A 57,671-nucleotide genomic window follows, 5' to 3' on the forward strand; every position below is an offset into this window, starting at 1 on the left:
AGGGGGCTGGCGCGGGGCTCGCGCGGAGGGGGCTGGCGCGGGGCTCGCGCGGAGGGGGCTGGCGCGGGGCTCGCGCGGAGGGGGCTGGCGCGGGGGGGTCAGCGCTTCAGCACCGACATGGCCGCGTTGTGTCCGGCGATCCCGCTCACGCCGCCGCCCCTGCGGGCGCTCGCGCCGCACATCAGGATGCGCTCGTGCTCGGTCTCCACGCCCCACCGCTCCCCGTCTTCCGCGTACGGCCAGCTCAGGTCGGTGTGGAAGATGTGGCCGCCCGGCAGCCCGGCCTCGTTCTCCAGGTCGACCGGGGATTTGGCCTCGACGCACGGGGTGCCGTCGGGGGCTCTGAGCAGGCAGTCCTCGATGGGCTCGGCGAGGACGGAGTTGATGGAGGCGAAGGTGGCGTCCAGGGCCGCCTTTCTCGCTTTATCCGGATTTTTCCGGAAAAGGCGGGCGGGCATGTGGAGGCCGAACAGCGTCATCGTCTCGGCCTCGCCCCTGAGCCCGGGCCCGAGAATCGACGGGTCGGTCAGCGAATGGCAGTAGACCTCGGCCGGCGGCACCTCCGGGATCTCCCCTCGCGCCGCCTGCCCGTAGGCGGCGGCGAGCTGGTCGCGGCTCTCGTTGATGTGGAACGTGCCGCTGAAGGCCGCCCGCGGGTCCACGGACGCGTCCTTCAGCCGGGGCAGCCTCGTCAGCACCATGTTGACCTTCAGCTGCGCGCCCTCGGGGACTCTCCCGGGCCTGCCCTGCGCCCGGTCGAGCACTCGGTCGAGCACGGCCGGCGGCAGGTTGACCAGCACGTGGCCGCCGTTCACCGTGTGCTCGCCGCCCTCGTCCGCGAACGTGACCTCGCCGGACGGCGAGATCCCGACGATCTCGGCCCCGGTCCTGATCTCGGCGCCCGCCCGCCTGGCCGCCGCCTCCAGCGCCCCCGAGACGGCGCCCATGCCGCCGACGGGGACGTTCCACTCGCCGTTGCCGTCACCGATCACGTGGTACAGGAAGCACCGGTTGGCCAGCAGGTCGGTGGCGGGGTCGGCGAACGTGCCGATGAGCGCGTCGGTCAGCACGACGCCGCGCACGGTGTCGTCCCCGAAGCGCTCCTCCACGGTCCGGCCGATCGGCCGCCCGAACAGGTCCCGCCACGCCTCGGGGCCGACGAGCCGTTCGACCTCGGCGGCGGACGGGAGGGGTTCGAGCAGCGTGGGCGCCAGGGCCTGCGCCACGCGCGCGGTCATGCCGTAGAAGTCCTGCCACGCCTTGTGGTCGGCCTCGCCGCCGGTGACCTCCCGGAACGAGGCCGCCGTCGCCGCCGCGTCCTCGTTGTCGACGAGCAGGCCGGTCTCGCCCCTGGGCGTGTACGAGGCGTAGCGCCGGCGACGCAGCTCCAGGTCCAGGCCCAGATCGCGAACGATCGCCGAGGGCAGGAGGCTGACCAGGTAGGAGTAGCGCGACAGCCTTACGTCGACGCCGGGGAAGGCTCGCGCGGAGATCGCCAGACCGCCCACGTGGTCATGCCGCTCCAGGACGAGCACGCTGCGCCCCGCCCCGGCCAGATAGGTGGCCGCCACCAGCCCGTTGTGCCCGCCTCCGGCCACGATCACGTCATACGACCCCATCTCCGCACCATATGACCCCACCCACACCACCCGTCAACGCTCAATCGCGGACATTTCTCCCCCAACTCCCGGCCCGAACGACACCGGGGGGATCACTGGCGGGCGCCGCGCCCCTGTGTGATCCTCAGGTGGACCGCCACTTGATCAGCGCCGTAACCAGCTGCTTTCCCGACAAATCCCGTAAAATACGTCTTTCGCCCTAGTAGGCACGGACCACCCGAGGAGCACGAAACTCACCATGCGCACCACCCCCGACTCCGTTCTGCAGCCGTCCGACGAGGTCGCCGAGGCCCTGGCGAACGGCGCGCCCGTCGTCGCCCTGGAGTCCACGATCATCTCCCACGGGCTGCCGCAGCCGCGCAACCTGGAGGTGGCGCGCGAGCTGGAGGGGATCGTACGGGCGGCCGGCGCCGTTCCGGCCACGATCGCCGTGCTGGACGGCGTGCCCCGCATCGGTCTCGACGAGGCCGGGCTGGAGCGCATCGCGACCGAGTCCGGCCTGCGCAAGCTGGGGCAGCGGGACCTGCCCGTGGCGGCGGCGCTGAAGGCCAGCGGCGCGACCACCGTGTCGGCCACATCCTTCCTGGCCGCCCGCGCCGGCATCCGCGTCTTCGCCACCGGCGGCCTCGGCGGCGTACATCGCGGCTGGACCGAGGACCAGGACGAGTCCGCCGACCTCGACACGCTGGCCCGCACCCGCATCACCGTGGTCTGCGCCGGCGTCAAGTCGATCCTCGACGTGCCCGCGACGCTGCAGCGCCTCGAGACGCGCGGCGTGAGCGTGGCCGGCTACCGCACTGACACTTTCCCCGGCTTCTACCTGCACTCCTCCGGCCAGCCGATCGAGTGGCGGATCGAGTCGCCCGCCGAGGCGGCGGCGATCATGCGCGGCCAGGACGCGCTCGGCGGCCAGGAGACGGCGCTGATCGTCGCCAACCCCGTCCCCGTGGACCAGCAGCTCGACCCCGAGCTCCACGACCGCGTGCTGGCCGAGGCGCTGGCCGCCGCCGAGCGGCAGGGCGTCAAGGGGCAGGCGATCACGCCGTTCCTGCTGGGCTACCTGGTGGACGGCACCGGCGGGGCCTCCCTGGAGGCCAACCTGGCCGCCGTGCGCGGCAACGTCGCCCTGGCCTCCCAGATCGCCCACTCATGGGCACGACCGTGAGGGACGATCTGACGGGCGACCAAGCGGGCGACCAAGCGGGCGATCTGACGAGCGATCTGACGGGCAGGGTGACGGGCAACGCTCTGCTCGTCATCGGCGACGTCGTCACCGATGTGGTGGCGTTGCACGGTTCGCCGGTCATGTCGGGCACCGACACCGCTGCCGACATCGTCCTGCGCCCCGGCGGCTCCGGCGCGAACACCGCCGCCTGGGCCGCCCGCCTCGGCGCCGACGTGCGCCTGCTGGCCAGGCTCGGCTACGACAGCAGCGAGTGGCACACCGCCGAGCTGGCCAGGGCGGGGGTGCGCCCGCACGTCTCGGTCGATCCCGACCGCCCCACCGCCGTCGTGATCGCGATGGTGGACCGGAGCGGCGAGCGGACGATGCTCACCAACCGCGGCGCGGGCGGCCTGATCTCCGAGGCCGACTGGGACCCGGCCCTGCTCGACGGCGCCGCCCGGCTCCACCTGTCCGGCTACCTGCTGTTCGCCGACGGCGGGCTGCGGCTGGCCAGGCTGGCGATGGCCGAGGCCGCCGCCGCGGGGATCGCGATCAGCGTCGACCCGGCCTCCACCGGCCCGCTGCGCGACTTCGGGGTTGAACGTTTCATCCGCGAATCCGCCCCTGCCGGCCTGATCCTCCCGAATCTTGATGAGGCCCTCTTGCTGAGTGGGGCCACGACGGCGGAGCGCGCCGCCGTACTCTTGAGTGAGACATACGGCACAGCGATCGTGAAGCTGGGAGCGGGGGGCGCGCTGGCCGCCGTGGACGGCGAGGTCGTCGCGGCGGCGGCAGGCGCGTCCACCGAGGTCGTGGACTCGACGGGAGCGGGTGACGCGTTCGCCGCCGGGTACCTCACCGGGGTTTTGCAGGGTGTCAGCGAAGAGGCGGCTTTGGAAGCAGGTTGCCGTGCTGGTGCCGCATGTGTGGCCCAGGTGGGCGGTCGGCCACGGTACGGTTTGGAGCTGAACCGTCTTTACCCTATTCACACTGATTGATAGCTTGCCGCGTAAGCTGCACCATTAGCCACACGCGTTTCGGTCAGCACCACGCGGCTCACTGGGGAGGATAAGGTCCGCCGATGGAAGTCGAGTCATCGATCTGCCTGAGCGACCTAGTCCCTGCGCTGCGCTGGAGCCGCCCACAGCAGGTGGCCGAGGCGTTGGGCGATCCACGGCTGCCGGCGGGATGGTGGCACTCTCTCACGCTGTCCAGGGCGCTCGGCACGGCGGGGCTCGACTGGATCTGCGAACGTCTGGCGCGGCTGGCCTCCTCCCGCTGGGACTACCTGCCGCTGGCCGACCTGCTGCCCGCGCTGACGGTTCACCACGTCGATCCGGCGCTGCCGGGCTGGCCCGAGGCCACCCGTACGGCGATCACCGGGCTCGGCGGCTGGCAGCGGCTGCGCCGCCTGTCCCCCAGCGACCTGGGCACGCCGTCGGCGACGCCGGAGGTGGTGATCGGCTCCGTCTTCCGCGAGATCCTCGGCCGCATCCCGGCCCAGCGTGAGGCCCCCGAAGCCCAGCGTGAGGCTCCCGCGGCCCAGCGTGTGGCTCCCGCGGCCGATCATCCCGAGGTCACCCGGCCGCTCATCCGTGGCACGGGTCCCTTCCCCGTACAGGCCGACCCGGTGCCCCAGACCGGCATGTTCGCCGCCCAGAGCGGCGCCGCCGAACGCCCCTTCGCGAACCAGGGCCAGGCCGACGCCGCGCCGCAGCGCCCGGCCGCCGCCGCGGACCCGCGCCAGACGGGCTCGTTCCCGGTCCAGCAGCCCCCGGGCACCGGGCCTCTCGCCGCCCAGGGGCAGGACAGCGGCTCCGGGCCGCAGACCGGTTCCTTCCCCGCGGTGTCCGACCGCTCCTCGCCCGCGTCGCAGAGCCGCCAGACCGGCTCCTTCCCGGTCCAGCCGGGCCAGGACGGCAGCGCGCCGCCGCGTCAGACGGGGTCGTTCCCCGCGCAGACCGGCTCGTTCTCGGCCCAGCCGCAGACCGGCTCGTTCCCGGCTCAGCAGCAGGGCGGCGAGCCGCGGCAGGGGCTCGCCGGCGAGGGCCTCCCGCCGCGCCCGGCCCCCGGCCAGCCCGAACGCGCCCCGCAACGCCCCGCCGGTCCCCAGGCCGCCTCCCAGGCAGGTTCCCAGCCCGGCCGCCAGGACGACGGCTCCGCCTCCGGCGGTCCCAGCACCGGGTCCATGCCCGCCGTCCCGGGCGGCCCCAGCACCGGGTCCATGCCGGCGGTCCCCGGCGGCCCCAGCACGGGATCCATGCCCGCCGTCCCCGGCCCGGCGAACGCCTCCAAGAGCAACGGCACCCCGAGCTACCCCGCGCCCGCGCCTGTGCCCAGTGCTCCGGCGGTCCCCGCCAGTCCCGTGCCGACCGACGCCGACCACGCGATGGTCCGGGTCGTGGACAACCTGTTCCGCAGCCTGGACAAGCTGGAGCTGGCGGTGGCCGTGCACCGGCTGTTCGCGGAGGACCCGGTCAGCCTGCGCACGCTCGCCCACAAGATGCTGGTCGACCGGGACGCGCTCTCCCAGGCCCAGCGCACGGCCGAGGAACGCGTGCTGCACTGGCTCCGCTCCTCGGAGTCCGCGCCGGTCACGGGCCACATGTTCCGCCTGACCGAATGGCTCGGCGCGGCGGCCACCGAGGACCAGCTCATCGGCGCCGACCCCGCCCACCCCGTGACCGTCCCGTCGCTGCGCACCCCACTCTGGCGCGTGCTGGTGACCCTCATGCCCGACCGCCGCTTCCAGGACGGCTGGCTGGTCGTGGGCGACCTGCACCGCCTTCAGGACCGTACGAGGCAGCTCCTGGCCTCCAGCCCGTCCGACGCGGACGTCGTGGAGCTGATGGGCGAGCTGGGCATCCGCGCCCACTCCGCCAGGGCCTGGTACGACGCCCTGCCCCAGGAGTCGAGCGGCGACGCGGTGGCCGAGGCCCCGTCGCCCGCCCAGCCCCTGCCCCGCCGCACGCCGGGCGCCAACGGCCACCATCACCGGGGCGGCCAGCCCATCCCGTCGGCGGCCTCTGCGGCGGGCTCGATCGACCCGTCCGCGGCCCTGGCGACGCTCTCGGCGCTGTCGGGCGGCCGTTCGCCGATGCTGGCGGGCACTCCCCCGACGCCGCCTCCGCCGCTGCCGGGCCCGTCCTCGGACCCGCGCCGCTGGCAGCGCATCGAGGTGACCCCCGAGCATCTCAGGGGCGGCCCGGTGCCGGTGCCGGAGGGCTACGCGGCCCAGCTCGGCATGCGCCCCGGCACGCTGCTGTCGGTGACCGGCCCGGGGGACAACGCCATCGTCCTGGTCTGGCAGGGTCACCAGCCGGTCTTCGACTCCCTTCAGCCGGTGCTGATGCGGCTGAACGCCCGCCCCGGCGACCAGGTCTACGTCACGGTGGACGGCTACCGCCTGGAAGCCCAGCTGACGGCCTGAGGCCCGCCCAGGCCGGTCACAGAAGCAGGTCGGACAGGCCCGGTCACAGAGCCGCATCGGACAGGTCTGCCACAGAGGGGCACGTCGAACAGGCCGGTCACAGGGGCGCGTCGAACAGCCGCAGCCGGTAGGCGGTGGCGGCGGCCTCGCCCCGGGTGGCGACGCCCAGCTTGGCCAGGATGTTGGAGACGTGCACGCTCACCGTCTTCGCCGAGATGAACAGCGCCTCGGCGATCTCCCGGTTGCTCCGCCCGTCGGCCACCTCCCGCAGCACCTCCAGCTCCCGAGCCGTCAGGCCCAGCGGCGGCCCGTCGGCCGCCTCCTCTGCGCCCCCGATCCTGGCCCGCCGCCTGACGGCGTCGATCTGCTCCAGCAGCGGCGTCGCGCCCAGCCGGCCGGCCAGCTCCCGCGCGCGGCCCAGCCGCGCCGCGGCCTCCTGCCGGTCGCCGCACGCCAGCGCCGCCTGCGCCGCGCCCACCAGGCACCGCGCCTCGGCGTACGGCTGCCGCAGCGCCGCCCACGCCCCCGCAGCCTGGTCCCAGGCCTTGAACTGCCACGCGCCCGGCTCGCCGGCGCCGTCGTCCGCCTCGTGCCCCGTCAGCGCCGCGAAGGTGAGGCGGTGGGCGTGCTGAAGGTCCCCGTCGGCCTCGACCTCCCGCCCCAGCGCCCGGAGCCGCTCCAGGAGGGCCGCGCCGAGCATCGCCAGCGGCGTGGCCCCGCCCGCGGGTGCGGATGCCCAAGCGCGCCCGGGATGCGGCGCCACGGAGGCGAGCAGGTCGGCGATCGTCACCAGCACCGGCCAGGAGTAACGCGGGGTGTCCAGCAGATCGCGCTCCTCCATGGCCCGGGCGGCCACCTCGACCGCGGCCTCGAGCTCCCCGCGCGCCTGCAGCAGCCGCACCTCCCTGCACAGGTGCGGCAGGACGGTCTGGTCGCGGAAGGTCCCGCGCGACAACACGCCCCGCGACGACCCCAGCAACCGCTCGGCCCGGTCGAACTCCCCGCGCGCCAGCGCGATGTCCACGGCGAACCCCTGCAGGCTGGCCTGGTAGGGCGCCGGCGGCGCGAGGTCGAGCGCGTGCTCGACCACCTCCAGCGCCTCCTCCCACTGCCCCAGCGACACCAGCGGCTCGGCGAGGTTGATCGACAGGAACGCGCCGGACGTGCGGGCCAGCCCGTACTGGCGGGCCTCCTCGATGCCGTCGCGGGCCACCCGCGCGGCCCGCTCGTGGCGGCCCGCCCCCTCCAGCGCGTCGGACTCGGAGATCGCGCAGCGCATCAGCGCGTTGAACGCCCTGTCGCCGCCGGCGATCCTGCGCGCCTCCGCGAACGCCTCCATCTGCGCGTCGATCTCGGAGAAGCCGAACCGCGCCCAGGCGAGGTCGATCAGCGCGTGCGCCTCCACCCTGCGGTCGCCCAACTCGTGGGCGATCTCCATCGCGAGCCGGCCCGTGGCGAGCCGCTCCGACCAGGCCTCGCGCCCGTGGAGCATGCGGGACAAGGTCTCCAGGACCTGGGCGCGGAGGTTGCTCGGCTCGTCGGAGGCGACCAGCGCGGCCGCCTCGCGCAGGTCGTCGAGGAAGCCGGGGCGGCCCAGGTCGTAGCGGGTCAGGCCGCGCTGGCGCAGCAGCTTGGCCGCCCTGATCGGGTCGGCGTCGCGGTCGATCTCGGCGAGGGCGGCGCTCGCCAGGGCGATGGCCCGTTCGTACTCGCCGGCGAGGTGCGCGACCGTGGCCGTGTTCCGGAGCACGTCGGTGCGGTCGCAGCCGATGCGCTCGACGGCGTCGGGCACCTGGTCCCACAGCTCCAGCACCCTGGACAACATCCCGAGCTGCTCGTCGTAGGCGGTGGACCTGCGGGCGACGCCGGCCGCCTGCCAGGCGCTGACCAGCGCCCAGGTGGAGTCGTGGGCGGAGTGCCAGTGGTGGGCCAGCTCGATCGCGCCGCGCGGGGCGGGCAGGATCGACAGGTCGCGCTCAAGCGCCTCGGCGAAGCGCGTGTGCAGGCGGGTGTGCTCGCCGGGCAGCAGGTCGTCGTGGAGCGCCTCGCGGATCAGCGCGTGCCGGAAGCAGTAGCCCTCACCGTCGACGGTGAGCACGTTTCCGGCCACGGCGGGCCGCAGCGCGCCGGCGAGCGCGCTCTCGTCGAGCCCGGCGACGGCGGAGAGCAGGTCGTGCTCGATGCGCTGCCCGCCGGCGCTGGCCACGCGCAGCAGCTCCTGCGTCTCGGCGGGCAGCCGCTCGACGCTGGCCAGCAGCAGGTCGCGCAGCGACTCCGGCAGCGCGACGCCGCCTCCGTCGCTGAGCAGCGCCTCCACGAACAGCGGGTTTCCCTCGCTGCGCGCGTAGATCAGGTCCATGTCGGCGGGGGACGGCTCCCGCTCCAGGATGCCCGCCGCCTGCGCGACGGCCTCCCTGCGGGTGAGCCTGCGCAGCTCGATCCTGCGCACCCGCTCGACCCGGCCCAGCTCGGCCAGGAGCGGCCGCAGCGGGTGGGTGCGGTGCAGCTCGTCGGTGCGGTACGTGACCACGATCAGCAGGCCCGTCGCGGTGGGCTGATAGCGGACCAGGAACGACAGCAGGTCGCGGGTGGACCGGTCGGCCCAGTGGGCGTCCTCGACGATCAGCAGCACGGGACGCTCTTCGGCCAGCCGCTCCAGCAGCCCCAGCACCTGCTCGAACAGCCGCGCCCTGGCCTCCGGCCCGTCCCCGTCCGGCTCGCCGAACTCGGGCAGCAGCCGCGCCAGCCCGCGCGTGCCCCCGGGCACGAGTGCCGCCACCCCGTCGCGGCCCAGCTCGCGCACCAGCCCCCGCAGCACGGCGGTGAACGGCGCGAACGGCAGGCCCTCTGTGCCCAGCTCCAGGCACCCGCCGACGAGCACCAGCACGTCGTCGGCCCGGTCGGTGAACTCCTTGATCAGCCGTGTCTTGCCGACCCCGGCCTCGCCGCCGACGAGCACGGCGGACGACGCCCCGGCACGCGCCCCGGCCAGCGCGTCGCCGAGGGCGGCGAGCTCACGGGCACGCCCGACGAAACGGGGGCTGACGGCGTGGATACTCACGCCCTAAGAATGCCATCAGACGACGACAGAATTCCTGCCGGGCCGCTCGGCGCGGACCTTCGCGGAGGCCGGCCCGGAGACAGGCCCGGAGACTCGCACGAAGACCGGCCGGGAGACCGGCCCGGAGGCTAGCGCAGGACCTTGCGGAAGAACGTGGCGGAGGCCTCGTAGCCGAGCGCGTGGTAGAACTCGGGCGCCCGCCGCGTGGCCATCGCCACGTAGCCCGCCTCCCGCGAGCGCGCCCACCGCTCGAACTCCTCCAGCAGGGCCCGCCCGATGCCCTGCCGGCGTGCCCCGGACCCGACCATGGCCTCCTCGACCCAGGCCACCGGCCCGTTGGCGAACAGCGTCAGATGCACGAACCCCAGCAGGTAACCCTGGACGCGCCCGCCCACGACGGCCGCGAGCAGCAGAGCATCCTCGTTCGCCAGCAGCTCGGGCAGAGCGGCGTCGAAGGCCCCGCGCTCCGGCCTGAACGTCAGACCGAACTCGCGCGCCAGCGCGAACACCTCGTCCGCGTCGGCCTTCTCCGCCCTCCTGATGAGAAGATCGTCAGCCGTCATGACTGATGACACTAGATCGTCCGAGGTGGCGGGCGCAAACTCCCACGACTTCGACCTTCGCCCCGCCGCGGACATTCAGAGGTCTCCCAGGCCGAGCTGGCGGGCGATGAGCATGCGCTGGACCTCGCTCGTGCCCTCCCCGATCTCCAGCACCTTGGCGTCGCGGTAGAAGCGTCCCACGGGGAACTCGTTCATGAACCCGTAGCCGCCGAACACCTGCGTGGCGTCCCGCGCGTTGTCCATGGCGGCGTTCGAGGAGACCAGCTTGGCAATCGCGGCCTCCTTCTTGAACGGCGCCCCGGCCAGCATCTTCTCGGCCGCGTGGTAGTAGGCCAGGCGGGCGGTGTGGGCGCGGACCTCCATGTCGGCGATCTTGAACTGGATGGCCTGGTAGTGGCCGATCGGGTGGCCGAACGCCTTCCGGTCCCTGACGTACTTGAGGCTTTCGTCCACGCACCCCTGGGCCAGTCCCACGCTGAGCGCGGCGATCGCGACGCGGCCCTCGTCAAGGGTCTGCAGGAACTGCGCGTAGCCGCGGCCGCGCTCGCCCAGCAGGTTCGCGGCGGGGACGCGGCAGTCGGCGAAGGACAGCTCGCGCGTGTCGGAGGCGTTCCAGCCGACCTTGGAGTACTTCTTCGACACCGTGAACCCGGGCGTGCCGCTCGGCACGAGGATCGTGGAGATCTCCCGCTCGCCGGTGAGCGCGGCCACGCCGACGACGGCCGTGATGTCGGTGCCGGAGTTCGTGATGAAGGCCTTCGTCCCGTTGATCACCCATTCGGAACCGTCCAGCACGGCCGTGGTCCGCATCCCGCCCGGCACGTCGGACCCGCCGCCCGGCTCCGTCAGGCCGAACGCGCCCAGCGCGGAGCCCGAGGTCAGCCTGGGCAGCCAGTGCTCGCGCTGCTCGTCGGTGCCGAACCGGTAGATCGGCATCGCGCCCAGCGACACCGCGGCCTCCAGGGTGATCGCCACGCTGGAGTCGACGCGGGCCAGCTCCTCCAGCGCCACGCACAGCGCGAAGTAGTCGCCGCCCATGCCGCCGTACTCCTCCGGGATCGGCAGCCCGAACAGCCCCATGGCGCCCATCTGCCGCACGATGTCGTACGGGAACTCCTCCCGTTCGTAGTAGTCGCCGATCACCGGCGCGACCACCTCGCGGGCGAACGCCTCGACGGTCTTGCGCAGCTCTTCGTACTCATCCTTGAGCATGGTCAGCCTTTCGACAGCGCCTGGACGACGCGGGAGGGGCTGGGCCGGCCGAGCAGCTCCGCCAGCCAGGTGCTGGTGGACACGAGCTTGCCCAGGTCGAGCCCGGTCTCGATGCCGAGCCCCCGCAACATCCAGACCAGGTCTTCGGTGGCGAGGTTGCCGGTGGCGGACTCGGCGTAGGGGCAGCCGCCGATGCCGCCCGTGGAGGCGTCGATCGTGGTCACGCCCGCTCTCAGCGCGGCCAGGGTGTTGCCGAGCGCCTGGCCGTAGGTGTCGTGGAAGTGCACGGCGAGCCGCTCGGGGCGGCGGAACGCCTTGATCAGCGCGGTCACGTGCCCGGGCGTGCCGACCCCGATCGTGTCGCCGAGCGACAGCTCGTAGCAGCCGAGCCCGAGCAGCCGCTCCCCGACCGAGACCACCTGGGCGATCGGCGTCGGCCCCTCCCAGGGGTCGCCGAAGCACATCGACGCGTACGCGCGCACCCGCACGCCGTTGTCCAGCGCCCTGGCCACGACCGGCCCGAACATCTCGAACTGGCTCTCCAGGCTCCGGTTGAGGTTCTTGGCGGCGAACGTCTCGGTGGCGCTGGCGAAGATGGCGATCTCGTCCACGCCGCGTTCCAGCGCCCGGTCGAGGCCGCGCAGGTTGGGGACCAGGACCGGGTAGCGCACGCCCGGCTTCCTGCGCAGCCGGGCGAGCAGGTCGTCGGCGTCGGCGAGCTGCGGCACCCACTTGGGGTGCACGAAGCTGGTCGCCTCGATCACCTTGTGCCCGGCGTCCGCGAGGCGGTCGATGAACTCGGCCTTCACCTCGACGGGCACGATCGAGGACTCGTTCTGCAGGCCGTCGCGCGGTCCGACCTCGTAGATCGTGACCTGCTGCGGAAGCCCTTCCATCGGGTAAGGCATCACGACTCCTCTGTGACCACGGCGAGGACGGCGTCCATGTCGACCGGCCGGCCCGCCTGGACGGGCAGCTCGGCGACCACGCCGTCGCGGGGCGCGGTGACGGTGTGCTCCATCTTCATGGCCTCCACGATGACCAGCGGCTGGCCCGCGCTGACCCGGTCGCCGGCCTGGGCCTTGACCACCAGGACGGTGCCGGGCATGGGGCTCCTGACGACGCCGTCGCCCGAGGCCGCCGCGCCGGGCCGGTCGCCGGGGTCGCCGATGAGGTGCCGGGTGAGCGCCCACGCCGCGCCGTCCTTGCCGAGCCAGAGCGTGTCGGCCTGGCGTACGCGCAGGTAGTGCTCGGTACGGCCGCCGATCGTGACGGTCAGCTCCCCGTCGCCGAGCCGGATGCGCGCGGCGGCGATCTCACCATTTATCAGGACCTCTGCGGATTCTTCGGGCAGGCCGCGGACCTGGACCGCGTGCACCCCGTCCCTCGACTCCAGCCGCCACGTCGTCCAGGCAGGCGAGCCCACCCGCCAGCCGTCCGTGACCTCCCACGGGTCGTCGCCCCGCGGCAGGGCGGCGTGGAAGGCGAGCGCCGCCGCGGCGAGCACCTCGCCGGGCACGTCGGCGGGCGGGACCAGCTCGGGGAGCACGCGTTCGACCAGCCCGGTGTCCAGCTCGCCCGCCTTGACCGCCGGGTGCTCGGCGAGGGCCCGCAGGAACGGGATGTTGGTGACCACGCCGAGCACGGCCGTGCCGGCCAGGGCGCGGTCGAGCGTCCTGAGCGCCGAGGCCCGGTCCGGCGCCCAGGCGACGACCTTGGAGAGCATCGGGTCGAACTCGCTGCCCACGACGCCGCCCTCGACCAGCCCGGAGTCCACCCGTACGACGGGCGCGGGAGAGCCGGAGACGCCGCCGTCCGGCTCGCGCAGCGCCAGCACGCGGCCGCCCGTGGGCAGGAAGCCGCGGGCCGGGTCCTCGGCGTAGACGCGGGCCTCGACGGCGTGCCCGTCGAGCCGCACGTCCTGCTGCCCGAACGGCAGCGGCTCCCCCGCCGCCACCCGCAGCTGCAGCTCGACCAGGTCGAGCCCGGTCACCAGCTCGGTGACGGGGTGTTCCACCTGCAGGCGGGTGTTCATCTCCATGAAGTGGTAGGACCCGGTGGTCCCGTCCACGATGAACTCGACCGTGCCCGCTCCCACGTAGCCCACCGAGCGCGCGGCCTCCACCGCGGCCGCGCCCATGCGGGCGCGCGTCTCGGGGCCGACGAACGGCGAGGGCGCCTCTTCGATGATCTTCTGGTGCCTGCGCTGCAGGCTGCACTCGCGCTCGCCCAGGTGCACGACGTTGCCGTGGGCGTCGGCCAGGATCTGCAGCTCGATGTGGCGCGGGCTCTCGACGTACCGCTCGATCAGCAGGGTCCCGTCGCCGAACGCCGCCCGCGCCGTGCGCCGGGCCGACTCCAGGGCGTCGGGCAGCTCGGCGGCCGACCGTACGAGCACCATGCCCTTGCCCCCGCCGCCCGCCGACGGCTTGATCAGCGCGGGGAACTCGCGCCAGGACTCCAGCGAGTCGCCGGGCTCGGCCCCGCCGGGCACGACGGGGACCCCTGCCGCCGACACCGTGGCCTTGGCGCGGATCTTGTCGCCCATCGCGTCGACAGCCTCAGGGGGCGGGCCGACGAACACCAGCCCGGCCTGCGCGCACCGCCGCGCGAACGCGGCGTTCTCGGCGAGGAAGCCGTATCCGGGGTGTACGGCCTGCGCCCCGGACGCCAGCGCCGCCCCGACGATCGCCTCAATATCCAGATATTTCGGCACTTGGTGGGCTAGGTCGGCCTCCAGCACGTGGCGGGCTCCGGCGTCCGACGCCGTGTGCACGGCCACCGACGTGATGCCGAGCCGGCGCAGCGTGCGGATGACCCGTACGGCGATCTCGCCCCTGTTGGCGATCAGAACACGGTCGAACAACATGCGTCACATCCGAAAGACGCCGTAACCGGCGGGTTCGAGCGGGGCGTTGGCCGCCGCGGACAGCGCCAGGCCGAGGACGGTGCGGGTGTCGAGCGGGTCGATCACGCCGTCGTCCCACAGCCTGGCCGTGGAGTAGTACGGGTTGCCCTGGTGCTCGTACTGGGCCCTGATCGCGTCGGCGTCGGCGGCGCCGACCGTCGTGAGGACGTTCGCGGCCTGCTCGCCGCCCATGACCGAGATGCGGGCGTTCGGCCACATCCACAGGAACCTGGGCGAGTACGCCCGCCCGGCCATCGCGTAGTTCCCCGCCCCGAAGGACCCCCCGATGACGACGGTGAACTTGGGCACCCGCGCGCACGAGACGGCGGTGACCATCTTGGCGCCGTGTTTGGCGATGCCGCCCGCCTCGTAGGCCTTGCCGACCATGAAGCCGCTGATGTTCTGCAGGAAGACGAGCGGGATCCGGCGCTGGTCGCACAGCTCGATGAAGTGGGCGCCCTTCATGGCGGACTCGCTGAACAGGATGCCGTTGTTCGCCACGATCCCCACCGGATGGCCGTGCAGGTGGGCGAACCCGGTCACGAGGGTCGAGCCGTACTCGGCCTTGAACTCCAGGAAGCGCGAGCCGTCCACGATCCTGGCGATCACCTCGTGCACGTCGTACGGCCGGCGCGTGTCGGCGGGCACGATCCCGTGCAGGTCGCGCGGGTCGTGCCGGGGCGGCTCGGGCGCGATCGTGTCCCAGGGGCGCGGCGCGCGCGGGGCCAGGGTGGAGACGATGTCGCGGACGATGGCCAGCGCGTGCGCGTCGTCCTCGGCGAGGTGGTCGGTGACGCCGCTGACCCGCGCGTGCAGGTCGCCGCCGCCCAGCTCCTCGGCCGTGACCTCCTCGCCGGTGGCCGCCTTCACCAGGGGCGGGCCGCCCAGGAAGATCGTGCCCTGGCCGCGCACGATGACGGCCTCGTCGCTCATCGCGGGCACGTACGCGCCGCCCGCCGTGCACGATCCGAGCACGGCGGCGATCTGCGGGATGCCGCGGGCGGACATGGTGGCCTGGTTGTAGAAGATGCGGCCGAAGTGCTCGCGGTCGGGGAACACCTCGTCCTGCCTGGGCAGGAACGCGCCGCCCGAGTCGACGAGGTAGACGCACGGCAGGCGGTTGTGCAGCGCCACCTCCTGCGCGCGCAGGTGCTTCTTGACCGTGATCGGGTAGTACGTGCCGCCCTTCACGGTGGCGTCGTTGGCGACGATCACGCACTCGCGGCCGGAGACCCGGCCGACCCCTGTGATGATCCCCGCGGCGGGCGCCTGGTCGTCGTAGAGGCCGTTCGCGGCCAGCGGCGACAGCTCCAGGAAGCGGGATCCGGGGTCGAGCAGGCCGTCGACGCGGTCGCGCGGCAGCAGCTTGCCGCGCTCGACGTGGCGCAGGCGCGAGCGCTCGGGGCCGCCCCTGGCGGCCGCTTCCAGCCGTTCGAGCAACTCGGCGGCGAGCCGCTCGTTGAGCTCGGCGTTGCGCTTGTACGCCTCGCCGCCGGGATCGGCGGACGATTTCAGCACCGGCCACTCGCTCATGACACCCCTCTCATGGCACGAGATGTTAGTCATCATTAACGTAACCGTCTAGCATGTGAGACGTGACCACCACCTCCTCATCTACCCGGAATCGCGGCAACCGGCGCGGGGAAATCCTGGCGGCGGCGGCCCGGCTGTTCGCCGCGCGCGGGTTCCACGGCGTCTCGATCGAGGACATCGGCGCCGCGGTCGGCGTCTCGGGCCCCGCGCTCTACCGGCACTTCAGCGGCAAGGACGCGCTGCTGTCGGAGATGCTGCTCGACGTCAGCTCGCGCCTGCGCGAGTCGGCCGCGGCGGTGGTCACCTCGTGCCCGGATCCGCAGGAGACGCTGGACGCGCTGCTCAACGTGCAGATCACGTTCGCGCTCGAACAGCCGGCGCTGATCACCGTGCACGACAGGGAGCTGGGCAACGTGCCCGAGCCGGAGCGGCGCCAGATCAGGCGGCTGCAGCGGCTCTACGTCGAGGAGTGGGTGACCGTGCTGGCCGAGCTGCACCCCGCGTGCCCGGCCGCGCGGCTGCGCGCCACGACGCACGCCGTGTTCGGGCTGCTCAACTCCACGCCGCACAGCGCGGGCGAGCTGGGCGCGGGTGACATGCGGCCGCTGCTGCACGCCATGGCGCGGGCGGCCATCGCCGCCGCTGTTAGCGCTCGCTAACTTCCAGAGGCATGTCTGCGACGCCCTTCCCATGCCAACTATCTAGATATATCGTCAAGCTATCTCGATAGTTGGAGGTAATCGTGGAAGAACCAGACTTCTGGGATGCCCCGCACCCCCACCCCCCGGCGCCGTTCGCGCCCGGCGCACCCCCCGGCCCGCCTCCAGGGCCGGGCCACTTCGGCCCCCCGTTCGCGCCGCACGCGCCGGGCCCGCACTTCGGCACCGTGGTCCACTGGGAGACGCCTGCCCCGCGGGTCCGCCGCGGCGACGTCCGGGCCGCCCTGCTGGTGCTCCTCCTCGAAGAGCCGCAGAACGGCTACCAGATGATCCAGAGCATCGAGGAGCGCAGCCGCGGCGTCTGGCGGCCCAGCCCCGGCTCCGTCTATCCGGCGCTGCAGCAGCTGGAGGACGAGGGCCTGGTGACCGGGGACGAGTCCGGCGGGAGCCGTACATACCGGTTGACGGAGCAGGGCCGCCGCCAGGCGGCCGGGCTCGCCGACCCGGCGCCGTGGGACGAGGTCGCCCGCACGGCCGTGCCGCCGGACCACCACGAGCTGCGCCTGCTGTGGGCCCAGCTCAACGAGGCGTTCTCCCATCTGGTCCGCACGGCCGACGACCGTCAGATCGCGGCGGCCAAGGAGCTGATCAAGAAGACGCGCAAGTCCATGTTCCAGATCCTGGCGGAAGGCTGAGATGGCGGCGGACGCGGCGGTCGCCGTGCGCGGCCTGCGGAAGACGTACGGGAAGGTCGAGGCCGTCAAGGGCGTCGACTTCGAGGTGCGGCCGGGCGAGGTGTTCGGCTTCCTCGGCCCCAACGGCGCCGGCAAGACCACCACCATCAGCATGCTCTGCACGCTGGTCAACCCCACCGGCGGCAGCGCCACCGTGGCGGGCCACGACGTGGTCAAGGAGCGCGACGAGGTCCGCAGGAACATCGGCCTCGTCTTCCAGGACCCCACGCTCGACGGCTACCTGAGCGCCGAGCAGAACCTGCGCTTCCACGCCGAGCTGTACGGCGTCCCCAAGAACGCCGTCGGCGACCGGATCCGGCAGGTCATGGAGATGGTCGCGCTGTGGGACCGCAAGGACGCCAAGGTGATGACGTTCTCGGGCGGCATGAAGCGGCGGCTGGAGATCGCCCGCGGCCTGCTGCACTCCCCGCGGGTGCTCTTCCTCGACGAGCCCACCGTGGGGCTCGACCCGCAGACCCGCTCGGCCATCTGGGGCTACATCAACCAGCTGCGGCTCCTGGAGGACATCACCATCTTCATGACCACGCACTACATGGACGAGGCCGAGTACTGCGACCGGATCGCGATCATCGACCACGGCGAGGTCGTCGTCATCGACTCCCCCGAGGCGCTGAAGGCCAGCGTCGGCAAGGACCGGGTGCAGATCCAGACCGGTGACGACACGGAGGCGATCAAGGCGCTGCGGGAGCGGTTCGGGCTGGAGGCGGCGGTGCGCGAGGGCTCGGTGACGTTCGCGGTGGCCTCGGGCGAGGAGTTCGTGCCCAGGCTGTTCGCCGAGCTCGGCATGCCGATCAGGTCGGTGAGCGTCTCGCGTCCGTCCCTGGACGACGTGTTCATGTCGTACACCGGTTCCACCATCCGCGACGCCGAGGCCGGCGACGGCAACATGGCGTTCATGAGAGCGATGGCGAGGCGATAGCCATGGCGACAGAGGCCGTCAGCGTCCGCGTGCCGGTCCGCGGCGCCGGTCACGACCTGCGGGCGATCAAGGTCGTGCTCCATCGGGAGATGCTGCGTTTCGTCAACGACCGCACCCGCATGGCGTCCATGCTGGTGCAGCCCGTGCTCTGGCTGTTCGTCATGGGCACGGGGCTCGGGTCGCTGGTGCGGGGGGCGATCCCCGGGATCGACTACCGCACGTTCATGTACCCCGGCATGATCTCCATGACCGTGATCATGACCGGGATGTTCTCGGCCGGGTCCATCGTGTGGGACCGCGAGTTCGGCTTCCTCAGGGAGATGCTGGTCGCGCCCGTCTCGCGCGGGGCGATCGTGGTCGGCAAGTGCCTGGGCGGCGCCATCGTGGCCACCGGGCAGGGCATTCTCATCCTGGCCATGGCGGGGCTGGTGGGGGTGCCCTACTCGCCCTCGCTCTTCGTGACGCTGCTGGCGGAGATGTTCCTCGCGGCGTTCACGATCACGGCCTTCGGGGTGATGCTGGCCGCCCGGATGAAGAACATGCAGACCTTCTTCGGGCTGATGCAGATGGCGATCATGCCCATGATGTTCCTGTCGGGGGCGATGTTCCCGCTGGCCAACCTGCCGTCGTGGCTGCACGTGCTGACCGTGGTCAACCCGATGACGTACGCGGTGGACCCGCTGCGCCAGGCGGTCTTCTCGCACCTCGACGTGCCGGCGCAGGTCGACGCGGTGCTGAACCCCGGGGTCCGGTGGTTCGACTTCCAGGTGCCGGTGGTCCTGGAGCTCGGCCTCGTGGCGGCCCTGGGGCTGGTGCTGCTGGGGGTGGGGATCGCGGAGTTCAGGCGGGCGGAGTGAACGGCCTGAATAGACGGAACGAGGCCCGGGGCGGTGTGCCCCGGGCCTCGTCCTTGCATCAGATCAGCGCTTCACCCGGACGTAGTCCGAGCGGCTGGTGGCGCCGTAGGTGTCGTCGTCACCGCTGAACACGAACCGCCAGCGGCCCGAGTCCCAGCCCTTGACCTTGGTGTAGAGCCCGCCGCCGCCGTTCGACCAGGTGGTCTTCACGTACTGCCACTTCTTCGAGCCCGCGGGCTTGAAGAACAGCGCGACCTTGCCCTTGTAGCCCTCCCAGGAGCCCTCGTCGAAGATCTGCAGGCTGCCCTTGAACTTCAGGTACTTCCCGCGCTTCACCGGCTCGGGGTACGCGTTGAACTTGATCAGCCGCGTGTCCGCCTTGGCGGGCGGCGGCGGGGGCGCCGGCTCGTTGACCTTGACCCAGTCGCCGTCGCTGACCGAGCCGCGCACGCCGCGGGTGCCCGCGTACTCGGCCCGCCACCAGCCCGAGTCCTGCGCCGTGGCGGAGGCCCAGAAGCGGCCCTGGCGGCCGGTCACGTCACTGGTGACGTACTCCCACCGGTTCGAACCTGCGGCCTTGAAGAAGATCGAGACCCGCTCGCCGGCCACGCCGCCGCGGTCCTCGACCAGCAGGGCGCCGGAGAACGTGAGCCGGTCGCCCTTGTCCACGGGCTCCGGGCGGGCGTCGAAGCCGGCGATCCTGCTGCCCAGGTCACCGCGCTTGACGTCGACCCGGTCGGCGTCGCTGACCGAGCCCTTGGCCGCGGACGTGGCCGTGAACTCGGCCCGCCACCAGCCCGTCTCGCGGGCCCGTACGTTGGCGCTGAACCAGCCGTTGCCACCGGTCGTCACCTTGGCGATCTCGCGGTAGGCGTCGGTGCCGCGCTCGCGGAAGGTGATGGCGACGGTCTGGCCGCCGTACCCCTTGCCGTCGGCGAGGAGCTGCCCGGTGACCCTGATCAGGTCGCCCTTGTCCACGAGGTCGGGGCTGGCGTCGAAGTCGACGATCTTGGTGTCGAGCACCTTCTTGACGCTGACCTCGAACGTGCCGCCGCGGGAGGCCCCGCCGGCGACGGCGAGCCAGCTCCAGGTGCCGACATTGGTGGAGTCGAAGGACCGGGTGCCGGTCCACTTGGTCCAGTCGCCGTCCTTGGCGGACGTCAGGTCGACGGGCTTGCCGACGCTGACGTCGCCCGGGGGCTTGAGCTGGAGCTCGGCCTTGTCGACCCCCTTGGTGGCGAAGCTGAAGGTGGCCGTGACCGCGCCACCGGTGACGTCGATCGGTGGGCCGGGACTGATCCCCACTCGGGTGATGACGGGATCCGTGGCCGCTGTCGCGACGGAGGGAGCCAGAACCACGGCTCCGGCGCCGAGCGCTACGGCGAGGGCGGCCACACGAATGCGTTGTAACATGTGGGTTCCTTTCTGGAGACCCCAGTCGTTCAACGCGGCATTGAGGGTGCCACGTGTGTCACCTAAGTAGACGTACACAGTGACCGGAAAGTTGAGGATTCTGACAAACCGTTATATGTCGGGGTCAAACGGACCGGTCCACAACATGTCAGCCACGTCCGGCAGACGTCGCCGCCGATGAAAGACATAATCGAGGTGTGGCGCGCGACACAGTTGAGACTCATTTCACCCAGGCGGTTGCGACGCTGAAGGCGGGCCCGCCGCGAGATCCGGCGCTGCCGGTCCGCGAGGGCGGCGCCCTGACCGGCGAGCAGTGCATGACGCTGTTCCTGCGCCAGCTCGACAGCCGCCTCCTGGACATCGCGGCCCGCTGGCTGCGCGAGCGTGACGAGGGCTACTACACGATCGGCTCGGCCGGCCACGAGGGCAACGCGGCCGTCGCCGCCGCCCTGCGGCCCACCGACCCGGCGCTGCTCCACTACCGCTCCGGCGCGTTCTACCTGACCAGGTCCGAGCAGGCGGGCAGGCTGCCCGAGCAGGGCATCCGCGACGTGCTGATGGGCCTGACCGCGGCGGCCGACGAGCCGATCGCGGGTGGCAGGCACAAGGTGTTCGGCCATCCCGACCTGGCCGTCATCCCCCAGACGTCGACGATCGCCAGCCATCTGCCCAGGTCGGTCGGCGTGGCGTTCGCGATCGAGCGGGCGGCGGCGGTGGTCACGCCGCCCCGCTGGCCCGCCGACGCGGTCGCGGTGTGCAGCTTCGGCGACGCCTCGGTCAACCACGCCAGCGCCCAGAGCGGCTTCAACACCGCCTCCTACGCCACCTACCAGGGCCAGGCGCTGCCGCTGCTGTTCGTGTGCGAGGACAACGGCATCGGCATCAGCGTCCGCACGCCCAAGGGCTGGGTGGAGTCGGCCCTTCGGCGTCCCGGCATCGAATACTTCGCCGCCGACGGCTGCGACCTCGCCGAGGCGTACGACGCCGCCGTCCGCGCGGTCCGGCACGTACGCGAGCGCCGCTCCCCCGCCTTCCTCCACCTGACCACCGTGCGGCTCATGGGGCACGCCGGCTCCGACGTCGAGCAGGCCTACCGCACGCAGCGCGAGATGAAGGCCGACCTGGAGCGCGACCCGCTGGTGCGCACGGCGGCGCTGCTGGTGGAGGCCGGGCAGAGCACGCCCGGGGAGCTGCTCAAGATGTACGAGTCCCAGCGCGAGCACGTGCTGCGGCTCGCGCTGGAGACGACGCGCAGCCCGCGGCTCGGCTCCGCCAAGGAGATCATGGAGCCGATCGCCCCGCGCCGGCCGGAGCTGATCGCCAAGATCAGCCCGATGGCGGCCGCGCCCGCGGAGCGGGAGAAGGCGTTCGCCGGGGCGCTGCCCGAGAACGACAAGCCGATGACGCTCTCGCAGGCCGTCAACCGCACGCTCGCCGACGCGCTGTCCGTCTACCCGGAGATGACCGTGTTCGGCGAGGACGTCGCCAAGAAGGGCGGCGTCTACGGCGTGACCAGGGGGCTGCAGAAGCGGTTCGGCCCCGGCCGGGTGTTCGACACGCTGCTGGACGAGCAGGCCATCCTGGGGCTGGCCCTCGGCGCCGGCGTGTCGGGGCTGCTGCCCGTGCCGGAGATCCAGTACCTCGCCTACCTGCACAACGCGCTCGACCAGATCCGGGGGGAGGGGGCCACGCTGTCGTTCTTCTCGCGCGGCGCCTACCGCAACCCGATGGTGGTCCGGGTGGCCGCGTACGCCTACCAGAAGGGGTTCGGCGGCCACTTCCACAACGACAACTCGGTGGGCGCGCTGCGGGACATCCCCGGCCTGGTCATCGCCTCGCCCGCCCGTCCCGACGACGCGGCCGCCATGCTGCGCACGTGCCTGGCGGCGGCGCGCACGTCCGGGTCGGTGTGCGTCTTCCTGGAGCCGATCGCGCTCTACCACACGCGCGACCTGTTCGAGGAGGGCGACGGGGGCTGGCTCGCGCCGTACGCGCCGCCCGGGCGCTGGCCGGAGACGCACGTGCCGATCGGGCAGGCGCGCTCCTACGGCGACGGGCGCGACCTGACGATCGTGACGTTCGGCAACGGGCTGCGGATGAGCCTGCGGGCCGCGGTGCGGCTGACCCAGGAGGGCTACGGGTGCCGCGTGCTCGACCTGCGCTGGCTGGCGCCGCTGCCGATGGAGGACCTGCTGCGGGCGGCCGAGCTGACCGGCAACGTGCTGATCGCCGACGAGACCCGGCACACCGGCGGCGTGTCGGAGGGGATCATGGCGGAGCTGGCCGACGCCGGGTTCGCCGGGAAGCTCGCGCGGGTGACCTCGTCCGACAGCTTCATCCCCCTGGGCGGCGCGGCCGATCACGTGCTGCTGTCGGAGGCGGAGATCGAGCAGGCGGCGCGCAAGCTCCTGGGGTGAGCCCTCAGGAGCCTCAGGAGGTCGAGCGGGCGACGGCGCCTCTGATGCACGTCGGCTTCGACCAGGCGACGGTCGAGCTCTGCGAGATGCGGAGCGGGACTCCCACCAGGAAGCAGTAGCCCCTGGCCGGGTCCAGTCCCGCGACGCGGGTCGCGGTGGCGCCCTGGCCCAGGGCGGTGATGGCCTGATCGCCCTTCTTGATCGGGGAGCGCTGGAGGACCACCGGATAGCGGCGGGCGCCGGCGGGGAGCGTCCATCGCAGCTCGACCAGCGCGCCCTGGTCGGCCGTCACCTTCAGGCCGCGAGGGGTCAGCGCGGCGATGGACCGCTTGTCGATGGGCTCGGTGTCCTGGGTGCCCGGCTCGGACGCCTCGGGCCGGGTGGCCTGCGGTGTCTGGTTCCGCTGGAGCGACAGGTAGACGGCCGCGCTCGTGCCGCCGATGACGACGGCCGCCACGGCGGCGCCGATCACGAGGCCCCGTGGCAGGCGCGCGCCCCCGCCGGGGGCGGTCACCCCGCCTCGCGCCGGCGGGGTGGTGGCCGAGACCCCGACGGGCGGCGCGGGCGCGCCCGGCCGCCCCGTGCCCGGGACGCCACCGGTGCCCGTCGCGTGCCGGCCCGTCGCGTGGATCTCTCCGGTGCCCCCCGCCCGCGCTTCCGGCGCGAACGGCGACGGCTGCGCCTCGGGGGCGAACGGCGACGGCCGCCCGGGACCGCCGGGCAGGTGATGGCCGGTGGACGGCAGGTGGTTGCCCGTCGTCGGGAGCCGGTGGCCGGTGGACGCGGGCTGGGACGTCGCGGGCGGCTGGGGACTCCCCGGGGGCGGGGGTTCGCCGGTCGGCGGGTCGTCGAAGCGGGGGCGGGGCACCGTGGCCATCGCCGGTCCCGGACCGGGGTCCTGGCCCACCAGGTCGGTCACCGGCAGCCCCAGCTCGGCCTGCACCTCCTGCAGCCGCCTGGCGAACTCCCGCGCCGACCCGTACCGGGCCTCCGGCTGCTTGGACATCGCCCGCAGGACCGTCTCGAGGACCGGCGGCGGCACGTCGGTGCGGTTGATCGGGGGCGGCTCGATGCTGAGCACCCGGTACATCAGCGGCGCGATCGACGGGTCCGTCGGGTTGTGGAACGCGGGCTGGCCGGCCAGCAGGTGGTAGAGGGTCGAGCCGAGCGAGTAGATGTCGGTCGAGGCGGAGTGGGGCTGGCCGGTGAGCACCTCGGGGGCGGCGTGCAGCGGCGTGAACGCCTGCGACGTGGCCGAGATCTCCGAGGAGTCCACGACCCTGGCGACGCCGAAGTCGGCGATGGCGAGCTCGCCGTAGCGGGAGATGAGGATGTTCTGCGGCTTGATGTCGCCGTGCAGGACCCCGGCCTCGTGTACGGCGGCCAGCGCCCCGGCCAGCTTCACCCCGGCCCGCAGCACGTCGGGCACCGGCAGCGGCCCTTCCTTGCGGACCTTGTCGCGCAGCGAGCCGTTCTCGAAGTAGTCCATCGCGATGTACGGCTTGCCGGAGCGGGTGACACCGGTGTCGAAGACGGTCACCACGTTGGGGTGGCCGGTCAGGCGGCCGGTGAGCTGCAGCTCGCGCTGGAACCTGCGCATCGTGCGCTGGTCGACCCGGTCGACGGACAGCACCTTCAGCGCCACGACCCGGTCGAGGCGCTCCTGGTAGGCGCGGTACACGACGGCGAAGCCGCCCTGGCCCGCCTGATCGAGTACCCGGTAGCCGGGCGCGTCCTCGACTGGCAGCACGGCACTCCCCCCTGTTGCAGGCGAGTTTAGTGCGTATTTTGGGGGTTAGAGCGGATTCATGAGGTACGCGCCGAAGGCCGCGGACACGACCGCCACCAGCAGGAAGAAGAACACGTAGAACCCGCCGGGCAGGACCGTCAGCCGGGCCAGCTGGTCGGCGTCGGAGTCTCGCGCCTGCCGCCTGCGCCGCTTGCGCTGCAGCTCGATGATCGGCCTGATCCCGCCGAACAGCAGGAACCAGACCGCGACCAGGGCGACGACCTGCTGGGCCTCGGCGGGCGCGTACATGATCAGGGCGAACACGGCGCCGCCGGTGGCGAGCAGGATCAGCGCGCCGTACAGGTTGCGGATCAGCAGCAGCATGCAGACCAGGAACAGCAGCACGCTCCAGATCAGCAGCGTGATGTGCCCCATCTCGGTCAGCCAGGCGGCGGCCAGCCCCAGCAGCGAGGGCGCCAGATAGCCGGCGAGCGCGGTCAGGACCATGCCGGGCCCGGTGGGCCGGCCCCTGGTCAGCGTCACGCCGGAGGTGTCGGAGTGGAGGCGGATGCCTTCGAGCTTGCGCCGGGTGACCAGCGCCATCAGCGCGTGGCCGCCCTCGTGGGCGATCGTGATCAGGCCTCTGGTCACCTGCCAGGGCATGCGGAAGCCGACGAGCACGAACGCGGCCAGAGCCGAGACCCCTACGACCCAGGGGTCGGGGTCAGGCTGAACCTTGATCAGGTGGGCCCAGAGCTGTTCCATCGAGGAGAAACCCTATCCAGGTAAAGTCCCGTCCGTGGCAACAGAACGACTTTCTGACGCCAAGGTGCCGGACTGGTGGCGCGGGCTGGGGTTGCCCGGCCTCATCGACCTGCACGTCCACTTCCTGCCGGAGCGGATGGAGCGGCGGGTGTGGCACCACTTCAGGCACGGCGGCCCGCTGATGGGCGACGGCTGGAAGATCGAGTACGAGTGGCCGGTGGAGGAGCGGGTCGCGCGGCTGCGGGCCATGGGCGTGCGCGCGTTCCCCGCCCTCGCCTACGCACACAAGCCGGACATGGCGCTCGATCTCAACGCCTGGACGCTGGAGTTCGCCCGCCGTACACCTGAATGCATCCCCTCGGCGACCTTCTACCCGGAGCCTGGGGTCGTGGAGTACGTGCGCCGGGCGCTGGACGACGGGGCCAGGATCTTCAAGGTGCACCTGCAGGTCGGCGGGTTCGACCCGCGGACGGGCGAGCTGGACGAGGTCTGGGGGCTGCTGGCGGACGCGGGGGTGCCGGTGGTGACGCACGCCAGCTCGGTGCCGGTGCCGGGGGGGCACGTCGGCCCCGGGCCGATCGGCGAGGTGCTGCGCAGGCATCCGCGGCTGCGGGTGGTGATCGCGCATCTGGGGATGCCGGAGTACGACCCGTTCTTCGAGCTGGCCACCCGCTACGAGCGGGTCGCGCTGGACACCACGATGGCGTTCACCGACTTCAGCGAGCTGGGCATGCCGTTCCCCGAGCGGCTGCGCCCGGCATTGCTTGATCTGGGCATTTCGGGCAAGGTGGTGCTCGGCAGTGACTTCCCGACGATTCCGCACCCCTACGCTCATCAGCTCGACGCGCTCGCCCGGCTTGACCTGGGCGATTCCTGGTTGCGGGCAGTGTGCTGGGACAACGGCGCGGCCATGATCTGATGGAGGGGTGAACGATCGGCACGTGGCGCTCATCGGCGCTTTCTACGACGCCCTGGGGCGCGCTGACCTCGCGGCCATGGAGCGCTGCTACCACCCCGAGGTCAGCTTCGGCGATCCGATCTTCCTGGAGGTCCGGGGGCGTGACCGCGTGATGAGTATGTGGCGGCTGCAGCTCGGCGTGCGCGACGGCCTGGAGTCCGCCTACCGCGACGTGACGGCCGACGACTTCACCGGCACCGCGCACTGGACGGCCCGCTACACCTTCTCCGGGACGGGGCGCCGGGTCGTCAACGAGATCGACGCGCTGTTCAGGTTCGAGGGCGACCTGATCGTCCGCCACCACGACGAATTCGACTTCAAGCGCTGGTCGAAGATGGCGCTGGGCAGGCCGCACGGGATGGTGTTCGGCTGGACGCCGATGTGGCGCAAGACCATCAGAGACCGCGCCGTGCAACGACTCGACGAACTCTCGTCATTCCAAGGGGGGTGACATGGCCAGGGTGAAGGGGTTCAGGCGCAGCGCCGACGTCCACGAGGAGGCGCCCGAGCACTCGATGGACCCGCGTGCCACGGAGGAGCGGCCCCACCGGCCGACCGTCATCGACAAGGCCGTCTACCTGAACGGCGAGCGCGTCGCCACCCCCGGCTCCCTCGCCGACGCCTTCGAGCGGCTCAAGGAGATGCCGGACAGCATGGCCTGGATCGGCCTCTACCGGCCCAAGGAGTGGGAGCTGGTCAAGCTCGGCGAGGAGTTCGAGCTGCACGAGCTGGCGCTGGAGGACGCGATCGTCGGCTCCCAGCGGCCCAAGGCCGACCGCTACGGCGACACGCTGTTCGTGGTGCTGCGGGCCGCGCGCTACCTCGACGACGTGGAGGAGGTCGCGTTCGGGGAGGTGCACGTCTTCGTCGGCCCCAACTTCGTGATCACCGTACGCCACGCCGAGGCCCCCGACCTGCAAGCCGTCCGCAAGCGCATGGAGTCCGAGCCCGAGCTGCTGCAGCAGGGCCCGCAGGCGGTCCTCTACGCCATCCTCGACGCGGTGGTCGACGGCTACGCGCCGGTGGTGGCCGGGCTGCAGAAGGACATCGAGGAGATCGAGGCCCAGGTCTTCGGCGGCGACCCCTCGGTGTCGCGGCGGGTCTACGAGCTGTCCGGCGAGGTGATCGAGTTCCAGCGGGCCACGGCGCCGCTGGTGGGCATGCTCCACGCGTTCATCGCGGGGGCCTCCAAGCACGGGATGAACGACGAGCTGCAGAGCTACCTGCGTGACGTGGCCGACCACGCGATCACGGTGGCGGAGCGGATCTCGGCGTTCCGGCAGATGCTGCAGGACATCATGCTCGTCAACTCGACGCTGGTGACGCAGGCGCAGAACGCCGAGATGGCCAGGATGACGGAGGCGAGCATCCGGCAGGGCGAGGAGGTCAAGAAGATCTCCGCCTGGGCCGCCATCCTGTTCGCGCCGACGCTGGTGGGAACCATTTACGGGATGAATTTCGACTTCATGCCCGAAACGCACTGGATATTGGGCTATCCGTTCGCGATCGTGCTGATGGCGGCCGTCTGCCTGACGCTCTACCTCGTCTTCAAACGCCGCGACTGGCTCTGAGCGTCACCACGTGGCCCCGATCACGATCCCGACCACAATCAGGGCCACGAGGGTGACACGGATGGCGGCGGCCACCTCAGGATCCTCAGGCGTCCAGGCCCGCATGCGCTTCCAGGCGCTCCAGCCGCTGGACGAGTGGCTGGAGCTCCTGGCGGATCGCGGCGGACAGCATCGCCTGGACGGCGGCGGGCCGGTTCTGCCCTCCCTCGCCGCTCTGCTGCGCCTGGGCCCGCAGGTGGACGTACCCGGCCAGGGCCGCCACCACGGCGCGCCTGGCGAGCCTGGGCTCGACGCCCAGCCCGCGCAGGACCTGGCCGGCGGTCCCGTCGGGCTCGGCGACCAGGCCGAGCAGGAGGTGCTCGCAGCCGACGTAGTTGTGGCCGAGCGAGGTCGCCTCCGTGACGGCGAACTCCAGCGCGTTGGCCGCCGTCCCGCCGAAGTGGCCCGGCTCCGGCGCGCCCGCCTCTCCTGAGGCGGGCAGGTGGCGGGCGAGGTCGCGCTTGACCTGCTCGGGGTCGATCTCCATGGCCCGCAGGACGTGCAGCGCGAGGTTGGTCCCCTCGCTCAGCATGGCGCCCAGCAGGTGCCCGGTCCCGACCGCCGCGGCCCCGTCCGCCAGGGCCTGGTCACGGGCCGTCTTGAGCACGGTGCGGGTGGTGGGCGTCAGGTGCGTCAGCGCCCCGGTCGGCTCCTGGAGGTCGAGGTCGCTCAGCACCGTCTCCCTGATGGCGGTCACCCGGCGCACCGCCTGCTCCAGCGCCCGCTGGCACACCGCCGAGACCGGCACCCCGGCCTGCTTGACCGCTTCGGCGAGCTCGTCCGGCAGATAGACGTTTATCTTCGGCATACCCCTACAATAACCCCTATGGGGTTACATGCGTCAAGCGTCCGGGAAGTCGATCAGGGCCTGCTCGGCCTCCCTCACCGCCGCCTTCAGCTGGGCCGCGAAGAACCCCACCCGGTCAGGCCCGAAGCGGGCCGAGGGCGCCGAGATCGACAGGGCGGCCAGGGCGGTGCCGCGCCCGTTGCGGAGGGTGGACCCGATGGCGGAGACACCGCGCTCCGTGCCGTCGACGTTGAGCGCGTACCCGCGCGCCCTGACGTCGTCGAGCTCGCGGGCCAGGGTCGCGCGCTCGTGGTCGGCGAGGTCGGGGTACAGGTCGCGGAGCTGGTCGTGGGGCAGGGTGGCGAGCAGGACCTTGCCGCCGGAGGACCGGCGGGCGGGCAGGATCGTGCCGCGGCGGTCGCCGACGTGGAGGATCTGCGACGACTCCACGCTGTCCAGGAAGCGCACCTCCGTACCGACGCGGATCATGAGGTTCACGGTCTCCGCGGCCCGCGCGCACAGGGCCTCCATCGTGGGCCTGACCCGGGCGCGCAACTCGCGCAGGACCGCGCCGCCCGCGCCGGCCTGCGTCGAGGTGAGGAACGGCCCCGGCAGGTACGTGTGCTGCTCGTCCTGTACGGCGAAGTCGCGGTAGACGAGCATGGCCAGCAGGCGGTGGGCGGTGGAACGGGCGATGCCCAGCTCCCTGGCGACGTCGGCGACCTTGAGACGGCCCTGGTCGCGCAGCATGTGGAGGAGCAGCAGCACGTTGTCGACGGAGCCCAGGGCGTACGCGGGCCTGTTCTTCATAGCAGAATGGTAGTGCCGTATGCAGAATCAGCTCCTAGCGTGGGCTCCATGAATCCAGAGGAGAGGCTCTACGCCGACTTCGCGGCGGAAGACCTGATCCCGTTGTGGACGCAGGTCGGCGACCTGATGCCGGAGCATCCGAAGCCGAAGGCCCGGCCGCGCGTGTGGGAGTGGAAGACGCTCTACCCGCTGGCCGAGCGGGCCGGCGAGCTGGTGCCCGTCGGGCGGGGCGGGGAGCGGCGGGCGATCGCGCTGGCCAACCCCGGTCTGGGCGGGCTGCCGTACGCGACGCCGACCCTCTGGGCGGCCATCCAGTACCTGGGCCCGCGCGAGGTCGCCCCCGAGCACCGCCACACCCAGAACGCCTTCCGCTTCGTCGTCGAGGGCGAGGGCGTCTGGACCGTCGTGAACGGCGACCCGGTCGCCATGCGGCGCGGCGACTTCCTGCTGACGCCCGGCTGGCACTTCCACGGGCACCACAACACCACCGACGCGCCCATGGCCTGGATCGACGGGCTGGACATCCCGTTCGTGCACTACACCGACACCTCGTTCTTCGAGTTCGGCCCCGACCAGGTCACCGACGTGACGACGCCGAGCGCGTCGCGTTCCGAACGGCTGTGGGCGCACCCGGGGCTGCGTCCCGTGTCGGCGCTCCAGGCCACGCCCAGCTCGCCGATCGCCGCCTACCGGTGGGAGCACACCGACCGGGCGCTGGACGAGCAGCTCGCGCTGGAGGACGAGGGCCATCCCGGGGTCGTCGAGCCCGGCCACGCCGCCGTCCGCTACACCAACCCCACCACCGGCGGCGACGTCATGCCCACGATCAGGGCCGAGTTCCACCGGCTGCGGGAGGGGAGCGCGACGGCCGCGAGACGGGAGGTCGGCTCGTCGGTGTACCAGGTGTTCGACGGTGAGGGGTTCGTGACCCTCGACGGCGAGGAGCGGCGGCTTTCGCGCGGCGACCTCGTCGTGGTGCCGTCGTGGTGCGCGTGGTCGTTCCGCGCCGAGACCCGTTTCGACCTGTTCCGTTTCGCCGACACGCCCGTTTTCGAGGGGCTGCACCAATATCGAGAGGAGTTCGTGTGAGGGATCTGAACCGGCTTCGGGAGGAGAGCTCGTGAAGCTCGCGACGCTGCGGCTGCCGGGCCGTACGACCGCCGCCAGGATCGACGGCGACCAGGCCGTGGAGGTCGGCGCGCCCGACGTCGGGGCGCTGCTGGCCGATCCGGGCTGGCGGGAGCTGGCGGCCGCCGCCGACGGACCCCGCCACCCGCTGTCCACGGCCGACCTCGCCCCCGTCGTGCCCAGGCCGGGGAAGATCATCTGCGTGGGGCTCAACTACCGCAACCACATCCTGGAGATGGGGCGGGAGCTGCCGCAGTATCCGACGCTGTTCGCCAAGTTCACCGAGGCGCTGATCGGGCCGTACGACGACATCGCGCTGCCCGCCGTCTCCGAGTCCATCGACTGGGAGGCCGAGCTGGCGGTGGTCATCGGCGCGGCGGCCCGGAACGTCTCCCCCGAGCAGGCCACGGCCTCCATCGCCGGCTACTCCGTGCTCAACGACGTGACGGCGCGCGACTACCAGACCCGCACGCTGCAGTGGCTCCAGGGCAAGACCTTCGAGTCGAGCACGCCGTTCGGCCCGTTCCTCGTCACGCCCGACGAGCTCGAAGGCGTGACGAGGACCATGCAGTGCGAGGTGGACGGCGAGGTGGTGCAGGAGACGGACACCGCCGACCTGGTCTTCGGCCCGGCCGAGCTGATCTCGTACGTGTCGGAGATCATCACGCTGCGGCCTGGGGACGTCATCGCCACCGGCACGCCCGGAGGCGTCGGGCACGCCCGCAAGCCTCCCCGGTACCTCGCCGACGGGAGCAAGGTCGTCACCCGCATCGCGGGCCTCGGCGAGCTGGTGAACGTGGCGCGCCGTAATGCCTGATCCGGGCTGGATGGACGCCGGCACCGCGTACTTCGAGGCACGGGTACGCGGTGCCGATCTCGAACGGCCGAGCCGGCTGCCCGGGTGGACGGGGCGGCACGTGGTGGCGCACGTCGCCGCGAACGCCCGCGCCCTGGGCCGGCTGGTGCACTGGGCGCGTACGGGCGAGGAGCGTCCGATGTACGCCTCGGCCGAGGCCCGTGACGCCGAGATCGAGGAGCTGGCCGCCCGGCTGGACGGCGCCGCGCTGGAGAGCCTGGCGCGGGAGACGTCCGAGGAGTTGCGCAAGGCCCTGGGCGAGCTGTCCGGGGCCCAGTGGGACGCGCGGGTGCGGACCGCTCAGGGGCGGCTCGTGCCCGCGTCCGAGGTGGTGTGGCTGCGGACGCGCGAGGTGTGGGTGCACGGCGTGGACCTGGGCGGGCGGTTCGAGGACCTGCCGGGCGAGCTGGTGGACGCGCTGATCGCGGACGTGACGACGCTGTGGGCGCGGCGCGGCCAGGAACCGGCGCTGGTCCTGCGCCCCACCGACCGCTCCACCGCCTGGCCGGTGGCCGGGCCGCCCGAGGCGGACGACCTGCCGGAGGCGCGGGGGACGGCCGCCGAGGTGGACGACCTGCCCGAGGTGCGGGGGATGGCCGCCGAGCTGGCCGCCTGGATCACCGGCCGCGGGCCCGCCCCCGACCCCGCCGCCCCCGCCATCGGCCGCTGGCTCTGAGCCGGCCGAGCAGCCGGCGGCCGGGACCCGGACGAGGGACCTGTCCGGCCACGCCTACGCCGACCGGTTGTACGGGGGGTGGAGCGTGACGGGCCCGTCCGGGGTGTGGACGGTCAGGGCGTCGCCGGAGGCGGACACGCGCGGGTCGTCCGTGCCCGGCACGATCACGGTCAGCACGGCCGCGGCGGCGGGGGAGACCACGGTCGCCACCTCGGCGGTCCGCAGGTAACCGGTCGAGACCAGCCCGGGGCGCACCCCCTGCCCCTCCCCCGGGAACTGCAGCAGCGTCACCCGCCAGTCCCCGTCCCCGAGCACCACCCGGCCCCCGCCCTGGAAGACCACCTTCAGCGACGGGTCGAAGTGCCACAGGCTGCGCAGGGTCCCGCCGGCGACCGAGTCGTGCACGGCCATCACGTCGGCCCCGTGGTTGACGAGCCCGTGGTTGACGAACACGTGCCGGGTCCTGGTGACGCCGTACGCGTCGTCGGCCAGCTCGAAGGACTGGCGGGACGGCTCGACGGACGACCCGACCAGCCTCGTCGCGGTCCCGGGGCGGAAGGACCCGGCGACGACGGGCACGTTGTGCGCCTCGGGCGAGCGCGTCCACTCCACGTACCCGGTCCGCTCGTAGGAGTGGAACCCGGCCTCGACGAGGATCCGGCGGCCCTGGGCGCTGTAGGTGACGCCGAGGTGGTCCTCGTGCCCGTGCAGCCGCCGGCCGGGCCCGAACCTGATCGAGTAGAACGCGGATCGCGGGTCGTCCCAGGCGGTCCGGCCGAAGACGTACCCGCCGTCGAACACCCGCACCACCGGACCCTCGTGCGGGAACCCGGGGGCGCGGGTGTCGGCCGGGCTGTCGCCGATCGGGGCGAGGCGGCCGTCGGGCTGGGTGGCGTGCGCGACGTACGCCTCCAGGGCCGTGCGCCGGGCGATCAGCCGCTGGGGCGGTTCTGCGCCGCTCTCCTCGATCGCCCGCAGCGCCGCGCCGAGCCGCCGGTGCACGTACAGGCCGTAGCGGGGCGCCTGTTCCTGCAGCACCCCCTGGGCGTCGATGGCCAGCTCGGCGGAGGCGGTCATCCTGCGGACGGCCAGGTCGCGCCAGCGCGCCCGGCCGAGCCTGCAGCCGACGACGAGCAGCGCGATGTCCTGGTCCAGGCCGTGGTTGTGGCCCGCGCGGTAGAGCGCCGAGTCCGCCAGGATCTCCCCGTGCTCGGCGAGGCTGTCCCACAGTGCGCGGCTCCGCACGTGTTCGCTGAGGCACACGAGCGCCGGGGCCCGTAACGCGACCGCGTGCTCGGCCCACGCCCACGGGCTGACCTCGCGGCCGCGGCGCGGGTTCTCGCGGATCCAGTGCTCGGCCAGGGCACTGGCGCGGTCGAGGTACGCCGGCTCGCCGGAGCGCTCGTACTCGGCGACCAGCCGGCCCATCCAGCGCAGCGCGTGCAGGTTCAGCGCCCAGGAGCGGTTGCCGTGCGGGTTCGCGGTCCAGTCGACGTCCGTGCCCAGCTCGACCGGCGGCAGGCCGACGAACGTGACCCGCCCGCGCATCACCTCCTCCACCTTGATCAAGGGAAACTGGTCGTTCAGGCAGATGGCCTTGCCCGAGGTCGTACGCCAGAACACGTCGAGGCTCCTGTTTCAGGGCGCGCGAAACCCACGCGCCGGCGTCGGAAAGCTCTAGCGGGGACCCCGGTCGGTCCAGCCCGCCTCGATCACGCGCTCCGAGCGCGGGGACCGGCCGTCGTCGGTGCAGGAGAGCACCTGCGAGGTCGCCGGGTCGATGACGAGCGTGCGCCGGGTGCCGTCGGGCAGCACGTACGAGAACGCCTCCCCACGGTCGCGCTCGCCCAGGTACCGGACCTCGGGCAGGTCGGCGAGCGCGCGGTACGCGGCGGCGCGCACGGCGGGCGGGGACGGCTTGGTCCACAGCAGGCCGCTGAGCGCGTCGGCGAGCAGGCCCCTGGACGGCAGCATCCCCGCCACCCGTTCCCTGAGCGCGACCGGGTCCGTGGGCAGGCTCTCGATCTGCTGGAACGTCAGGTCGCGCCCCGCCATGCTGAACGCCGACCGCCCCGTGACCGGCACGATCCGGCCCTGCACCGAGGTCCACGCCCGGCCGTCCCTGGCCGCCCAGAGCTCGATCACCTGGGATCCGTCCCTGACCTTCTTGATGCGCCAGTAAGTCCCGTCAGGAACGTGGCCGGAGGCGGCGGTGGTGGCCGCGGCCAGCAGCACGGATCGTCCGGAGGCGGCCGGTTGGTGGATCACGAACGCCGCCGCCAGCGCCATCGCCACGGCGGGGACCGCCAGCCACGTCAGCCGCCTGCGCCTGCGTGCCGCCGTCACCCGCCGCCACACCCTGGCCCGGGCGTCCGGGTCCGGGCGCGGCCGGCCGTACAGCTCTCTGATGTGCTCCATCTCATCCATGGATGGGCACCTCGATCTCGCCGAGCAGGGCGCGCAGCTTCTTCCTGGCCCGGCTCAGGCGGGAGCCGACGGTGCCGTACGGGATGCCGAGCGCGGTGGCGATCTCGTCGTGGCTCAGCCCGGCGAGCGCGACGAGCAGCAGGACGTCGCGGTCGCGGCGGTCGAGCTCGGCCAGGGCGGCGGCCAGCTCGGGGCGCAGGCTCTGCGCGCTGACGCGGCGCGCGACCGAGTCCTCGTGCCCGGGGGACTCGGGGTCGGGGCCGCAGCGGCCGAGCGCGCGCAGGGTGCGGGCTTCGAGGCGGCGGTGCTTGCCGATGAGGTTCGTGGCGATGCCGTACAGCCAGGCGCGCACGTTCGCGCGGGCCGGGTCGTACTGCGCCCGCTTGCGGAACGCGGTGAGGAACGTCTCGGCCACGACGTCCTCGGCGTGGTCGGGGCCGAGCCGCTGGGCGACGTAGGCGTGGATCTCGCCGAAGTGGGCGTCGAACACCGCGGCGAACCCGTCGGCGTCGTCGAGAACGTTCGGCCGCGAACTGCCCGTCCCCCCGTGGACGTGCGCGCGAGCCGTCCACGGGGCCCGCGTCGCGATGGTCTCCCCCGTCATGTGCAGCCTTCCGGTGAATCAGTGGTCATCTCTTATCACCCGATGCACCGGTTCGCTTTCACGGGATTCGTTCGAGAAAACGGCGGACGTCGGCGAGCTCGGCGTCGAGCAGGCCGTCCGGCAGCTCGTCGAACGGCTGGACGCTCACCTTCGCGCCCTTCCGCCCCCACACGCCCCTGATCACGCCGCCGACCAGCACGACCGGCCGCAGGACACCGCCTCCCGGGAACACCTTGCCGGCATGCTCGGGCGCCAGGATCGGATCGCGGCCGCGCCAGCCCATCAGGTACTCGTCGAAGGCGGGCAGGAGGCGCGCCACGGGCTCCTCCGCGGCGGGTGGCGGCTGGGCGGCGCTCAGGCGCCAGGCCGTGCGGGCCTCGCCGAGCGGCAGGCCCGACCAGGCGGCCAGGTCCTCGGGCTCGGCGGGGTGGTGGGCGCGGCGGTAGCGGGTGCCCAGCTCCTTGAACGCGCGCTCCCGGTCCGGCTCGGGGGTGACGGGGGCGCCCAGCCAGTCGGCGGCGTGCACGTACGTGGGCTTGCCCGCGCGGAGCGGGCCCAGCACCGCCAGGCCGTGGTGCGCGGCCAGCCCCACCAGGTGCACGACGCCCTGGCCGGTGGCCCGGCCCGCCAGGCGCTCCTCCAGGTCGGCCTTGGTCAGCGGGCCCTGGCCTTCGAGGGCGGTGGCGATGAGCCCGAGCAGGTCGTCGCCGGTGACGCCCTCCTCGTGGAGGCGGCGCAGGGTGTTCGCGGCGCCGCCGGTGAGGGCGTGCAGCCAGGGGAGGTCGTCGGCGTGCACGAAGTGGAGGGTGCCGCGCGGGCCCCAGGTTCTGACGATCTCGCGAGACCGTATCGCGTCCTCGACGTCCTGCCTGGTGAGGGTGGCGGAGCGGGCGCGGAGGGCGAGCATCGCGGAGGGGACGTCCTGGGCCTGCATCGCCGCCAGGCGCCGGACGATCTCGCCCGCGGCCAAGCCCGGCGGGCGGTGCAGGAGCTGGGACTCCACGCTTCTCATGCTCGCCGTCATCTCAGGAGGAGGCGGTTGCGCAGGCGGGTGGTGAGGGGGGTTCTGGCGCGTACGGCTCTGCGGATGGCGTCGCTGCGCCGCCAGGCCGCGGCGGCGGCGTCCTCGGTGACGGCGTCGGGGGCGTACCGGACGAAGTTCGAAATTTCGGCCAACGGCTGGATGTGAGTGGAAATATCCCCCGAGCCCGCCTGCCTGGCGACGACGTCCTCGGCCGTCAGAGCGGGCTGGTCCCCCAGCCCCAGGTCGTCGCAGGTCTGCCGCCACGCGCCGAGCACCCGCCGCTCGGGCCCTTCGGCCCGGCGGCGGTTCCGCCTGCGCCACCACGGCACCGCCACCACCGCTCCGGCGTACGCCACCAGCAGCGCCCCGCCCGCCACCGACGCGATCAGCCAGATCGCCGGGCCGCCCGGCGCCTCCTCGCCGTTCCCCGTCGCCTCCGGCCGGGACGTCTTCGGCCGGTCGCCGCCACCCTGGGTGAACTCGCCCTCCAGCTCCTCGCTCTCCTCGATGGCCGAGGACACGACGTCATGGTCGTCCTTGGCGCCGCTGCGGCCCGGCGTGGGGTAGAACGGCTGCCAGCCGAGCCGGTCGAACTTGATCTCCGCCCAAGCCATCACATGACCCGATTTGACGTGATAAATACCACCGGACTTCTCGCCCGGCCTGAACCCCACGACCACCCGCGACGGCAGCCCGAGCGTCCTGGCCATGAGCGCGAACGTGGTCGCGAACTGCTCCGACGTCCCCCGGTGCGTGGTCTGCAGGAAGAACTCCAGCCCCTTGAGCGAGTGCCCCGGGGGCGCGGTGACGTCATAGCTCGCGTTGGTGCGCAGGTACTTCTGCAGCCGGTACGCCCGCGTGATCGGCGAGGTCGCGCCCTTGGTGGCCTCCTGGGCGAGCCTGCGGAACAGCCGCTGCTGCGGCCCGGCCGGGAACGCGGTCAGGCCCGGGTCGTCGACGGGCGTGGCGTCGAGCAGCTCCTGCCTGGACGGCCGGGCGACCTTCGAGGTCACCTCGTAGCTGAACCCCTTGGCGGGCTTGGCCCCGGCCAGCAGCGCCCCGCTGTCGGGGTCCACCCCCAGCCCCCGTACGCCGCTGACCTGCTCGGGCCGCTCGGCCGCGGGCAACCAGGTGCCCGGCAGCCCGTCGAACGTCACCTTCTGGTGGACGACCTCCGCCCTCCCCGTCCAGCCGGTCTCGGGCACCCGGCCGCCGGTGGGCTGGAACCGGGCTCCGGACGTCCATCGGACGCCGTCGTACCGGTCGAGCACGGCCAGCCGCCAGTTGAGCGGTTTGTCGGCCTTGACGGTGAACAGCTCCCTGTCGGGGATCTGCAGCCACGCCGAGACGCGGTCCAGCGGGCTGACGCTGTCGACGCGTCGGGGCGGAGGCAGGTCCACGTCCTGCCGCGGGTTGTACGGCTGCGCGGCGATGGGCAGCAGCGGGCCCACGACCAGCGCCAGCGCGGCCAGCGCGGCGGCGACCGGCAGCCCGCCCAGCAGCCAGAGCGGCGGACGGTCGTCGCGCAGCACGGCCAGCGCGGCGATCAGCACGAACAGCGCCCCCGCGACGGGCAGGTTCGAGCCCTCGCCGTCCACGCCCAGCAGGAGCGCGGCGCCGTGGACGAGCAGGGCCGGGAGGGCGGCGACGATCCTGGTGCGGGTGCGGGCCAGCGTCTCGGCGCCGATGACGGCGGCCCCCCAGACGAGGGTGTGGACGAGGACGAGCAGGTGCGGCTCGGGCCGGGCGGGGAGGAGGGTGGTGAGCAGGGCGTGCCACGCGTTCGCCACGTCGGCGAAGACCGCCGGGTTCGGGGCCTTGTAGAGGAGGACGGTGCCCGCGAACCAGAGGACGACGTCCAGGAGCAGGGCCTGCCAGAGGGGGCGCCGGCCGAGGATCGCGGCGACCACGGCGGGGGCGATGGCCGCGGGGATCACGGCGGTCAGCAGCTCGGTGCCGGGGAACACCCGGTGGAACCCCCACCCGGCCACCCCGGCGAGGGCCGCCGCCACCGCCGCCCCGGCCAGCCGCCGCCACAACGGCTCCTCCGCCCGCGACCCGCCCTGCCCCGTCCCCCGCCCCTCGCCGGGCACGATCGCGTCCGGCGCGCGCCCGTGCCGACCGCCCGTGCGAGGCGGGCCGAGGGTGGGGTCCACGGCATGGTGGGTCATCGGGAGCCCCAGGCCAAGGGGAGCAGGTCCAGGGAGGCGATCGGCAGGACCGCGACCCCGGGAACCGCGACCGCGCCGGGGCCGACGTACACGCAGATGACGCGGTCGAAGCGGCGGCGCACCCCCGCGACGCGCCCCGCCTCCGCGGGGTCCGGCGTGACCAGGACCAGGGAGCCGCCGCCCCGCGCCAGGCGCAGCGGCTCCGCGACGGCGCCCGTGCCCGTCCGCACCAGGGCCAGGCGGTCCAGCACCGTCTCGGGGTCCTTGGCGTCCGGTACGGGGCCCTCGCCGGTGACGAGGCGTACCGGGAAGCCCGCCCTGGCGGCGGCGAGCGCCACCGAGGCGGCGGCGTCCACGGCCAGCTCCGTGAGGTCGCGGGTGTCCAGGACGACGGTGGTCGTGGGCAGACTGGCGTCGATGAGCTGGCGGACCATGAGCGTCCCGGTGCGGGCGCTCGACCGCCAGTGGACGTGGCGCAGGTCGTCGCCGACGACGTACTCGCGCAGGGTGTGGAAGGTGACCGTGCCGCTGGGGGCGTTGTCGCTGGTGGGGCCCTCCAGGTGGTGGGCCCGGCCCGATGGGGGGACGGCGAGCGCGACCGTGCGGGGCCGTACCAGGAGGGTGACGGGCGACCCGTACGACCTGACGCGGCGCGTGAGCCCGAACGGGTCGGCCCGGACGAGCAGCAGCGGCCCCACCGGGATCTCGCCGCGGACGTCGGTCGGCAGCGGGTACGACACCGCGCGCACGGCCCCCTTCGGCAGCCTGGGCAGGTCCACGGTGTGCTCAGCGGCGCCGATCCGGTCCTGGGCGCGCAGGCCGGACAGTCCCCGGCGGCCGAGGTTGGTCACGTTCAGGACGGCGACGGCGGCGTCCCCGCGCGGCACCTTCAGGGGCGTGACCTCGCGCCGCACCTCCAGCCTGGGCCTGGGCGCGGTCCACGCGAGCGCGGCGGCCAGCGCGAGCAGGCCGCCGGTGGCCAGCACGACGGGCTCGGGGTAGCCGAGCGCGAACCCCGCCGCGTACAGCGCGAGGGACCCGGCGAGGGTTCCCCAGCCCAGCGGGGTCAGCACCGCGGTGAGCCGCTGCCAGGCAGCCGGTGGCGGGGTTCGCACCTACGCCGCCTGCGGCACCGGCATCCCGGCGAGGATCTCGCCGAGCGCGGCCGCGGCGGTGACCTCGCGCAGCTCGGCCTCGGGCGTGAGGATCAGCCGGTGCGCCAGCACGGGCGCGGCCAGCGCCTTGACGTCCTCCGGCACGACGTAGTGCCGGCCGGCCGCGGCCGCCTTGACCCTGGCCGCGCGCAGCAACGCCAGGCTGCCCCGAGGGCTGGCGCCGAGCCGCAGGTGAGGGCTGGTACGGGTGGCCGAGCACAGCGCGACGATGTAGTCGTACACCGCGTCGGCCACGTGGATCCGCGAGGCGAAGTCGATCATCCCGGCCACGTCCGACGACCGCGCCACCACGGGCAGCCGCTCGACCTGCGGCCCGGTGGGCATGCCCTTGAGCACCTCCACCTCGGAGGCGTGGTCGGGGTAGCCGACAGAGATCTTCATCAGGAAGCGGTCGAGCTGGGCCTCGGGCAGCGGGTACGTGCCGTCCATGTCGACCGGGTTCTGCGTGGCCACCACCAGGAACGGCCTGGGCACCGGATGCGGCTCGGCGTCCACCGTGACCCGGCGCTCCTCCATGACCTCCAGCAGCGCGGCCTGGGTCTTCGGCGAGGCCCGGTTGATCTCGTCGGCGAGCACGATGTTCGCGAAGACGGGACCGTGGTGGAACTCGAACTTCTGGTGCGCCTGGTTGAAGATCGACACGCCGGTGATGTCGCTGGGCAGCAGGTCAGGGGTGAACTGGATGCGCCGCCACTCGGCGTCCACGCTGGCCGCCAGCGACCTGGCCAGCGTGGTCTTCCCGGTGCCGGGCACGTCCTCCACGAGCAGGTGCCCCTCCGAGAACAGGCAGATCAGCGCCAGCTCGATCGCCTCGTGCTTGCCCCGGATGATGCGCTCGATGTTGCCGGCGAGCAGCTGGAAGCGCTGCGCGAACTGCCCGGCCAGCTGCGCGCTCTGCTGCGGCGGCTGCTGGTAGGGCTGCTCGAACTGCTGCTGGGCCGGCTGCTGGTAGGGCTGTTCGACCCCTTGCTGCTGGTACGGCTGCACGGTCTGCTCGAACTGGTCCTGGTAGTTGTACTGGGTCAACTGAGCCCCCCTCCTCAGTCGGTGCACTCGAAGAGCGGCCCCTTGGGGAAACCGCCGTCCGGAGTAGCCACCAGGGTGTCGCTGAGCCACCCGTTCCCGTACTGCGTTTCAACTTTGTTCCAAATGTCACTTGTGGTGCCGTCTTGCGACTCGGTGACAGATTGGCCCTTGACCTGGCAGATCACGGTCACCGTGATGTACTGCCCCTGCGGGATCTTGCCGACGTTGTCGTTGCCGTTCTTGGCGGGAGTCGGCCGGATCAGCGTGTTGGTCTGGTCGTTGTTCTTGTTCTTGTACTGCTGCCTCGGGTAGGCCAGGTCCACCTCGGTCGTGGCCACGTCCGGGCTCTCCCCCGCCGCGTTCTTGGCCTTGAGCTTGAACGAGTACTTCTGGTTGTTCTTCAGCCCGTCCACCGTGAACGACGTGCCCTTGATGTCGTTGCCGGTCGCCGCGCCGGTCAGCTCGTACGTGACGCCGTCGTCGGCGTTGGCGGGGGCGCTCCAGTTCAGCTCGGCGCCCCGGTTCTTCGCCTTGGCCTCGAAACCGGTCGGCGAGCCGGGCGCCACGCAGGGCTTGGCCCCGGCGCTCGGCTCCGACTCGACCTCGCCGCCCGCCCAGTGCGCGACCACCACGAACGTGTACTCGTTCGCGCAGTCCCCGCCCGTGAACTCGAACTGGAACGGCCCGTTCGCGTCCACCGACTGCGGCACGGACCGGCCGGCGCCGGACGAGGTCTTCAGCGTGTAGCGCACGACCTTGCCGCCGGTGGACGGGCTGAAGCCCACCGTCACCTTGCCGGGGCCCGACCGCGCGCTCACGGCGCCGGGCGCGGACGGCGCGCTGGGCGACGGGGTCGGCGTGGGCGACCTGGTCGGCCCGCGGCTCGGGGTCGGAGTCGGAGTCGGCTCGGCCTCGCGGGTCGGCTCGGCCTCACGGGTCTCCGTGGGGCGCGGCTCGGTCCTCGTGGGCACGGGGTCGGGCCGGGTGTCCGTCCTGGACGGCTCCGGGCGCGGCGTCTGCTTGGGCTTGGGGGTGTTGGTCGGGCCCGGTACGTCGGAGTCGTCCTTGTCGACGTCGTGCTTGCGGCCCTCGGGGTCGATGACGACCGCCTTGTCGCCGTTCTCGTCGTTGGCCCAGAGCAGGCCGTCCTTGACGAACACGTCCACCGGGCCGGGCGCCCGGGCCACCTGGAGCGTGGTGGGGCGGCCGCCGTCCGCGCTGTCCCAGACGATGAGGGAGCCCTTGCCCTGGTCGGGCACGTACACCTTGGTGCCGAGCACCTGCGGAACGCCGAGCTTGGCGGGGTCGTCCGACTCGAACTTGGTGCTCAGCACCGAGTTGGACGAGGTGTCGATCACCACCAGCAGCCCCGAGTCGCCGGCCGTCAGGATCGGCACCAGCGAACCCTCGGTCGTGGCCGGGGTGAGCGCGCCGCCCTTGGCGGCCTGGGCCACGCCCTTGGGCAGGGTGATCTCGCCGACGCCGCCGTCCGCGCCGATGACCATGGCGGTGGCGGCCCGGCTGTTGACCACGACGGGCAGGCCGCCGGCGATCGTGACCGCCAGCTCCTCGCCCGGCTCGCCGACCTTGAGCGGGCTCGCCGCGGCGCCGTTCGACACCGGTACGACCTGGCCCTTCGCGGTCACCGGGACCCACAGCCGGCCCCCGCCGTCGATGCGGGCCGCACCGAGCGGCCCCGGCAGGGTGATCGGGGCGCCGACGGCGTTCAGCGTGGCCGGGTCGATCCGCTGGACCTTGCCGGAGGCCGGGTCCACGGCGTACCCGGTGTCGCCGGACACCGCGAGCTGCAGCCCGGCCGCGCCGAAGTCGCGGGTCTGGGAGACCGTGAGCTGGCTGGGGTCGACGCGGCTGACGTAGCCGGTCCCGTCGTCGACGAGCAGCACGTTCCCGCCGTCCTGGACGACGCGCAGCTGCCGGCCGGCCTTGTCGTCGAGGTAGCCGTCCACCTCCCCGGACAGGCCGTTGACATGCACGATCTTGCCCTTGGCCCGGGTCCAGAGCCAGGCGCCCACGTCGGCCAGCTTCGGGTTGGCGCTGGAGACTCCCACGCCGAACCACGCCGCCGCGGCCACCAGGACCACGGCCGCCACGCCGGCGATCACAGCGGTGGTTCGGTCGCCTCGGAGCATGCGCAACTGCACGCGTAACTCACCCCGTATGTACGATTACAGAGCGTTTGCCCCCGTATTATCGGGCATCACACTAGCGCTCACCGACCGCTTGTGCGTATGTACCGGGTGGTAGCGCTCGTGGGGTTGTTGTGGCGTGCCGAGACTGTCGGTTCGAAGCCGTACCTTAGTGCCCGTGTCCGAACAGCCCCTGACCCTCGACGCCGTCCTCACCGACGAGGCGGTCCTGTCGACCTACCGCCGGATGTTCGCCGCGCTGGCGCGCGACAGCGGCGCGGTCGTCGACGACCCTGCCCTGGTCGACATCGCCGAGACGCTGTTCTCGGCGTTCGCGGAGGCGGGCGAGGAGTGGCTGACGCACGAGCAGATGCGCTTCGCGTGCCGGGCCTATCCGGGCGACCAGTTCGACAACCGGCTGCGGGTGCTCAAGGGGCTCGGGGCCATCCGCGAGGTGTTCCCCAAGCCCAACCAGCTGCGTTACCGGGCCTCGTTCACCAGCGTCGTCGGGCTGATGTTCATCCGGCGGATGATGTCCGACGGCGGACAGTCGGAGATGCACCGGCTGCTGGCGCTCGAAGACCTCAACGTCGCCGACCCGCGCACGACGATGGAGGAGGCCAGGCAGAGCGCGGTCAACCTGGCGCGGGCGTTCCGGCTGTGGGCGCTGGAGCTGATCACGCTCACCACGGGCACCATCGAGGAGCTGCGCGAGCAGGCGCCCAAGCTGTGGGGCACCGAGGAGATCGCCCGGCGCGCGCAGGGGCTGCACGGCACCATCCTGACCCGGTGGCCGGAGCTCGACCGGACCTGCACCGACCTGCGGGCGGCCATCTACGCCTACAGCGACGCCTCGCGCCGCGCCGCCGGGCGCCTGGCCGACTCGGCGGGCACCACCCGCAACCTGACGCTGCTGCCCACGGAGACGTGGCGCACGTTCTCGCAGACCGCGTCGCGGGAGCAGCTGGCGGCGGTGCTCGACGGGTTCGTGTTCGACGCGCCGGCGCCCTGGCACGATCCGGCCGCCATCGCCCGCGCCGTCGACGAGGCCCCTCGCCCCGCTCCCGCCCAGCCCACTCCCCCGCGTTCCAACCTCCCCGACCCCGGTCCCGGCGACTCGCTCGACACCTCGCTCAGCGCGGCCATGGAGCGGCTGCGGGAGGTGGCGGAGTCCCTGCTGGGCGACGCCTCACGGGTGGCGCTGGCCGACGTGCTGGGCTCCGACTGGCCCTCGGCGCGACGCGTGCTCGCCGACCTGACGACGGTGGACCTGCGGCCTGAGCTGCCGTACCGGCTGGCGTGGTCCGACGGGCTCACGATCGACCCGGACCGCGAGCCGGCCTGGCTCTCCCAGGGCTACTTGGAGCGCACCTGATGTCCACCACCACCCACCCAGGGCCCGACCACCCGGAACGCGGGGACGTGGAAGCCGACCGCACGCAGGCTCGGGCGGGTGCCCTTGACGGGCCCGCCGCGCACGTCCGGGTGCGGTCGAGTGGGGCGCTGTGGCTGGCGGCCGGGGAGCCCGCGCCCCCGGGCATGATACGACTGACGCGGCCCGACGCCACCGGGGAGGCGCTGCCGGTCTGGCCGGACGGGGTCACGCCTTCGCTGCTGGAGGAGTACCAGGTCGCGCCCGTACCGGTGGAGCGGTCCGGCGAGACCAGGCGGGTGCTGGCGGCGGTGCTCAAGTGCTGCTGGACGGACCTGTCCGTGGACCCGTGGCCGGGTGAGCCCGCGCCCGTGGAGCTGGTGCTCGACACGTACCGGGCGCTGATCGGCCGCACCGACGACCTGATGCGCAACTGGGCGATCGGCGCGATGCGGCGCCTGCACGACTCGGCGTGGATCGTCGTGGACGACGGCGTGGTCACCCTCGGCCCGCGCTGCGCGCTGTGGCCGGTCGAGTCGCACGCGCAGTTGCAGGAGCTGGTGCGCCGCCTGCCCGAGCCCGAACGTCCCGAGCTCACCGTGGTCGCCGACGCCGACATCGTGGCCGCCGCCCACCCGGCCGAGGCCGCTCCCGATCCGGAGGGCTTCGGGGGCCGGGTCGAGGGCGGGTCCGCGGAGTTCGACGATCTGCTGGGGGGCTATGACGAGCGGCGGCGGGCGGAGCTGGTGGCGGCGTTCATGGTGGTGGAGCACGCCGCCGAGCCGGTGCAGGAGGTCCGCTTCGCCGCCCTGCGCGACCCGGCGCTGCGCCACACGCTGAGCGAGATGCTGGCCAGGCGGGGCCGTACGCTCATCCACCACCGCGACCGCTGGACCTCGGGCTACGACGACACCCGATCCGCCGCACTCGCGGCGTCCATCACCGAAGCCCCGCACACGGTCACGGACGAGGCCATGTACGGCCCCCCGGGCGAAGCCACGCACGCGGCCCTGGGCGCGGGCGCCGCGGAGGCGCGGCTGGGGGTGAGCGAGCGGGCCGTGCTGGCGCTCGTCCTGGTGCACTCCGTCGCCATCCCCAGGGCCGAGGGGCTGCTGCCCGAGGACTCGTGGTTGTCGCCGCACCCCACGCCGGTGGACGAGCTGCGCCGCCACACCCAGCTGCCGATCGGCGAGCTGGAGGCGGCGTTGCGGGTGTTGCGCCACGCGGGGCTGCTGGGCCAGGTCAAAGCCGGCGAGGAGGCGGGCGGTTACGTGCCGGGGCCGCAGTTCCACCGGCTCACTCCGGCGGCCCGGCGGCGGTTGCAGGAGGAGCTGATCCTGGCGGCCGGGCCGAACACGCCGCTGGCGACGGCCGTACGAGCCCGAAGGTCGGCGAAGTGACCGCGACGGCACACGAATTCAGCGTCATGACGGATGGAAGGACTACGGGGGTTTCAGGTGTCGCAGATGGAGAACGTCGTCGGGGACCGGGTGCTGATCGCTGTGCAGGCGGTCAACATTTCGCGGCTCTCGACCCATCCGGTGCCCACCGTCCCCGGCACGCTCATCGTCGTCGCGGGCGCCGGGCCCAAGGACTCCAACGGCGCGGGCAAGTCGTCGTTCATCGCCTCGATCACGGCGTTGCTGGGGGACGAGCAGTGGCGGTTCGCCTCGGGCGCCAAGGCGGTGTCGGAGCTGCTGTTCAACGCTGAGCTGGCCAGCGGCGCCGGATCCCGGCAGTGGGCGAGCGCCGACCACGGCTACATCGTGGGCGTCTTCGGCCCGCCCGGCATGGATGGCTTCGCCCCGTACGAGCCGTCCCCCGGGCTCCCTGACGACGCGGCTCCGGCCGACGCGCAGGACGGTGGCCCGCCGGACCGCGCCAGAGCCGCCGACGTGGCCCAGGGCGGCGAGTTCGAGCTGGAGAGCCAGGTGGCCGGGGCCGAGCTGAGCGGCGAGCTGTTCGAGGTGCCCGACACCTCGGGCGGGGCGCTCACCGTGTGGCTCAAGGTCAACCAGGAGGCGCCGCACCTGGAGATCCGGTGGCGGGAGGGGGTGCATCTGGCGGCCTCCCAGTCCGAGGCCGAACGGGTCGCGCGGGCCGACGAGATCTGGGCCTCCCTGCCGAAGTCGGCCGGGCGGCGCGACGTGGTGGCACGCGACCTCACCAAGGTGCTCTACGGCGACCGGGTCAGGTGCGTGTCGTTCCTGTCCACGTCCGTACGCAGCAAGGTCGCGACCAACCTGCTCTCCCAGCCGCTCAACGAGATCTCCCCCGAACGCGTCTTCGAGGCCATCGCGGCCCTGACGGGCCTGGACGCCGAGTTGGAGCAGGAGCGGGAGGCCCGCCGCGACGAGCACGCCAAGCGGGTGCGCGCCGCGCAGGCGGCCGAACGGCTGGCGGAGTTCGAGACGGAGTCGAAGGCGCTGCTGACCACGTTCGACCGGCGTGATCAGGCGAGGATCCGGCTGGCGGACGCGCTGCGGTGCTGGCGTGGCAGGCAGGCGCGCAAGCTGGCCGATGCGGCGGGCAAGGACGAGGCGCTGGCCGCCGAGCTGGAACGCCACCACGCGGCCGGTGAGGCCGCGGCCGAGGCGATCGCCATGGTGAAGGCGGAGATCGGCACGCTGCGGGAAGACACCCTCGACAGGCAGGTCTCGCAGGCCCGCAAGGAGCTGGTGGCACTGCAGGCGCGGGCGGCCAAGATGGACGCCGACCGCGCGGTGGCCGAAAACTCCGCCGACGAGCTGCGCGGCCTGATCCCGGCGTTGGAGGAGACCCGCCGGTTCGCGGACGGGCGTGATGTGCCCACGGCGGAGCGGGAGCTGCGGGAGGTCCGGCTGCGGCTGAACGAGGCGCTCAAGGCGCTCGGAGTGGCCGACCAAGAGGTGTCCTCGGCGCAGGCGGCACTGGACGACGCCGAGGGCGGTCCGGCGGCGGCCCAGCTCAACATGCTGGCGGCGGCGGGCATCGGCGCGACCGGCCTGCTGGACGCCCTCGACGTGGCCGAGCAGGCCCGCGACGCCGCCCACACGCCCCCGGCACAGTCCTCCCCCGGCGGCCGGGCACTGCGCGGGGCCGCCGGGGCGACCTCGGCCACCCCTGTGGCGACCGCTGCCGCCTCCGGGCCGGGCGACGCCGAGGCGCTCGGCGCCGCCCTCAAAGCACGCTACGGGAAGGCCCCCGACGGCGGTGCGGGTGAGGCGGCCGGTCAGGCCGCCGGAAGCGAACCGGCGAACGGCGACAGCGACGGCGGGCGGGGCGCTGGTCGCGGTGCGGTGAGCGGTGGCGGTGGGCGGTCGGTTGAGCTGTCGTTGGGGGAATTGCGGGGGTGGCCGAACGAGCATGCGGTGATCGTGGACGCCGCACAGCTCGACGCCGCCGCTGCCGCTCTGGTCGAGTTGCCCGGGTCCGTGCTGGTCAGTTCGGCCGGGGTGAGCGTCGTGGGGGCGTTCGACGGGGTGGCGACCGGGCGGGAGGCGCGGATCAAGGCCGCCGAGCTGCGGCTCAACCGGGCCAAGGACGTCCAGGAGACGGCGGCGCAGGCCGTGCGCGACGGGGAGGAGGACGTCGCGGAGGCGCAGCGGCGGCTGGAGGGAGCCAGGGCCGGGGTGCGCCTGGCCGAGCTGGAGGCGAAGCTGGGCGAGCGGCGGGCCAGGCTGACCGAGCTGAACGCGGCCATCGAGGAGCTGTCGCCGAAGGTGGCCGAGACCGAGCGGCACGCCGGTGCGCTGGACTTCCGGGCCAGGACCAGGGACATGGAGATCGAACGCCTGGAGGGGCGGCGGCACCGGCACGAGGCCGAGCGGACGCAGGCGCGCGACCAGGAGGCCAGGGTCGGCGCCGAACGCGACGGCCTCAAGCTCGACGCGCTGGCCGCCGACTGGGGCGGCACGGTCGAGACGGCCCGCGAATGGCTGAACGCGCTGCCCGAGGAGGAGCGGCCCCGTGCGGCCGAGGAGTGGTGGCGGATCGCCGAACGCCTCTTCGACCAGGCCCTGCGCGACACGTTCCCGGAGGAGGACGCGGAGATTCCCGAGGAGCTGCGGTTCCTGCTGAGCGAGCGGGGCGGGAGCACGGCGCGGGAGCAGGCGACGTTCGCGGCGGTGTGCGGGGCGCTGGCCTCCTACCTGCGGGGCCAGGAGGAGTACGAACGGCACCAGCGCCGCCAGATCGAAGCCCAGGTCGTGTCCCGGCAGCGCGACCTGTCGGCGGCGGCCAGGGGCGCCGAGGAGGCGGCGCAGTCGACGGCCGTGCACCGGGCGGCGCTGACAGCGGCGATCAAGGCGCGGCTCACGCGGGTGGCCGAGGAGTTCGAGAAGCTCGACACGTCGTACGGGGGTTACGGGGCGACGCTGGAGTTCCCGGTGCCGCCCGCGCCGGCCGATCCCGAGCAGCGCTGGCAGTGGCGGGTGACGCCGAAGTGGCGGCGCGGCGAGGGGCAGGGGTTCGTGCCCTACAACCGGCGGGCCAACACCGCGCTCATGGACGAGAAGGCCGTCAAGCTCGTGTGCGCGGCGGCCATCGCCTCCTCCGGGGGCGGCCACCTGTGCCTCATTCTCGACGAACTGGGCCGCAACCTCGGCAAGGAGCACCGCAGGGAGGCGGTCACGCTCTTCAGGCGGATCGGGGAGACGTACGGGATCACGGTGATCGGGGCGCTGCAGGACGACATGGAGCCGTACGCGATCGACGCCTGCGGGCAGTACATCAAGCTGCGGCGGTCGTCGGACGCGATGCCGTACAACGAGCCGCCGGTGATCGTCGGGCACGACCAGCACGCCGACCGGGTGCGCGCCCTGGCCGCCTACGTCGACAGGACGGCGGCGGCGCTCACTTGACGGGCGGGCCCGTGTAGGAGGCGCGCAGGCGGAGGAGGGCGCCCCGGTCGTACTCCTCCATCGCGTGCGCCAGCCACCCCGCCACCCTGGCCACCGCGAAGATGGCCTCACCCGCGCCGCTCACCATGCCGCTCACGGCGGTGAGGGTGGCGAGGGCGAAGTCGACGTTGCGCTCCGGGAGGTGGCGCCTGCGCATCTCCTCCAGGACGGCCACCCCGGCGGCGATCCGCTCGTGCCCCGGCGCCGCCTCCTTGACCAGGTCGAGCAGGAGGGCGCCGCGCCCGTCGCCGTTCTTGTAGACGCTGTGGCCGAAGCCGGGGACGCGCTCGCCGCGACGTACCCGCTCGGTGATCGCCCGGGCGGCCTGGCGCGGCTCGGTGACCTCCGCGAGCAGGCGTTCCGCGCCGTACGACGCGCCGCCGTGCAGCGGGCCGCCCAGCACGCCGAGCCCGGTCAGCACGACGGCGTACGGATCGGCCTTGGCGGAGGCGGCTACCCTGGCGGCCAGGGTGGAGGCGGCGAGTTCGTGGTCGGCGAGCAGGACCAGGGCGGCCTGGACGGCGTTCAGGAGAGCGGGGGCGGCGGGGCGCGGGCACAGGCGGGACCAGAGCCGTTCGGCTATCGAGTCGCCTTGGGGCTCGCTGAGCCGCGGGAGCGCATCGACCAGGCCCGCGATCAGGCGGCGGCCGGTGGCGGCCACGGAGGCGGGGTCGAGCTGGTAGCGCAGGGAGTCGGAGGCGCCGAGGACCGTGGTGATGACCTGCAGCCGGTCAAGGGGCAGGAGGTCGCCGGGGAGCCCGCGCTGGGCGGTCACGGCTGCTCGCAACGCATCGGCCTCGCACCGCCACGGCTCAGCCCACCGGAACCGCCCCCCTCGGGCACCCGCCACTTCCCCGCCAATCGCCCCACCGTCTTGGGTGCGCGTCGACGGATGTGACCCGGCCGCGCCTCCGGACGGACGCGCGGCGGGTGGAGGTGGGGTCGTCGGGGTGGGAGGGGCCGCAGGGAGTGGGTGGTGCCAGACGGTCGGGTCGGCGGTCCAGAGCCAGGCGGCGACCGTTTCGAAGTCGCTGGTGAGCGCCAGCCCGAGCGCGTCGAGCCCCCGGTAGTGGGGCCGGTCCACGCCCAGGGCCGTGATGGCCGACTCGATGACGAGCTCCGGCGGCTGGCTCCGCGGCCGGCCGCGGCGGGCGAGGCGCTCGATCTCCTCCGCCGAGAAGAGACTGCGCCGCCCGTCTTCGCTGTGCCGCCGCTGCAGCACCCCCCGGCTCACGTACGCGTACAGGGTGGCCGGTTTGACGCCAAGACGCTCGGACGCCGTGGCCGCGTCGATCCACTCCACGCCGGCGATCCCCTCCGAACGGACGAATAGTTGATGAAAATCAATATTGATACACGTTGAAAGTGCGTGTCAACGTGAGGGCATGCCAAAAGTTCACTTCCTCGATGTGACCAACCGGGACGGCGTGCAGACCGCGCGCACCGGCCTGTCGAAGTTCGGCAAGACCATGGTCAACTTCTATCTGGCCAAGCTCGGCGTGGCGCAGTCCGAGATCGGGTTCCCCTTCCTGTTCCACGAGGTCCCGTACGTCAAGGCGCAGGTGGCGCTGGCCGAGGCGGGGGCGTTCGGCGGGTTGCGGCTGTCGGGCTGGTGCCGGGGCGTGCCGCAGGACGTGGAGAAGGCGGCCCCGCTCGGGCTCAAGCACTACAACCTGTCCATCTCGACGTCCGACTACATGATCCAGAACAAGTTCCGGGGCCGGCTGGACAGGGACGCGATCGTCAGGGAGATGACGGCCGCCGTGCGCACGGCCAAGGCCGCGGGTGCCGAGACCGTCGGGGTCAACGCCGAGGACGGGTCGAGGACGGACGACGGGTTCCTGCTGGAGTTCGCGCTGGCGGCCAAGCAGGCGGGCGCCGACCGGGTGCGTTACTGCGACACGATCGGCGGCGACACGCCCGACCGGATCCGCGAGCGCTTCGCCAAGCTGGCCGCCGCCACCGCGATGCCGGTCGAGACCCACTGCCACAACGACCTGGGCATGGCCGTGGCCAACTCCGTCTCCGGCGCCCTCGGCGACCTCGACGCGGAGCAGGACGCGTGGATCAACACGTGCGTGAACGGCATCGGCGAGCGCTCCGGCAACGCCGACCTGCTCTCGACCATCCTGGCCTTCAAGCACGGCTTCGGGCTCGACGCGGAGATCGGCGACGCCCTCGACCTGTCATGGGCCCGCAGGTTCAGTCTGTGGGCCGGTTACGCGTTCGGGCAGCCGCTGCCGTACAACCAGGTCGGGGTGGGGCGCAACGCGTTCGCGCACGAGAGCGGCATCCACGCCGACGGCGCGCTCAAGGACCACGGCAACTACGAGCTGTACGACGAGGCCACGCTGGGCCCCTTCCCCGAGGACTGGCACGCGCGGGACGGCCGGGTGGTGCTGACCGGCGAGTACGGCGGCAAGGCGGGCTTCCGGCACGTCATGGACGGGCTGGGCGTGGAGGCCGGCGAGGAGGACCTGGCGTTCCGGCTGGTGCAGCTCTGCAACGCCATGACCGGCCGCCCCCTCACGGACGACGAGCTCCGCCTGATCGCCGCGTATCCGCGCGAGCTGTCCCTGCTGTTCCCCGGCTACGAGGCCGCGTGAGGACGGACGCCGCCGGCGCCCCGGCCTCCGGGAAGCCGGATGGTCAGGCCGGCTCGTAGATCAGCAGGGTCCCGTCACCCCGCCGACCCGGATGGCGGGCAGCCAGGTCGCGGCCAGCGGCAGGTTCAGCCACGTCCAAGCGGCGCCGTCCAGCGACGGTGGCCGGCATGGAGGTCAGGAGGGAGGTGCGGGAAGGCCCTTCGCCACTTGATCGAGGGCGTCCCGGAGCAGCTCGCCGTACGGTTTCGGCGGGTCGATGCGCAGCCACAGATCCGTCGAGGCGGTGATGGCGGCGCTGACCGTGCCCGCCACCAGCCGGGGATAGAGGTCGCGATCGAGGTCGGTGCCGGTGCGTTCGGCCACGGCGGCGGCCAGTTCCTGCTCGGCGTCCATGGCCGCCTTGAGGAACTCGCCCCGCAGCGCCGGGTGCTCGGCCATCAGCCGGACCCCTTCCACCCAACGGGCGTCGGGCTGGGAGTCCTCGGCCTCGGTGTCCAGCGGCGCCCCGATGAGCACCGCGTTGCCGATCGCCTCCCATAGAGGCTCTCCGGACGGGCGGGCACGCAACTCGTCCGCGATCCGGGCCGCGCGCTCGAAGTGACGGGCGGCGATCGCCTCGGCCTTGCTGGAGAAGTAGTTGTTGAACGTGCGGGGGGAGACGCCGACCTCCGCGGCGATGTCCTCCACTTTGACGTTGTCGAAGCCGTGCTCGGCGGTGAGCCTGATCGCCGCCCAGCTCAGCGCGATCCGGGTGTCGCGCTTCTTCTGCTCTCTCAACCCCATGCGCGGAGCATAGTCAATCTTGCGTGATCAGAAAAAATCAGCTCGCGCGGTGTCACACGAGGGTGTCGTCGCCCGTCTCGGGGAGGGCGAGCAGGCAGAGCAGGCTCAGCAGGGCCATCGCGGAGACGTACGCGCCGACGCCCACCACGCCCACGCCGCCGGCCTGCAGACCGGTGGCCACCAGGGGCGGCACCGCGCCGCCGAGCACCCCGCCCAGGCTGTAGGCGACCGAGGCGCCGCTGTAGCGGAACTGGGTCTTGAAGAGCTCCGGCAGGTACGCGCCCATCGGCCCGAAGACCAGCCCCATCAGGCCGAGCGCCCCCGCCAGCGCCAGGCCGACCAGGAACACGGACCGGGTCTCCATCAGCGGGAACATCACCAGCCCCCACACCACGGCCAGGCCCGTCCCGGCGAGCAGGGTGCGGCGGCGGCCCAGCCGGTCGGAGACCAGTGCGGAGGCCACCGTGCCCGCGGCCATGAACACGACCCCGACCAGGGTCAGGCCGAGCATGGTGGTCTTCGGGATCTTGAGCGCGCTGGTGCCGTACGCCAGGCAGTAGGTGGTGGCCGTGTAGAAGAGCGTGTAGGCGACGGTCATGGCGCCGGCGCCGAGCAGCACGCGCCGCCACTGGTGCCGCATGAGGCCGGCGAACGGCACCTTGGCGATCCGCTGCTGGTCCATGGCCGCCTGGAAGACCGGCGTCTCGGAGATCTTGAGCCGTACGTACAGGCCGACGATCACCAGCAGCAGGCTCGCCACGAACGGCAGCCGCCACCCCCATGCCCCGAACTGCCCGTCGCTGAGCACCTCCCCGAGCACGAGGAACAGGCCGTTGGCCACGATGAACCCGACCGACGGGCCGAGCTGCGGGAACATCGCGTACAGCCCGCGCTTGCCGGGCGGCGCGTGCTCGGTGGCCAGCAGCGCCGCGCCGCCCCACTCGCCCCCGAGCCCGATGCCCTGCGTGAACCTCAGCAGCACCAGCAGCACGGGCGCGATCACGCCGATGGCCGCGTAGCCGGGCAGCAGCCCGATCGCGACCGTGGACAGGCCCATCACCAGCAGCGACACCACGAGCATGGACTTGCGGCCGATCCGGTCGCCCCAGTGGCCGAACAGGGCCGAGCCGAGCGGGCGCGACAGGAACGCCACCGCGAAGGTCGAGAACGACGCCAGGCTGCCCGCCACCGGATCCATGCCGGGGAAGAACGCGGTGTTGAGCACCAGCGCCGCCGCGGTGCCATAGATGTAAAAATCGTAGAACTCGATCGCCGTGCCCACGAGGCTGGCGACCGCGATCCTTGACCGGCTGGGGGCGGCGATCTGGGGGGACGTTGTCATATTTGTCTCATTATGCGGAATAGCGTCTTGTGAAGCGATACGAAGAAGCTATCACCTGCGAAAAGACACTTCCGAAAGGAACGGGTTTGGCTGTCGATCTTGTCATCTTCGACTGCGACGGGGTGCTCGTGGACAGCGAGCCGATCTCCGTACGCGTGGGCACGGCGGCGCTGCGCCGGCTGGGCTGGCCGATTGACGAGACGGAGTACATCGAGCGGTTCGTGGGCTGCACGAACGAATACTGGAACGAGCAGGTGGGCGAGACGCCGCCGGGCTGGCGCGAGCAGCTCAGAGCCGAGTACACGGCGGCGGTCAAGGCCGAGCTGTGCGCCGTCGAGGGCATCGTGGAGGCGCTCGACCGGCTCACCGTGCCGAGCTGCGTGGCCTCGAACGGCCGGCACAGCGTGATCCGCCACAACCTGGAGCTGACGGGGCTGGCGGGGCGGTTCGACGGGCGGGTGTTCAGCGCCGAGGACGTCGCCAGGGGCAAGCCGGAGCCGGACCTGTTCCTGCACGCGGCGGCCACGATGGGGGTCGATCCTGAGCGGTGCGTGGTGGTGGAGGACAGCCCGTTCGGGGTGACCGCGGCGATGCGCGCGGGCATGCGCTGCCTGGCCTTCGCCGGCGGCCTCATCCCGACCGTCCGGCTCGCCGGCCTGGGCGCCACCCTGTTCCACGACCCGGCCACGCTGCCGGAGCTGATCGGCTCTCTCGAACGCGAGGACGGCGACACTCCATGAGGCCATTGCCCGGGCGGGTCCCACCCGGGCAACGGCCTGCGTTGTCAGCCCTGGCGGGTGCGCCCGTTCTCGTCCAGGTAGTCGCGCCACGACCGCTTCGGGGCCCAGCCCAGCAGGCGGTGGGCCTTGTCGCACGAGATGCCCGAGGAGTCCGGGCGGGACAGCGGCCGCAGCTCGATCTTGTCGCCGTAGTGCTCCCGCAGCACCGCGGCGAAGTCGTGACTGCCCGCGTTGTCGGGCGCGGCGATGTAGAACACCTCGTGGCCGGGCAGGTCCGACTCGACGGCCAGGACGATCGCGTCCGCGAGGTCGTACACGTCGGTGTAGCTCCACAGCCCCGCGCCGATCACGGAGGCGTCGCGGACCTGCGGGCCGATGTTGCGCTCGTAGTTGCCCTCGTGCTGCACCCAGCTCGGCCGCAGCGAGATGCACCTGATGTCGGAGCGGCGCACCGCGGCGTCCATGAGCTGCTCGCCGAAGTGCTTGGACAGCGCATACGGGTCCTGCGGCCGGGCCGGGTGCTCCTCGTCCACCGGCGCGTAGTCGGGCAGGAAGGGGCGATCGGCGAAGAAGTAGCCGGGGACGGTCTCGCTGGAGATGTTCACGAAGCGGGGGACGCCCAGGCGGACCGCCGCCTCGAGTATGTTGAACGTGGCCATCAGGTTGTTCTGGAAGACCACGTGCGGCGCGTTGGCCGTGGGGTCGGGGATGGCCGCGGCGTGCACGACCGCGTCGGCCCCGTGCACCACGGCGAACGCCTGCCCGGCGTCGGTCAGCTCGGCCTGCTTGTAGGCGGGCTCGCCGGCCTCGTGCCGCTCCCAGACCGGGCGGGTGAGATCCACGCCGGTCACCTCGTGACCGGCCTCGGCCAGCGCCTTGACGGCCGCACGGCCGACCTTGCCATGGGCTCCGGTGACGACGACGCGCATGGGCTCCACTCCTTCACGGGTTCGGTGGGGAGCAATCTACGCGAGATCGCGCCGTCGCCGCCGCTCAGCCCACCCCCGCCAGCGACACCTTGGACCCGGTGCGGGTCTTGGTGACCTTGAGCTGCGCCGTGATCCTCGACCGCAGCTCGGCGACGTGGCTGACGATGCCCACGGCCCGCCCTCCGTCGCGCAGCCCGTCGAGGATGTCCAGCACGCCGTCGAGGGTGTCCTCGTCGAGGGTGCCGAAGCCCTCGTCCACGAAGAGCGTGCCCAGCTCCGTGCCCCCGGCCTCGGCCGTGACGACGTCCGCCAGCCCCAGCGCCAGCGCCAGTGACGTGATGAAGCTTTCACCGCCGGACAGCGTGGCCGGGTCGCGGTCGACGCCGGTCCACCCGTCGGCCACCCGCAGCCCCAGCCCGCCCCCGGAGCGCCCCCGGGACCCGGCCGTCTTGCGCAGGTCGTGGCGCAGCAGGTAGCGGCCGGCCGACATGTGGTCGAGCCGTTCGTTCGCGGCGTCCACCACCTGCCGCAACCGCTCCCCCAGCACGAACGACGACAGGCTCATGCTCCACTGGTTGTCGCCGGACGTGCCGCTGGCCAGGGACGCCATGCGCTCGGCCAGCCGGTGCCGCTCGGCCGCCGGGCGCCAGCGCTCGATGCGGCCGGCCAGCTCGCCGTGCAGCTCCGCCAGCCGCTCCGCCCGGGCCACGGCCCGGTCGCGCGCGCTCGACAGCCTCGTGCGCGCCTCCTCCAGCCGGTCGCGCTCGTTCCCGGCCGAGGCCAGGTCGGGCGCGGGCGCCGCGGCGGCCGCGATCAGCTCGGGGTCGGCCAGGACGCTCGTGACGGCGGCGTGCTCGTCGTCCAGCCGCCGCAGCGCCTCGGCCCTGCGCTCCCGCTCCGCCGGGCTCCGGTACGCCGCCTCCGCCTCCGGCACGTCCGCGAACCCGGCCTCGGTCGCCGCCTCCTCCGCGGCCCGCCGGGCCCTGGTCAGCTCGTCGCACGCCGCCACCGCCGCCTGCGTGGCCTCCAGGGCCTCCCGCAGCAGCTCGGCCTCGTCGTGCAGCCTCGACAGGCGCGCGGTCAGGGTGGGGTCGTCGCCCCGCGCCGCGTCCAGCCGGGCACTGAGCCGCCCGGCGTCCCCGCTCAGCTCCTCGTGCCGGGTGCGGCACGCCGCCAGCCGCGCCGTGACCCGCCGTCCCTGCTCCTCCAGCTCCAGCCGCTCCCGGTTGAGCGCCGCCGCCTCCCGCGCCAGCACCTGCTCCCCGCCGGCCGACGCCCGCAGCCTGCGCAACTCGCGCTCGGCCCGCGCCAGCACCGCCGGCCCGTCCAAGCGGGCAGCCCCAGGGCCCCCGCTGAGCGCGGCCGTCCCGTCCAAGGGCGCGGGCACAGCGGCCGGACCGTCCAAGGGCGCGGGAACGGCGGTCGGCCCGTCCATCCGAGCTGACTGCGGGTCTGCGGTGAGCAGGGCCGTCTGGATGAGGCGGGTGCGTTCGGACTCCAGGTGGGTGCGGTGGGCGCGATGCCCGGCGAGGGTCTCGGCGATCTCCCTGGACCGGTCCCTGACGAGTTCGCGCTCGATCTCGACGCGTTCGAGCGCCGCGGCCAGGGCGGGCTCGCGGTCGGCCACCGTCTGGAGACGGGCCAGCTCCTGCTCCGCCCCCAGCACCTGCGCCTCGGCCGTCCCGACGTCCAGGCCCCCGGTGGCCTCGACCGCGTCGGCGTGCCGGGACTCCAGGGCGGCGAGGCCCCGTTCGGCGGCCTCGCGCTGGGCCAGAGCGGCTTCGTGGGCGCTCTCGGCCTCGTGCTCGTCGTCGGCCGAGGGCGCGCTGGGGGCCGGGGAGGCGGGGTGGGGGTGGTGGTCGGAGCCGCAGACCGCGCAGGGCCGGCCGTCGGACAGGTCGCGGGCCAGCTCAGCCGCCATGCCGTCGATGCGGGCCTGGCGCAGGTCGAGCCAGCGTTCGCGGAGCGACTGGGCGTGGTCCACGAGCGCCTGGTGCGCGGCGGCGGCCGCCTCCAGCTCGGCGGCCAGCGCCTCGCGGCGGTGGGCGCTCTCCAGCGCGGCCCTGGCGGCGTCGAGGCCCGCGGACGCCGCGGGGATGGCCGCCGCCTGCGCCTGCACCTCGCTGAGGGCCGCGCCCGCGTCGGCGATCCGCTCGGGCAGCTCGGCCTCGGCGGCGGACACCTCGGCCTCGCGCTGTGCCAGCGCGTCGAGCTCCGCCGCCAGCCTGGCCAGCTCGTCGTCGATCTCGATCAGGTGGGCGGCGGCGTCGCGCACGGCCTGCGCGGCCGGGATCCTGGCGGCGTCCATGCGCGCCTCGGCCAGCCTGCCCTCGGCCTGCTCGATGAGGGCGGGCAGGGCGGCCAGCCGCGCTCCTACCACCTCGTCGGTGCCGACCAGCCCGGCCAGCTCCTCCTCCACGCGCAACAGGTCACGCCGGACCACCGACAGCCGGGCCTCCTCGGTGAGCAGCTCCGACAGCCGCGCGATCTCGGCCTGCCGCTCCCGCTCCAGCCCGGCCAGCTCGGCCGCCGACGGATCGCCCGCCGAACGGGCGCCGGGCACGGAGATGTCGCCGGACGAACCGCCCCAAATGGAGCCGCCCGGAGAGGGGGCG

44 protein-coding genes (1 of these 44 running past the window's edge) are annotated in these 57,671 nt (G+C 73.0%); 19 read left to right on the plus strand and 25 right to left on the minus strand.

The window, feature by feature from the left end; genetic code table 11:
* Nucleotides 1-98 precede the first annotated feature (98 nt).
* Entirely contained in the window at nucleotides 99-1,619 is a 1,521-nt protein-coding gene (locus ACIBQ1_RS39770; RefSeq protein ID WP_397285165.1) for a phytoene desaturase family protein, read from the minus strand.
* A gap of 238 nt (nucleotides 1,620-1,857) precedes the next feature.
* Between ACIBQ1_RS39770 and ACIBQ1_RS39775 the strand changes: the two genes are divergently transcribed.
* The 3 genes from ACIBQ1_RS39775 (at nucleotide 1,858) to ACIBQ1_RS39785 (ending at nucleotide 6,214) form a co-directional block, all read left to right on the plus strand.
* Nucleotides 1,858-2,784 (plus strand): pseudouridine-5'-phosphate glycosidase, encoded by a 927-nt coding sequence (locus ACIBQ1_RS39775; RefSeq protein ID WP_397285167.1) that lies wholly within the window; start codon nucleotides 1,858-1,860, stop codon nucleotides 2,782-2,784.
* The gene (locus tag ACIBQ1_RS39780) at nucleotides 2,769-3,782 is read left to right on the plus strand and encodes a carbohydrate kinase family protein (protein ID WP_397285169.1); all 1,014 of its coding nucleotides are present in this window, start codon (nucleotides 2,769-2,771) and stop codon (nucleotides 3,780-3,782) included. Before ACIBQ1_RS39775 ends, ACIBQ1_RS39780 begins: the two co-directional genes overlap by 16 nt.
* 83 nt (nucleotides 3,783-3,865) lie before the next feature.
* Complete coding sequence (locus ACIBQ1_RS39785; RefSeq protein WP_397285171.1) at nucleotides 3,866-6,214, plus strand: hypothetical protein; 2,349 nt, start codon at nucleotides 3,866-3,868, stop codon at nucleotides 6,212-6,214.
* A 97-nt stretch (nucleotides 6,215-6,311) separates the two neighbouring features.
* On the opposite strand, the gene ACIBQ1_RS39790 is transcribed toward ACIBQ1_RS39785, so the two are convergent.
* The 6 genes from ACIBQ1_RS39790 to ACIBQ1_RS39815 all read right to left on the minus strand — a co-directional run bounded on the left by ACIBQ1_RS39790 (nucleotide 6,312) and on the right by ACIBQ1_RS39815 (nucleotide 15,491).
* A complete protein-coding gene (locus tag ACIBQ1_RS39790) occupies nucleotides 6,312-9,275 on the minus strand; it encodes an AAA family ATPase (protein ID WP_397285173.1) in 2,964 nt (987 codons plus the stop codon).
* Nucleotides 9,276-9,403: 128 nt separating this feature from the next.
* Complete coding sequence (locus ACIBQ1_RS39795) at nucleotides 9,404-9,838, minus strand: GNAT family N-acetyltransferase (protein ID WP_192786304.1); 435 nt, start codon at nucleotides 9,836-9,838, stop codon at nucleotides 9,404-9,406.
* 75 nt (nucleotides 9,839-9,913) lie between these two features.
* Nucleotides 9,914-11,050, minus strand: a complete 1,137-nt coding sequence (locus ACIBQ1_RS39800; RefSeq protein ID WP_397285176.1) for an acyl-CoA dehydrogenase family protein — start codon at nucleotides 11,048-11,050, stop codon at nucleotides 9,914-9,916.
* Nucleotides 11,051-11,052: 2 nt separating this feature from the next.
* On the minus strand, nucleotides 11,053-11,958 hold the full coding sequence (locus ACIBQ1_RS39805) for a hydroxymethylglutaryl-CoA lyase (RefSeq protein WP_397285178.1): 906 nt from the start codon (nucleotides 11,956-11,958) through the stop codon (nucleotides 11,053-11,055).
* Nucleotides 11,958-13,919 carry an acetyl/propionyl/methylcrotonyl-CoA carboxylase subunit alpha gene (locus ACIBQ1_RS39810; RefSeq protein ID WP_397285180.1) on the minus strand — a complete coding sequence of 654 codons (1,962 nt, stop codon included), beginning with the start codon at nucleotides 13,917-13,919 and terminating at the stop codon, nucleotides 11,958-11,960. Before ACIBQ1_RS39810 ends, ACIBQ1_RS39805 begins: the two co-directional genes overlap by 1 nt.
* Nucleotides 13,920-13,922: 3 nt before the next feature.
* A complete protein-coding gene (locus ACIBQ1_RS39815) occupies nucleotides 13,923-15,491 on the minus strand; it encodes a carboxyl transferase domain-containing protein (protein WP_397285182.1) in 1,569 nt (522 codons plus the stop codon).
* 62 nt (nucleotides 15,492-15,553) lie between these two features.
* On the opposite strand from ACIBQ1_RS39815, the gene ACIBQ1_RS39820 reads away from it, so the two are divergent.
* The 4 genes from ACIBQ1_RS39820 (at nucleotide 15,554) to ACIBQ1_RS39835 (ending at nucleotide 18,681) form a co-directional block, all read left to right on the plus strand.
* Nucleotides 15,554-16,150: a TetR/AcrR family transcriptional regulator gene (locus tag ACIBQ1_RS39820; protein ID WP_397285184.1), complete on the plus strand. Its 597-nt coding sequence runs from the start codon at nucleotides 15,554-15,556 to the stop codon at nucleotides 16,148-16,150.
* 83 nt (nucleotides 16,151-16,233) lie between these two features.
* Nucleotides 16,234-16,845: a PadR family transcriptional regulator gene (locus ACIBQ1_RS39825; protein ID WP_397285187.1), complete on the plus strand. Its 612-nt coding sequence runs from the start codon at nucleotides 16,234-16,236 to the stop codon at nucleotides 16,843-16,845.
* A 1-nt stretch (nucleotide 16,846) separates the two neighbouring features.
* Entirely contained in the window at nucleotides 16,847-17,824 is a 978-nt protein-coding gene (locus tag ACIBQ1_RS39830; RefSeq protein WP_397285189.1) for an ATP-binding cassette domain-containing protein, read from the plus strand.
* A 2-nt stretch (nucleotides 17,825-17,826) separates the two neighbouring features.
* The gene (locus ACIBQ1_RS39835) at nucleotides 17,827-18,681 is read left to right on the plus strand and encodes an ABC transporter permease (RefSeq protein WP_397285191.1); all 855 of its coding nucleotides are present in this window, start codon (nucleotides 17,827-17,829) and stop codon (nucleotides 18,679-18,681) included.
* Between the two features lie 63 nt (nucleotides 18,682-18,744).
* Here ACIBQ1_RS39835 and ACIBQ1_RS39840 read toward each other — a convergent pair whose 3' ends face one another.
* Nucleotides 18,745-20,094 (minus strand): hypothetical protein, encoded by a 1,350-nt coding sequence (locus ACIBQ1_RS39840; RefSeq protein ID WP_397285193.1) that lies wholly within the window; start codon nucleotides 20,092-20,094, stop codon nucleotides 18,745-18,747.
* A gap of 197 nt (nucleotides 20,095-20,291) precedes the next feature.
* Here ACIBQ1_RS39840 and ACIBQ1_RS39845 point away from each other — a divergent pair, with 197 nt between their 5' ends.
* Complete coding sequence (locus ACIBQ1_RS39845) at nucleotides 20,292-22,511, plus strand: thiamine pyrophosphate-dependent enzyme (protein WP_397285195.1); 2,220 nt, start codon at nucleotides 20,292-20,294, stop codon at nucleotides 22,509-22,511.
* Between the two features lie 13 nt (nucleotides 22,512-22,524).
* Here the strand turns inward: ACIBQ1_RS39845 and ACIBQ1_RS39850 are convergent, their stop codons facing one another.
* Complete coding sequence (locus ACIBQ1_RS39850; protein ID WP_397285197.1) at nucleotides 22,525-24,261, minus strand: serine/threonine-protein kinase; 1,737 nt, start codon at nucleotides 24,259-24,261, stop codon at nucleotides 22,525-22,527.
* Nucleotides 24,262-24,306: 45 nt separating this feature from the next.
* A complete protein-coding gene (locus ACIBQ1_RS39855; RefSeq protein ID WP_397285199.1) occupies nucleotides 24,307-25,005 on the minus strand; it encodes a M50 family metallopeptidase in 699 nt (232 codons plus the stop codon).
* 34 nt (nucleotides 25,006-25,039) lie between these two features.
* On the opposite strand from ACIBQ1_RS39855, the gene ACIBQ1_RS39860 reads away from it, so the two are divergent.
* Genes ACIBQ1_RS39860 through corA form a run of 3 tightly spaced genes read left to right on the plus strand, consistent with a single transcriptional unit; the run spans nucleotide 25,040 to nucleotide 27,534 of the window.
* Nucleotides 25,040-25,924, plus strand: a complete 885-nt coding sequence (locus ACIBQ1_RS39860) for an amidohydrolase family protein (RefSeq protein ID WP_397285201.1) — start codon at nucleotides 25,040-25,042, stop codon at nucleotides 25,922-25,924.
* Nucleotides 25,925-25,931: 7 nt separating this feature from the next.
* Complete coding sequence (locus ACIBQ1_RS39865; RefSeq protein ID WP_397285203.1) at nucleotides 25,932-26,414, plus strand: nuclear transport factor 2 family protein; 483 nt, start codon at nucleotides 25,932-25,934, stop codon at nucleotides 26,412-26,414.
* Between the two features lies 1 nt (nucleotide 26,415).
* Nucleotides 26,416-27,534, plus strand: coding sequence for a magnesium/cobalt transporter CorA (gene corA, locus ACIBQ1_RS39870; RefSeq protein WP_397285205.1), 1,119 nt, complete (start codon nucleotides 26,416-26,418; stop codon nucleotides 27,532-27,534).
* An 85-nt stretch (nucleotides 27,535-27,619) separates the two neighbouring features.
* Here corA and ACIBQ1_RS39875 read toward each other — a convergent pair whose 3' ends face one another.
* Complete coding sequence (locus tag ACIBQ1_RS39875; RefSeq protein WP_397285207.1) at nucleotides 27,620-28,381, minus strand: Clp protease N-terminal domain-containing protein; 762 nt, start codon at nucleotides 28,379-28,381, stop codon at nucleotides 27,620-27,622.
* A gap of 33 nt (nucleotides 28,382-28,414) precedes the next feature.
* Nucleotides 28,415-29,170 (minus strand): IclR family transcriptional regulator, encoded by a 756-nt coding sequence (locus ACIBQ1_RS39880; protein WP_397285209.1) that lies wholly within the window; start codon nucleotides 29,168-29,170, stop codon nucleotides 28,415-28,417.
* A gap of 6 nt (nucleotides 29,171-29,176) precedes the next feature.
* On the opposite strand from ACIBQ1_RS39880, the gene ACIBQ1_RS39885 reads away from it, so the two are divergent.
* The 3 genes from ACIBQ1_RS39885 to ACIBQ1_RS39895 are packed head-to-tail and all read left to right on the plus strand — an operon-like array spanning nucleotide 29,177 to nucleotide 31,830.
* Entirely contained in the window at nucleotides 29,177-30,259 is a 1,083-nt protein-coding gene (locus ACIBQ1_RS39885) for a cupin domain-containing protein (protein ID WP_397285211.1), read from the plus strand.
* A gap of 31 nt (nucleotides 30,260-30,290) precedes the next feature.
* Entirely contained in the window at nucleotides 30,291-31,115 is an 825-nt protein-coding gene (locus tag ACIBQ1_RS39890) for a fumarylacetoacetate hydrolase family protein (RefSeq protein WP_397285213.1), read from the plus strand.
* Nucleotides 31,108-31,830 (plus strand): maleylpyruvate isomerase family mycothiol-dependent enzyme, encoded by a 723-nt coding sequence (locus tag ACIBQ1_RS39895; RefSeq protein WP_397285215.1) that lies wholly within the window; start codon nucleotides 31,108-31,110, stop codon nucleotides 31,828-31,830. The genes ACIBQ1_RS39890 and ACIBQ1_RS39895 overlap by 8 nt, the downstream gene beginning before the upstream one ends.
* Nucleotides 31,831-31,884: 54 nt before the next feature.
* Here ACIBQ1_RS39895 and ACIBQ1_RS39900 read toward each other — a convergent pair whose 3' ends face one another.
* The 8 genes from ACIBQ1_RS39900 to ACIBQ1_RS39935 are packed head-to-tail and all read right to left on the minus strand — an operon-like array spanning nucleotide 31,885 to nucleotide 42,419.
* Nucleotides 31,885-33,453 (minus strand): heparinase II/III family protein, encoded by a 1,569-nt coding sequence (locus ACIBQ1_RS39900; RefSeq protein WP_397285217.1) that lies wholly within the window; start codon nucleotides 33,451-33,453, stop codon nucleotides 31,885-31,887.
* 54 nt (nucleotides 33,454-33,507) lie between these two features.
* A complete protein-coding gene (locus tag ACIBQ1_RS39905) occupies nucleotides 33,508-34,257 on the minus strand; it encodes a hypothetical protein (RefSeq protein ID WP_397285219.1) in 750 nt (249 codons plus the stop codon).
* Nucleotides 34,250-34,861 (minus strand): RNA polymerase sigma factor, encoded by a 612-nt coding sequence (locus tag ACIBQ1_RS39910; protein WP_397285221.1) that lies wholly within the window; start codon nucleotides 34,859-34,861, stop codon nucleotides 34,250-34,252. The genes ACIBQ1_RS39905 and ACIBQ1_RS39910 overlap by 8 nt, the downstream gene beginning before the upstream one ends.
* A 58-nt stretch (nucleotides 34,862-34,919) precedes the next feature.
* On the minus strand, nucleotides 34,920-35,864 hold the full coding sequence (locus ACIBQ1_RS39915) for a winged helix DNA-binding domain-containing protein (RefSeq protein ID WP_397285223.1): 945 nt from the start codon (nucleotides 35,862-35,864) through the stop codon (nucleotides 34,920-34,922).
* Nucleotides 35,865-35,881: 17 nt separating this feature from the next.
* Nucleotides 35,882-38,056: a DUF3488 and transglutaminase-like domain-containing protein gene (locus ACIBQ1_RS39920; RefSeq protein WP_397285225.1), complete on the minus strand. Its 2,175-nt coding sequence runs from the start codon at nucleotides 38,054-38,056 to the stop codon at nucleotides 35,882-35,884.
* Nucleotides 38,053-39,171, minus strand: a complete 1,119-nt coding sequence (locus tag ACIBQ1_RS39925) for a DUF58 domain-containing protein (protein WP_397285227.1) — start codon at nucleotides 39,169-39,171, stop codon at nucleotides 38,053-38,055. Before ACIBQ1_RS39925 ends, ACIBQ1_RS39920 begins: the two co-directional genes overlap by 4 nt.
* The gene (locus ACIBQ1_RS39930) at nucleotides 39,172-40,257 is read right to left on the minus strand and encodes an AAA family ATPase (protein WP_397285229.1); all 1,086 of its coding nucleotides are present in this window, start codon (nucleotides 40,255-40,257) and stop codon (nucleotides 39,172-39,174) included. It abuts the gene before it with no gap.
* Between the two features lie 14 nt (nucleotides 40,258-40,271).
* The gene (locus tag ACIBQ1_RS39935; protein WP_397285231.1) at nucleotides 40,272-42,419 is read right to left on the minus strand and encodes a fibronectin type III domain-containing protein; all 2,148 of its coding nucleotides are present in this window, start codon (nucleotides 42,417-42,419) and stop codon (nucleotides 40,272-40,274) included.
* 163 nt (nucleotides 42,420-42,582) lie between these two features.
* Between ACIBQ1_RS39935 and ACIBQ1_RS39940 the strand changes: the two genes are divergently transcribed.
* From ACIBQ1_RS39940 to ACIBQ1_RS39950, 3 genes are all read left to right on the plus strand, one after another.
* Nucleotides 42,583-43,779: a hypothetical protein gene (locus tag ACIBQ1_RS39940; protein WP_397285233.1), complete on the plus strand. Its 1,197-nt coding sequence runs from the start codon at nucleotides 42,583-42,585 to the stop codon at nucleotides 43,777-43,779.
* Nucleotides 43,779-45,176: a hypothetical protein gene (locus ACIBQ1_RS39945; protein ID WP_397285235.1), complete on the plus strand. Its 1,398-nt coding sequence runs from the start codon at nucleotides 43,779-43,781 to the stop codon at nucleotides 45,174-45,176. The genes ACIBQ1_RS39940 and ACIBQ1_RS39945 overlap by 1 nt, the downstream gene beginning before the upstream one ends.
* 66 nt (nucleotides 45,177-45,242) lie before the next feature.
* Nucleotides 45,243-48,617, plus strand: coding sequence for a chromosome partitioning protein ParA (locus tag ACIBQ1_RS39950; RefSeq protein ID WP_397285237.1), 3,375 nt, complete (start codon nucleotides 45,243-45,245; stop codon nucleotides 48,615-48,617).
* On the opposite strand, the gene ACIBQ1_RS39955 is transcribed toward ACIBQ1_RS39950, so the two are convergent.
* Nucleotides 48,610-49,959 (minus strand): citrate synthase, encoded by a 1,350-nt coding sequence (locus ACIBQ1_RS39955; RefSeq protein WP_397285239.1) that lies wholly within the window; start codon nucleotides 49,957-49,959, stop codon nucleotides 48,610-48,612. The two genes, ACIBQ1_RS39950 and ACIBQ1_RS39955, sit on opposite strands and share 8 nt — an antisense overlap.
* A gap of 82 nt (nucleotides 49,960-50,041) precedes the next feature.
* Between ACIBQ1_RS39955 and ACIBQ1_RS39960 the strand changes: the two genes are divergently transcribed.
* Nucleotides 50,042-51,262, plus strand: coding sequence for a LeuA family protein (locus ACIBQ1_RS39960; protein WP_397285240.1), 1,221 nt, complete (start codon nucleotides 50,042-50,044; stop codon nucleotides 51,260-51,262).
* Between the two features lie 174 nt (nucleotides 51,263-51,436).
* Here the strand turns inward: ACIBQ1_RS39960 and ACIBQ1_RS39965 are convergent, their stop codons facing one another.
* Both ACIBQ1_RS39965 and ACIBQ1_RS39970 read right to left on the minus strand, forming a co-directional pair.
* Entirely contained in the window at nucleotides 51,437-52,045 is a 609-nt protein-coding gene (locus ACIBQ1_RS39965) for a TetR family transcriptional regulator (protein ID WP_397285242.1), read from the minus strand.
* A gap of 52 nt (nucleotides 52,046-52,097) precedes the next feature.
* Nucleotides 52,098-53,387 carry an MFS transporter gene (locus ACIBQ1_RS39970; protein WP_397285244.1) on the minus strand — a complete coding sequence of 430 codons (1,290 nt, stop codon included), beginning with the start codon at nucleotides 53,385-53,387 and terminating at the stop codon, nucleotides 52,098-52,100.
* Nucleotides 53,388-53,473: 86 nt separating this feature from the next.
* Here ACIBQ1_RS39970 and ACIBQ1_RS39975 point away from each other — a divergent pair, with 86 nt between their 5' ends.
* On the plus strand, nucleotides 53,474-54,127 hold the full coding sequence (locus ACIBQ1_RS39975; RefSeq protein WP_397285246.1) for an HAD family hydrolase: 654 nt from the start codon (nucleotides 53,474-53,476) through the stop codon (nucleotides 54,125-54,127).
* A 44-nt stretch (nucleotides 54,128-54,171) separates the two neighbouring features.
* Here ACIBQ1_RS39975 and ACIBQ1_RS39980 read toward each other — a convergent pair whose 3' ends face one another.
* Nucleotides 54,172-55,065: an NAD-dependent epimerase/dehydratase family protein gene (locus tag ACIBQ1_RS39980; protein WP_397285248.1), complete on the minus strand. Its 894-nt coding sequence runs from the start codon at nucleotides 55,063-55,065 to the stop codon at nucleotides 54,172-54,174.
* 55 nt (nucleotides 55,066-55,120) lie between these two features.
* Nucleotides 55,121-57,671: the 3' portion of an AAA family ATPase gene (locus ACIBQ1_RS39985; RefSeq protein WP_397285251.1), read on the minus strand. The gene runs 1,073 nt beyond the window's last position; 2,551 of the gene's 3,624 nt are visible here — the last part of the coding sequence; the start codon falls outside the window, past its right edge; it ends in the stop codon at nucleotides 55,121-55,123.

Origin of the sequence: Nonomuraea sp. NPDC050153 (assembly GCF_044460125.1) — a bacterium.
Lineage (GTDB): Bacteria > Actinomycetota > Actinomycetes > Streptosporangiales > Streptosporangiaceae > Nonomuraea.

Excerpts from the sequence above, each read along its gene's own strand:
- ACIBQ1_RS39770 (WP_397285165.1), bottom strand. The coding sequence starts at position 1,619 with ATGGGGTCGTATGACGTGATCGTGGCCGGAGGCGGGCACAACGGGCTG.
- ACIBQ1_RS39775 (WP_397285167.1), top strand. The coding sequence starts at position 1,858 with ATGCGCACCACCCCCGACTCCGTTCTGCAGCCGTCCGACGAGGTCGCC.
- ACIBQ1_RS39780 (WP_397285169.1), top strand. The coding sequence starts at position 2,769 with ATGGGCACGACCGTGAGGGACGATCTGACGGGCGACCAAGCGGGCGAC.
- ACIBQ1_RS39785 (WP_397285171.1), top strand. The coding sequence starts at position 3,866 with ATGGAAGTCGAGTCATCGATCTGCCTGAGCGACCTAGTCCCTGCGCTG.
- ACIBQ1_RS39795 (WP_192786304.1), bottom strand. The coding sequence starts at position 9,838 with ATGACGGCTGACGATCTTCTCATCAGGAGGGCGGAGAAGGCCGACGCG.
- ACIBQ1_RS39800 (WP_397285176.1), bottom strand. The coding sequence starts at position 11,050 with ATGCTCAAGGATGAGTACGAAGAGCTGCGCAAGACCGTCGAGGCGTTC.
- ACIBQ1_RS39805 (WP_397285178.1), bottom strand. The coding sequence starts at position 11,958 with ATGCCTTACCCGATGGAAGGGCTTCCGCAGCAGGTCACGATCTACGAG.
- ACIBQ1_RS39810 (WP_397285180.1), bottom strand. The coding sequence starts at position 13,919 with ATGTTGTTCGACCGTGTTCTGATCGCCAACAGGGGCGAGATCGCCGTA.
- ACIBQ1_RS39815 (WP_397285182.1), bottom strand. The coding sequence starts at position 15,491 with ATGAGCGAGTGGCCGGTGCTGAAATCGTCCGCCGATCCCGGCGGCGAG.
- ACIBQ1_RS39830 (WP_397285189.1), top strand. The coding sequence starts at position 16,847 with ATGGCGGCGGACGCGGCGGTCGCCGTGCGCGGCCTGCGGAAGACGTAC.
- ACIBQ1_RS39835 (WP_397285191.1), top strand. The coding sequence starts at position 17,827 with ATGGCGACAGAGGCCGTCAGCGTCCGCGTGCCGGTCCGCGGCGCCGGT.
- ACIBQ1_RS39840 (WP_397285193.1), bottom strand. The coding sequence starts at position 20,094 with ATGTTACAACGCATTCGTGTGGCCGCCCTCGCCGTAGCGCTCGGCGCC.
- ACIBQ1_RS39855 (WP_397285199.1), bottom strand. The coding sequence starts at position 25,005 with ATGGAACAGCTCTGGGCCCACCTGATCAAGGTTCAGCCTGACCCCGAC.
- corA (WP_397285205.1), top strand. The coding sequence starts at position 26,416 with ATGGCCAGGGTGAAGGGGTTCAGGCGCAGCGCCGACGTCCACGAGGAG.
- ACIBQ1_RS39875 (WP_397285207.1), bottom strand. The coding sequence starts at position 28,381 with ATGCCGAAGATAAACGTCTATCTGCCGGACGAGCTCGCCGAAGCGGTC.
- ACIBQ1_RS39880 (WP_397285209.1), bottom strand. The coding sequence starts at position 29,170 with ATGAAGAACAGGCCCGCGTACGCCCTGGGCTCCGTCGACAACGTGCTG.
- ACIBQ1_RS39885 (WP_397285211.1), top strand. The coding sequence starts at position 29,177 with ATGGTAGTGCCGTATGCAGAATCAGCTCCTAGCGTGGGCTCCATGAAT.
- ACIBQ1_RS39895 (WP_397285215.1), top strand. The coding sequence starts at position 31,108 with ATGCCTGATCCGGGCTGGATGGACGCCGGCACCGCGTACTTCGAGGCA.
- ACIBQ1_RS39905 (WP_397285219.1), bottom strand. The coding sequence starts at position 34,257 with ATGGATGAGATGGAGCACATCAGAGAGCTGTACGGCCGGCCGCGCCCG.
- ACIBQ1_RS39910 (WP_397285221.1), bottom strand. The coding sequence starts at position 34,861 with ATGACGGGGGAGACCATCGCGACGCGGGCCCCGTGGACGGCTCGCGCG.
- ACIBQ1_RS39920 (WP_397285225.1), bottom strand. The coding sequence starts at position 38,056 with ATGACCCACCATGCCGTGGACCCCACCCTCGGCCCGCCTCGCACGGGC.
- ACIBQ1_RS39945 (WP_397285235.1), top strand. The coding sequence starts at position 43,779 with ATGTCCACCACCACCCACCCAGGGCCCGACCACCCGGAACGCGGGGAC.
- ACIBQ1_RS39950 (WP_397285237.1), top strand. The coding sequence starts at position 45,243 with ATGGAGAACGTCGTCGGGGACCGGGTGCTGATCGCTGTGCAGGCGGTC.
- ACIBQ1_RS39960 (WP_397285240.1), top strand. The coding sequence starts at position 50,042 with ATGCCAAAAGTTCACTTCCTCGATGTGACCAACCGGGACGGCGTGCAG.
- ACIBQ1_RS39965 (WP_397285242.1), bottom strand. The coding sequence starts at position 52,045 with ATGGGGTTGAGAGAGCAGAAGAAGCGCGACACCCGGATCGCGCTGAGC.
- ACIBQ1_RS39970 (WP_397285244.1), bottom strand. The coding sequence starts at position 53,387 with ATGACAACGTCCCCCCAGATCGCCGCCCCCAGCCGGTCAAGGATCGCG.